The following is a 42433-nucleotide window of genomic DNA, read 5'->3' as shown; positions in this document are numbered from 1 at the left end:
TGTAATATGAATATAGTTTCATATGCTCTCATTAGTTTCACCTCCTCCCCTTGGACTAACGGCTGTGCTATACACAGCAGGGATTGCATCTATTCATTTTATCAGTTGTTTAATAAAAAATCAAGGATTTTAGTACACGTATCTTACACTTTTATTTATATTTTTTTTATAAATAAGCAATTGCATATTAGGCGAATGCCATTTTTATAAAAATAAATATGATTTCGTTGCTAAATCACATTTAAATGAGATTTAAGTCTACAAAATCTAATATTCTGCTAAGTCTCCTGGCTCAAGGATTATTAAGCACTAAAGAACATACATGTGTTTTCCCTCAAATACACCTTAAATGTAATACTCTAACACTATTAAAACAACTAATAACTATTATAGAATATATCCACAAATTAAAAATTAATTCTCTAACCAAGAAATTTTAAAATGAATAAAAATATTGAAATAGTCACAAAATAATTTGGAAGTAAAATAGTGTTAGGAGGATTAATATGGATAGAGAAAAAGATCCAAGTCTTGACCCTGAATTGCATAATAGAGCAAAAGAAATGATGATAGCAGGAGAAGATTGGGAAAAAATTATGAATGATACTCACTTAAGACTTAAAGATTTGAGGAGAATTCAAATAAATGAAATAGATCCTAAATTTTAACCTAATACAAAATTAGTATTATTGTTACACACTACCTTAAATGTATGTTTATAATTAACTTAAAAATAACGGGAGAAATCCCGTTATTTTATTATCATTTCATTTGTATTTATACTTGGATGCTTATATCTACCTTTTTTTATGGTGCCATTACCATATTGAATTGCAGAGGTTGGACAGAGATGTACACATGCTAAACATTGAGTGCAATTACTTCCCCAAATAGGCCTACCTTGAACGTTTATATTACTACAATTACATACTTTTTCACATATACCACAGCCGGTACATTTATCATTTGAATAAAACTTTTTTGTATTTGCTGCCCCTTTGCTAAACAAAGGATTAATCACATTTGTTAATAAACCTGGCATGAAGCCTTTTTCCACCTTAAAAACACCATTTGCTTTGCTTTTTATAGTATTATTTATTTCTGCTATAATACTTTCAGCTTCTAAAAGTTTTTTCTTCTCCACCTCTTTGCTATCTACGTCTCCTAAAATTATATAATTATTAGGCATCTTTATGGAAAAGCCACTGTTTAGTGTTAAACTTTTCTTGCCTAAAGCCTTACCCATGACTTCTATAGTTTTTCCAATGTTCTCACCACAGGTAGCAACAGTGAAAATATAATTATTTTTATAATTATTAAATTTAAGTTTTTCTATGAATTGAAGCACCTGTTTCGGAGGAGCCCATGCATAAATTGGATATATAAATCCAACAACTTCATTATCCTTTAAATTATATTCATAAGAAGGTTTATCATCTTTTAGCATAGCTGTTATAGAAACAAGTTCTTCTTTATTCTCCTTTGTAATAGACTTAGCTACATAGAGCGAATTTCCAGTACCTGAAAAATAAAATATCATCACATTTCCCCCATTAATCAAATAAATTTTTACTAATAATAGTTTATTATATAATAATTTTACTCTTTATAAATTAATTCAAATTCCTCACATAGAACTTCCATATCCTTAGAGAACTCCTTGCCTATTTCTTTTAATTCTTTTGAAAAATAACGAACATGTATTTCTTTCCATTGCTCTAGTGACTTATCTCCTTCTCCTTCAGCTCTAGCAAAATCTTCAGTAACCTCCTTAAAGGGTACAATAGTTATCTTAGTTGTTTTAATAATACACTGTGGTTCTCCAGTATAATCTGTAATAACACTATATTCTCCCTCTTTTGGCAAGGGTTCTTTAGCTAAATTGTACCAATAATACAAAGATGCTGTGGCTTTTTTTGTTCCTGCTTTAACCAGCTCTGCTAGTTTTACAGCACTCTCTTGATTATCACAAAAATACCAGGCTATTGCGGTTTTATTCGTTGTATTTAAATCCTCTCCAATTGATTCTAAATATTTCATCCAAAATTCCTTAGCCTTCGGATTATTAATCATTATTTTATTAGCTCCTTCCATATACCTATTCAAACATAGAAACCTGTAAATATATAATACTCCATATTGAAGAAAAAAATGATATATTTGTTCTTTTGCAATAAATTTATATTATAACAATAAATAACTAATAATTTAATGGGCAAATCTTTAATTAACCCTATGATTTAATCAGGATTTATTTATAGTAAAAAACAAACTTCTCATTGTAAACTATGATAAATAACTTTTTTCACCTTGGAGATAATAACCTATGGAAAGTATTTTTAGGAAGGATGATGAAAATGAAAAATGAAAGTCATATTGATATGGAAAAATTGAACAAAGTACCACCTGAACACCCTTTTGAATATAAAGATGTTGTAGATGAATCTTTTCCAACAGAATCTCATACAGAAGATGGTAAAACATTTAAAGCAGAAGTTGAAAATGGGATTTATAAAAACGTAAAAGTTGATAAAGACACAGGCAGTCATATTCTTTACAGAAAATTATAACACACTCTGTTTTTTAATAATAAACATGATATTTTAATATCTTTATTTTCTTCTCCAATTATACAAAGTTAATTAATTTCATTTTATAGTTTGTTTACATTGCTTGAAATTTCAATTATGAAAATCATGGGAATACTATAACTAAAAAATATATTAAAAGGAAGGATACCCATGAATATTTATAGGTATCCTTCTTCAAATGGAATAATATTCAAAAGAATTTGAATTAATGAAATTTACATAAGTATTCAGATTAAAGAACTACAAGTAAAAATACCATATAAGTATCTTAGCCGCATCATTACCATTGCATATCGTAAATGGATAATGATGCGCCTTTTTTCTTTAATAGATGTTATCTTTTAAGCAAAAAAATCACGGTTATTTATAACAACTACAATAGCCTTTGACACTTTCTTGATCCGCACATGATTAATATACATAATTATTTTATGATAATAGCAACAAAATGAAATTTTTAAATATCTTTAAATAACAAAATTTGATATTGTAAAATTTGTACAGATTCTTAATCTAACACAATGATTTTTATGTTATTATGTTTTATAATAGTGGCATTAGAAGTTTTTCTATCTTTTAGAATAAAAATTTGTTAATACTAAGAATATAACTTTAATTAAAACAAAAGGAGAATTAAAATGAAATTAATATCATGGAATGTAAATGGCCTTAGGGCTTGTGTTCAAAAGGGCTTCTTAGATTTCTTCACTGAAGTTGATGCAGATATATTTTGCATACAAGAAAGTAAACTTCAAGAAGGTCAGATAGATCTTCCTTTGGAAGGTTATCATCAATATTGGAACTATGCTGAGAAAAAAGGATATTCAGGGACTGCAATATTTACAAAGGTTCAACCCATTAATGTTAATTATGGAATAAACATAGATGAACATGATAAAGAAGGCAGAGTAATTACCCTAGAGTTTGAAGATTTTTATATGATTACAGTTTATACACCAAACTCTCAAGAAAAGTTAGCAAGATTAGAATATAGAATGAAATGGGAAAATGATTTTAGAGCTTACTTAAATGAATTAGATAAGCTTAAGCCTGTTATTATGTGTGGAGATCTAAATGTTGCTCATGAAGAAATTGACCTTAAAAACCCTAAGAGCAACAGAAAAAACGCTGGCTTTAGTGATGAAGAGCGAGAAAAATTCACACAGTTTTTAAATAGCGGCTTTATTGACACCTTTAGATATTTTAACCCTGATAAAGAAGGTGCTTACAGTTGGTGGTCTTACAGATTCAATGCTAGAGCAAACAATGCAGGGTGGCGTATTGATTATTTCTGTGTTTCTGAAAGACTTAGAGATAGGTTAATAAATGCTGATATACATTCAGAAATTTTAGGCTCAGATCATTGTCCTGTAGAGCTTGTAATTAAGTAGGGCAATTGCAAGTTACAAAAACCTTATCTAACATTTCAAATTTTAAATATGGTTCTAAGTTATATTGAAAAAGTACTATCAATTCATTGGAATTCAACAATCATTGATAGTACTTTTTATTTTTAATAATTTTATTGGTAAAGATACTGTTAATCAATTACTAGCAACATCTCTTCTGATCTCTTTTATTTAGACTATGATTATTATAAATATTTTAATGTAGTCTTGTATGCACTTAGAAAATGTAAAACAACTAATTAAAATTGTAGCTAACCCTCCCAGTAAATTATTCAACTTGGGTTAACAATCTTTTCATTATATCTCTTAGTTTTAGTTCTCCAAGTTCTTCATCCGCTACAGCTATAACTAACTTTATTGTGTCATCAGCATCCCATTTGTACGCCTTAGCATCAAAGATTGCTTCTTCTGGAAGAAACTCCTCAATGTCAACGGCTATTTCTTCTGATAGACTTAAATATTCATCAAATATTTCATCTTCTCCTAATCCTTCTAAATCATACTCTTCCTCTTCCATTATTTCTTTCAAAGTTGCTATATCTATACTTAAGTTAAATGCTAATATATCTTCTCTTTTAGTTCCCTTACTCATATCTTTTACAACTTTAAAATCCATATTATTTTCAATAGTTTCTTTCATTTCTTTACTATCTATAACTGTATTCCCTAATGCTATGTACATAAAATTCACTCCTATTATTCATCTTAACTTTATTATTCTATATTATAACACAAACAATTCCTATATTTTAGTAAAAATAGTCCAAATGAAAAAACTTAACTAGGTCATTTACGCTTCTAAATTTTAAGTATCGTTTATTCATTTAATAGATTTCACTTATTGTGTAGTAAAATGTAAAATATGGTATACTATGAATAATTACCAAAGACTTTAACTGTTTTAATTAAGGAGATTTAATTTATGGAAAAACTTTACTATGAAAATCAATATATAAAAGAGTTTACTGCTGAGATTGTAAATATAATTGAAGAGGGAAATGAATTTCACATAGAACTTGATAAGAGTTATTTCTATCCTGAAGGTGGCGGCCAACCTTGTGATACTGGATATATTGAAAATATTCCTGTAACCATGGTATATGAAAAAAATGAAATTGTTTATCATGTAGTTGCAAAAAAACCTATAAAAATACATAGAGTGAAATGCTCAATTAACTGGGAAGATAGACTAGACAATATGCAGCAACATCTTGGTCAACATATCCTATCTGCAGCCTTTATTGAGTTGTTTAATGGGAATACCTCTAGCTTTCATTTAGGAAAAGAAAACTGTACCATTGATATTGATAAGCTATTAAGTGAACGTGACGTTGAAGTGGCTGAAGCACGAGCGAATAAAATTATATTAGATAACATTAAGGTAGAATTTCTACTTCCAACTAAATCTGAATTAAAGAAATTACATTTAAAGAAATCCCTGCCAAAAACTGATGAACAAATTAGAATCGTTAAAATTGGCGAACTTGACTATAACCCTTGCTGCGGACTTCACTTTAACTCTACTATAGAAGTTCAACTAATTAAAATAAAAAAATGGGAAAAATATAAGACCTCTACGAGAATAGAATTTGTGTGTGGGAAAAGAGCTGTGGATTACTTTATCATAAGACATAAATTTGCTTCAAATATTTGCAACACTCTAAAATGCAATGAAAATGAGGTTTTGGATAGAATTGAAAAGTTAGCTTCCGATTTAAATGTAGCTAACAGTGAAAATAAAGTTTTAAAATCTCAAGTTGCAGATTATGAAATTAAAGCTATGATAGAAAACGCTGAGAAAATTAATAACTTTAACGTTGTAAAATCTATTTATACTAATGTAGACTTAAAATATGCTAACCTAATTGGAAATAAACTAACTTCCTTTGATAACGTTATTGCTTTAATAGCAGTAAAAAATGGCGATACAGTAAACCTTTTATTTATGTGTTCAAAAAACATAAAAGGAATCAGTATGGGTTCATTATTAAAAGATTCTATAACCCTAATTGATGGCCGCGGTGGTGGAAGTGATTTTTCTGCCCAGGGTGGTGGTAAAAATAATAATAACCTAGAATCAACACTAGACTATGCCTTTATGAAGGTTAAACAAGCAATTAAATAAATTTGGTTTAAATAGGGGCTGTGTCTTTATGCATAAACATGCTAAATGGTCAGCCCCTTTTATTTGTTTTTCTCAGTACATCACTTTATTCTATTTTCCTATATAATAAAAAAGCATAAGTTTCTCTAGACTTAAAGACACTTATGCTTTAAAAAATATAAAATTTCTGATTTATTTATGTGGTTAATTTAAGGTCAAACTTATCTTCTATTACATCAAGGATGCAATTTCCACCTTTACTTAGACCCCCAAATAAGATTTCATCAACTAATAAAGGCTTCAACTCTGAATTTATTACTCTTATGATTTCTCTTGCTCCAAATTCTTTAGAAATTCCTTTCTTAGCTACATATAAAGTAGCCTCTTCACTGAAGGTCATATTAACATTTTTCTTCTGAAGAATCTCTTTAAAGTTTTCCAATTCTTTTCTAGCAATATTTAGTGCCATAGAGTTATCAATATGATTAAACACCACAATTTTATCAAGTCTATTTCTAAATTCAGGAGTAAATACCTTATTAACTTCCTCTTTAATGACTTCGCCCTTAACTTCTCTATCTCCAAAGCCAATAGCATTCTTCCCAATATTTCTTGCTCCTGCATTGGAGGTCATTATAATAATAACATTTCTAAAATCAGCTTTTCTTCCTTGATTATCCGTAAGGGTTGCATAGTCCATTACCTGAAGCAACACATTAAGTATATCCCCGTGAGCTTTTTCAATCTCATCTAACAACAATACACAGTTAGGTTTTTTTCTTAAAGTATCAGTTAAAAGTCCACCTTCTTCATATCCTACATAACCTGGTGGAGAACCTATAAGTTTTGATGTTGCATGTTTCTCCATGTATTCACTCATATCAAAACGAACTAATTCAATGCCCAATTCTTTAGCCAATGTTCTCGCAATTTCAGTTTTACCTACCCCAGTAGGTCCAACAAAAAGCATGGAAGCTACAGGTTTATTCTCAACATTAAGTCCAGCTCTAGACATTTTAATGCACCTTACTACTTGTTCAACTGCTGTATCCTGCCCAAAGATACTTTTCTTCAGTGAAGATTCCATGTTTTTAAGTATTTCAATTTCGTTCCCTTCTACCCTTTGTTCTGGAATATTACAAACCTTTGAAATAGTTTTTTCTATGGTTTTTTCATCTATAATTTTAGTTTCATCGTTACTATACAATCCAACAAGAGAACCTGCTTCATCTATTATATCTATAGCTTTATCGGGTAAAAACCTATCATTTATGTATTTATGACTTAATTTTACCGCACTAACTATTGCTTCATCAGTATATTCCACCTTATGAAAAGCTTCATAGTGTTCTTTTAATCCTTCTAAAATTTTAATTGCTTCCTCTATAGTTGGTTCTTTCACTGTGATTGTTTGAAATCTTCTGCTTAAAGCTTTATCTTTTTCAAAATACTTTTTATACTCTTCAAAAGTTGTGGCTCCTATAAACTTAATCTTCCCTTCCAATAAATAGGGTTTTAAAAGATTTGAAGCATCTAATGCCCCTGTTCCTAGAGATCCTGCACCTACAATATTATGTATTTCATCAATATAAACAATTGGATTATGATTTTTTTTAATTTCATCTAAAACCTTTTTTATTCTCTCTTCAAAATCCCCTCTATATTTTGTTCCAGCGAGCATTGAACCTATATCTAAAGAGAATATTTCTGCATCTTTTAACTTATATGGCACCTTATCTTCACAAATAAGTTTAGCTAGTCCCACGGTTATAGCAGTTTTGCCTACTCCAGGTTCCCCCACATGAACTGGATTATTTTTTGTCCTTCTACAAAGAATTTGTATGGTTCTTTGCAAGATATCTTCTCTTCCAATAAGAGGTTCACTTTGTTTTTCCTTTACTAATTCCGTTAAATTTACTGTGTACTTTGCTAATACTGATTTATCCTTTGATTTTTCTATATGATGATTCTCTACATCTTCTTCAAGTATGTCTTCTTCATTGTCTTCATCCCATTGATTTTCTTCATAGTTCTCTTCGTCTTCACAGCTATCTACTAGTTCTTCATTACTTTTGTGACATATATTAAAAAGTAGTGTACTTTTATCAATTCCCTGTTCCTCTAAATAATAAGCTGCATAACTTTCTTCTATATCGTAAATTGCAGCAAGAATATGTTCCACCCCAATATATTGGTTTCCGCTTGCCATTGCTTGATTAGCAGCTCTTATTATAACCTGTTGCAATGCAAAGCTTTGCTGCACTTCAGTTCCCTCTACCTTATCTATATATTCATCAATATATGACTTAAGATTAAGTCTTAGGTCATTTATGTTACCACCACAATCTACAATAACTTTAGCAATCTCTTGATAACTTAGAGCCTCGTAAAGAACGTGCTCTGGGGTTAAATACTCATGAAAATTTGCGCTTGCACTATCATAAGCCTTTAATATAATATCATTTACTAACTTTTTTAATTGCATAATCTTACACCTCTTCAACTGAAAGTTTAAAAGGAAATCCTTCTTCCTTCGCTAAACTCATTGCAGTGGACGCCTTAGAAACTGCAATATCGTAAGGATAAACTCCAGCTATTCCTTTACCTTTTTGGTGAACATCTATCATTATTTTATTTGCTTCTTCCATTTTTTTATTAAAAATGTTAACCAAAACATCAACTACAAATTCCATGGTGGTAAAATCATCATTATGCATTATTACATTGTAGTGCTTCGGTTTTTTTACTTTTACTTTATTTTTTTCTATAGTACTAATATTGCTTTCCATAGATTTTCCTCCTAGAAAAGTTTCTCTTAACAATTTTCTACATTTTAATGAACATTTATATTGTTAGTTTTTTCTTCAAATTAAAATAACTAAAAAATGCTTATATCTATATTATTTCAAAGATTTATGTTGCTTCCAATCCTAGATTGCTATTCCTAATTTTCTAGTGATGCAACTTTATGAAGATTTATTTCCTTTTAAACTAATTATTTTCTCAGTTATCTTACAAGCAACATAAAAATTGTACCTCAGCTTAGTATTTTATACAAACCTATTTCTTAACAAATAATAATTTTATATAGCTTTTTTCTATATAAGGTTCTACAAATCTTCAACTTATTAATCACATTAATAAGTTGAAGCAAAACTTTCTTCACTGCTTATCCTAAAAACTTTTCTTAAAGATACTAATAAAAGAAATCCATCACTTGCCAGTATGGTTTTATGTACTAATGCAAAAACTAAATTTATGATTATCTATCACTAAGACTTTGAGGTAACTCATTAATTCTATACAAGTATTTTTTAAAGAATTTGAACTTTGAATAAATTATCTTTAAAATTCACTTTTTGTTAGGTAATCATATTATTTAGGAAAGGGGCAATGAACATGAAAAACAGGAATTCTCAAGACACAAAGAAGAAAGCAACTCAACCAGATCCAACTGCTGATGGTTACAGTCGTTCAATGCTGAACAAAGCAAATGAGAACAGCCCTTATGGTGAGGATGAACCTAATACACGCATTAGTAAAACAAACTAAAAAAATTAGAGCTTAGAAAACTTCTAAGCTCTAATTTTAAACTTAAATTACATCATTTCTATAAATGCTTCAATTCTTGTTTTGATTTGTCCTACATCTGAAGGAGAATAGTTTGTCTCTATATTTAGGTAAGGTTTTCCCTTTTCTTTATTCACAAATTCTTTTACAGTGAAACTTTCTACTGCATAAGTATGACAAGCTTGAAGAGTTATATCTACTACTCCATCAACTTTATAATCGTCAATTAATTCGTCTAAGAATTCTAATCTACCATTATTTGGTGACATTACAGAACATGGAACACTCAAATACTTTTCTGCAAGAGCGTCAATTGGGTCTATATCCTCTCTTACTAATTTATACTTTTCTTTTATTCCTGTGCAATTTTCAAGACAGACTACTACTCCACCACATTCTTCGATAGTTTTAATTACTTTATCTAACACTCCACCACTTGGGCATCCAGTGATTAATATTCTCTTTGCCTCTTTATTAACCGGACTTTCTCCCCTTGCATATTTTTCTTTAAGATCTTTAATCATTTCTGATAACTGCTCAGCCTGATGCTTTTTATCCATACTAAAGTTTGCTCCATCAATAATTTTGTGTAAATCATATCCCCACACTGCAGGTGGATTTAGCTTAGATAATGAGTAAAATTCTTTTAAAATTTCTCTTTCATTATTTCTAATTTTTATTGCTTCTTTAATTTTTTCTTCTGTTATTTCTACATTAAAATCTTTTTCTAGTCTCTCTTTAAGTTTTATAATTTCACCTTTCCATATCTCTAAGGAAGCTACATCTATAGAATTTTGTGGTAACTGCATAACATGCATATTCTTTTTTTGTCCAAGGAGTTCATACATTTTCTTTTTTCCGTCACAAGTAGTTTCACCTACTAACATATCTGAAAAATAGATATATGGACATTTGTCTGTAATTGCAAATCCGTATGAAGATTTAATTAATGGACAAAGGTTTTTAGGAAGATGTTGTTCAGCCTCTTCAGTAGTCTCATCACTCATTCCACAAACTGAAATTGGAATTGCTCCTGCTGCATAAATTACTTCCCATGGTGTAAAAGTACAAAAGGTTCCTACTACTTTTTTTCCTTCGTCCTTTGCATTTTTAACTTTAATAAATCCACTTTTTCTTGCTTCTGCAAATGTTTCAAAGTTTTTTGGCATATTCATTTTTACTACCCCCATCTATGAAATAAAATCCTTAAATTATCTAAATAAAATAAATAAGCTACATACAAACTTACTATTTTCTTTTTAGCCTTAAATTTTTACTAAAAATCATAATTTCTTTAATTAGTTTTTCAGTTGTTATAAAGAGATAATGTTGTAAAATCTTCTATATGAATAAAATATTGTCCTCAAAGAACAAATATAAGAAAGATTGTATCTACCTATTTTAGTGAAGATGCAATTAACGCTGCACCAATGGCTCCAGCATATCTCCCCAGAGGTGATGATGTTACTTTCCCATTGAGTTTTTTGCTTAAGAAATCTATTATAATTTCATTTTCGCATAGACCACCTGTTAAGAAATACTCTTTATCTCTGCTATGCTTTTGACATAGTGAGACAACCTTACTACAAACAGAGTTTAACACTGCATAAGCAATGTCTTCTCTTGGAACTCCCTGACCTATTAAACTAATTACTTCCGATTCAGCAAAAACTGTACACATAGAGCTAATAGTGACTTCTCCACCATCTTTAGCTAATCTTGATAAGTCATTAATGGTCAAACCCATCCTATTAGCCATTATCTCAATAAACTTTCCAGTACCTGCTGAACACTTATCATTCATAATAAAATCCTTAACCATTCCATTTTCAATAGAAATAACCTTAGTGTCTTGTCCACCAACATCTAAAACTGTACCATCCTGATTAAAGATATAGCTAGCACCCTTTCCATGACAGGTTATTTCTGTCACAGCCTTGTTTGCATAAGGAACTGATACTCTCCCATATCCAGTAGCCACAATTTTGCTATTTTTTTCATCTATGCCTAACTTTTTGAGGTTCTCTAAAATTAGCTTTGATGTTTCTAAACTGCTCCACCCTGTAGGACAAAGCATTTTTTCCACTAGTTTATCTTCTTCAAAAACTGCTACCTTACAGCTAGTTGAACCTATATCAATTCCCACAAAATACATTAACTATGCCCTCCTGTATTACAATTTTCACTTTGTAAATCAAATCTTCACTGGCTATTGATAAATCCCTTATCACAAGTTAATACTTAATAATCCATTTTTATTCAATACCTTATACAAGGGAATTTCAAATTTCACTAAATTCTTGCAAAAATACCTTTCATTCTTATTGTTTCAAATTTAACGATTTTTTTCTATAAATATTGGAAAGTTATATAAATCCATTAGATTGTATTTAATATTTAAATACATTTTTTAAAATTCTTTTCATAATTTATTGAAATGCTGAATATAATGCATGTTAAATCATCACCCTAAATTCAAAGAATTTACTAGTAATTCTAAGGCAATTTTCATAAATCAATGGACATATAGCATATATTAAAAGGCATCCATTCATTGGATGCCTTAGCTTATTAAAATTGTTTTAGTTCTTTGTTATATCCTCTAAGAATTTTGTATAATACTCATCTTCACCAGTATATTTTCTGAAATTCTCATAATATAAAGGACTTATTTCCCCACTTAACTGAGAAACATATAACTCTTTATTTCCCTCTATTAAGTAATCAGGTTTGAAATATTCTTTAACCATTATTTTTCCTTCATCATCTACTACTAAAGAATTCTGAAGAGTTATTATCATATTAGAGTTGGGCAATATAGCTTGTGGGGTAAATGAAAGGTAATTATCCTCTCCTGCTTCAATATTATTATTGGATATAAATGTTGCAATATCATTCTCCTTAAGCATCCTTAGTAAAGCATTATTCATTGGCATAGTATCTTCTATACCACTAAATATAAATACTTTCCCTTTATATTTTCCTAATCCATTGAATATAGCTTCTTGTATTTTCAGTCGATGATACTGCGAAGCTGGAAACTTTTCATTGATAATATCATTATTAAAATTATATTTCTCCTCAAATATTGCTGAATATTGTGTTTCTAAATTTTGCATAACTTGATCATTATACTTATTTTTCTTCATAACATTATATCTATTAAACTTTATTTCTCCTGGCGAAATATAGCTTATAATCTCTTCAAATAAAATGCCTCCTGAAGAATTCCTTGTATCTAAAATTAAATACTCACTATTATCTATTGCGTTATAAATATTTTCTTTAACTTCTTCATTATAACTTTGTTCTTCCATTGAAAAGTTTATTGCAACTACTTTTCCCTGTTCTAAAACATTTAGGAAACCTTTTCTATTATCCACATAATATTTATCTTCACCCATATTATCTGTATAAAGCAACAGTTTATTTGGGTCATCTGCTCCAACCTCTACCTGTTTTTCTACTGAATCTTTACCAATCACAGATATTTTGATCTTCGAATCTTTATCACTTAATTGAAATAAATCACCCAAAGCAATTTCTTTCTCTCTTTTGCTATCATAGAACTTATAATAATTTCCATGATATTTATTATTTAAATTTTTCTTTATATATTCATCAATGGCTGTTCCTTGGATTTTCACTATTTTATCCCCTGGATAAACATTAGGATTTTTTGTTGCCCTGATATAATAATCTCCCTCAAAGTAACTAATGTAAACCTCAGGGATAATATATTCATTAGGTTGGAATAGCTCTTGAAAATATTTTAACCACATCTTTTGACCTTCATAGGACTTTACCATAAAGTTTGTTTTCTCAATCCCCCACTGTTCATCAAGAAGTACTAAATCCCCTTGATTTAATTGATTTGGGTACATATCCACTATCCCATTTTTAATATTATCAACAGTGTTCAACATTGCATAAAAAAAGTCCTTATCTGTTTTTGTCTTACTTAAGGTTTTAATAATCTTACTTTTACTTGGAATATTTCCTTCCTTTCTCTCAATTTCATAAAATGGATATACTTCCTCTAGAAGCTGAACTAAATACTTTGCATCCTTTTTCTTTTCCTCATAGGATAGGCCACTACTATCAGAATAATTTGAATCTTTAATAAATAAAACTACAATTAATAACACTACTGCTATAAAAGCTCCCGTAATGTATGACTTAATTTTTTTATCCACCAATTCCCCTCCTAGTGATTTAATTCTTTCTATTTACATACACTTAAATCTTATAACAACTTGCTTTAACATTGTCGTTTTAACTAAAGATATTGTAATCTATAAATACTTTAGTTTGAATAAATAAAACGAAAATCTCCTAAAAGCTAAGTTGTACTGGTTTTTACTATACAAATAATTATTTCTATAGTAACATAATCCAGATTATCAAAAGATAGTGTAGTACTCAATGTTTTTATTAAATTATAAACTTAACCTAAACAATATACACTTGTAGATAATATATGATATAAATGAACTTAATAAGAAAATAAAATGAATATTTTGAAAGTAATCCTTGTTTTAAAAAATTTAATTACCTCATGTAACTATATATGCTATATATAATTGTTTCATTGCCAACTTATGCAGTTTAAGATTAAATTTTAAATTACTACACTTGCAATCTTCATAAGTATAGTGATAGAATAAGACCAATTGAATATTATTGTTGATGGTACACATTGTTTAATAGGGAAAGTGGTAAAATCCACTGCAGCCCCCGCTACTGTAACGAGGACAAATCTTAAGACCACTGAAGTTATCTTTGGGAAGGTAAGAGGAGAATGATTCGTAAGCCAGGAGACCTGCCATGAACATGCTAACTCTTCGGTGGGAAGGAACCTGGCAATAATATATCTTACTACATTTTTATATTAAGTATATTTGCGCACTTTCACTCACTTTTAAAAGTGAGTTTTATTTTTTTAACGCTTAACTTCTTCCACCTACAAACTATTTAACTAATATTAATAAAATATAGGAGCTATTTATATGATACATTTAATTGGAATAGGAAAAGATGTGGACTTAAATATTAGAAGTACCCTTTCTATAAGCGCTACAAGTTTAAAAGATAAACTTTTAATTGTAAGTGAATTTTCACAAGAAGTTGTAATTATTAGTACCTGTAATAGAACTGAAATCTATTTGAACTCTTCAATGAATAAGGATGATGTAATAAACAATGTTTTTGCTGCCTTAGATTGGCCCTTAGAATATAAAAAGTTCACCTTTTATTGTGAGGAACATGATGCTACTTCACATCTTTTAGAAGTTAGTTGTGGATTTCACTCAAAGATACTAGGTGAAGATCAAATTTTAGGCCAAATAAAAGAAGCTTTTGAAAATAGTGCTTCCTTAAAATTAGTTAGTAGTGATCTTTGGAAACTTTTTAACTTAGCAATAAGTTGTGGTAAGGAATTCAAAACCACTACTATGCTATATAAGATGCCAGTATCCTACTCTTCTATTGCAGTACAAAAGGCTTTGTCTCAAAGCAAGAAGAACTTTTTGATTATAGGTTTTGGTAATATGGTTCAACTTGCTTTAAACTACTTAATATCAAGAATAAGTGCAATTGATACTATATATATAGCTGTAAGGAACTTCAAGAAAGTCACAGAATCTGAATTTATAAGAAGAAATATTCAATATATAGAAAACAAAAAAATCAAAATAATATCAATAGATTCGATGATAAGCTTTTATGATAAGGTGGATACTATACTATGCTGTACTTCCTCCTCTACCCCTATTGTGTTAGAAAAAGATTTACCAAACATTGATTTGTTAATTTTTGATTTATCTCTGCCTATAAACGTGGAAGCTACAGTTAAAAATATGGAAAAGGTAACTTTATATAATATTGATGTTTTACATATGATAGATGAGGAGAATAAGTCTTCAAGAAAAGTAATTATGGAATCGCATAGAACTATTATTTATAAATATCTATCTAAATATCATGAGTATGAAAAACTTAAAAATATAAAATATAACATTATTAACTTAAAATTAAAAGGAACTGAGATTGCTGAGAGGCGATATAAAGTTTATAAAAATAAAAAATATACAAAAGACAATGATGTTCTTGTAAAAACACTTTTTGAAAGCACCAGTAAATCTTATGTTAATAAGGCTATTGAGGTTCTAAAAGAGGAAACACTTAAAGGTAATAGGGAAATTGCATTGTCTATTATCGAAAAAATCTTCGGAAGCTGTCAGTGATAGAAACCATTAAAATTCTGAAATATGCCATAGAGCTATTTAAATGAAAACAAGGATATAATCAAATAATGTAAAATTAACGACTAAAATTAGGAGGATTAACATGAGTAATTATTCAATTTTTGAAGAAAGCAAAAAATACATTCCTGGCGGAGTTAACAGTCCAGTTAGAGCCTATAAGGACATGGACATTACCCCTCCTGTGATTACAGAAGGGATTGGCGCTTTATTATATGATGAAAATGGAGATGAGTATATTGATTTTGTTGGCGCTTGGGGTCCTATGATTTTAGGTCACTGTGATAGTGATGTAGTTGAAGCTATTAAAACTACTGCCACAAAAGCCATAGCATTTGGTGCTCCTACAAAATTGGAGCTTGATCTTGCTAAACTAATTTGCACAACTACTGACATTGATCTTATTAGGATGGTTAACTCTGGAACTGAGGCCACAATGAGCGCTGTGAAGCTAGCGAGAGGTTTCACTGGTAAAAATAAGATTGTGAAATTCGCTGGATGTTATCATGGACACTACGAAGGCTTCTTAGTAAGTGCAGGTTCTGGCGTAATGACTGCAGGAATACCTGGAAGTGCTGGTATTCCTGTGGAACATATAAAGCATACTATTATTGCTAAATACAATGATATGGAAGATATAGCAGAAATTTTCAAAGTTTATGGAGAAGATATTGCGTGTGTAATAATTGAACCAGTAGCTGGGAATATGGGAGTAATAAAAGCTAATGACGAGTTTATGAACAAACTCCATGCTCTTTGTAAAAAGCATAATTCATTATTAATTTTTGATGAGGTAATGTGTGGTTTCAGAGTTGCTTATAAGGGTGCTCAAAGTTTATTTAATTTTAAGCCTGATCTAGTAACCTATGGAAAAATCATTGGCGGTGGACTTCCTTGTGGCGCTTACGGTGGCAGAAGAGATGTAATGGAAATGTTATCACCTCTTGGACCAGTATATCAAGCTGGAACAATGTCTGGAAATCCCCTTGTGATGGCTGCTGGAATAGCAACTTTAGAGAAGCTTCACGCAGATTCTAAAAACTATGATAAATTAAATCACTTAGGTAAACTTCTTGAAGATGGAGTTATGAAATTAGCCAAGGCTAAAAATATTCCTGTTAAAGTTAACAGAGTGGGTGCTATGCTAACAATTTTCTTCACAGATTTGGAAGAACTTAACAATTATGAAGATGTACAAAAATGTAATGTAGATATGTTCAAGAAGTATTTTAAACATATGTTAAGTAATGGCATTAACTTACCACCTTCTCAGTTTGAAGCATTATTTTTATCCTTAGCTCATACTGAAGAACATATATTAAAATTCTTGAAATCCTTTGAAAGCTTTTGTACAACTAATTAATCAAATATTAAAGAGGACTTTTGCAGTCCTCTTTCTTTATTATATCTATAGTTATAATTTTAGTTTTTGGGTTACTTCGCCTTCTTATTTATTGATTTTTCATTTTTGCATTAGCACCAATGCCACTACTATTTATTGTTAATGCAGGTTGTCTTCATTACTGAATTAGAATTCATCTTGTTATCAAATTCCTTATTCCACATCATCAGATATTCCTTCTCCCCTGTGGCCTCATCTAAAGTTTCTTCCATAACCATAAATCCATTTTTTAGATAAAACTCGCAAGAGGCTTCATTTTTCTTGTACACTTTCAACTCAATATGTTGCTTTTGTCCTTTTACGTACTGTAATAGGTTCTTACCATAACCTCTTCCCTGACTATTATTATCTATAAAAATTGCCGCTAGATAAGTATCTACCATTGAGATGAATCCAAATATATTTTGGCTATCCTCAATTATATAAGTATCTGATAAGGGTAAATACTTTTCTTTCATGGCGCTCTTTTGAGCTCTCCAATATTCCTTACTAATAAAATCATGAGCTTTTAGTGAAACTCCAAACCATAAATTCACCAAAACTTCTAAATCTTCTTTATTGTACTTTCTTATATTTATCATCTTTACCTCAAAACTTCATACTTCTCTTATTTTATAGAATCATAGTAAATAGTTCTCATTCATCTTGAACCATTCTACATCTTTTAAGTTCTTATAGTTTAATAGGAGTTAAAATCAATAAACCAACTTGATTAATTGATTTTGAATTTAAAATTCCTTTAACTAAATTTTTCTTTATTGTACTATACCTACATTTTCATTACAATAAATATATAAGATTTACATACTACAGGCTTAAACTTAACTGTAATGAAATGAATCTGCTCCTAATTTTACAATATCAGTTAAATTTTAAAAAGTTCCTTTTACTCTAAATATACTAAATAATATAACTCTATGCATTACAAAAGAATAAAGTGAGGAATTTTAAATGATTACAAAGATATACCCAATGGATATTATAAATAGCCCTGACATAAATCTGTTGTTAAATTTTAAGTCCATAATTCATAATAAATCTATTTTATTAAAAGTAAATGAGAGGAAGAAAATATGATTAATCTAGATTGGCAACCCAATAAAAGCTCCTCAAAACCTCTATATTTACAAATTGTTGATTATATTAAATTTAAAATTAGCAGTGGCGAATGGCAAATTGGCTTTGTAATTCCACCTCAACGTGAATTGGCAAAGATTCTTAATGTTAATAGAAGCACCCTAGTTTCAGCTTTGGATGAGTTAAAAGCCGAAGGAATACTGGAAGGAAGAGGGAAAGGTGGTACAAAAATAGTTAACAATATTTCACCTTTTCTCAGCAACATTCAGCCCGATTGGCAATCTTATATTGAAGAAGGTATTCATATGCCAAACTTTAAAACTATTAAGCAAATTAATGATTTAGAGTTAAAAAGTGAGTATATCAGATTGAGTACTGGTGAAGCCTCCCCAGAACTATTTCCTCAAGAAAAAATGGGAATTATACTAAATGAGGTTTCTAAAAATATACCAAACTTAGGATATGAAGGACCTAATGGTATGCTATACCTAAGAGAGCAAATTAGTAGTTATTTGAAAAAATACGGTATTAAAGCAGCTCCATCCTCCATTTTGATAGTATCTGGAGCTCTTCAAGCAATACAGCTAATTACCATAGGATTATTACAAACGGGTGCTACAGTATTTTTAGAAAACCCTTCCTATATGTACTCTCTTCAAACTTTTCAATCTCTAGGCATGAGAAGAAGCGGAATACCTATGGATAAAGAAGGAATTCAAGCCTCCTTAATCCCTGAATATAAAAAGAAGAATCATTCCTCTATTTTATACACCATACCAAATTTTCAAAATCCAACTGGCACAGTGATGTCAAAGAATAGACGAGAGGAATTAATTAAAGTATGTCAAAAAGAAAAGTTACCAATTATCGAAGATGATGTGTATAGAGAATTATGGATTGATAGTCCCCCACCTAATCCAATAAAAAGCATTGATAAAAACGGACTTGTTTTATATGTAGGAAGTGTGTCAAAAACCTTAAGTCCAGGACTAAGAATAGGTTGGATTGTAGGCCCAGAACCTGTGATTGAAAGACTAAGCGATATTAAAATGCAAACTGATTATGGTTCTAGTTCCCTATCTCAATTAACTGTTGCTAAGTGGATGGAAACAGGTTTATATGATGAGCATATAGATAATTTAAGAAAACAGCTTTATATAAGAAGACAAATTGCATTGGACTCTTTAACCGACTATTTTTCAGACATTGCCACATGGAATGTTCCAGAAGGTGGTTATTATATCTGGGTTACTTTAAAGTATAAAGTAGGTATGTATAAGTTATTTCATGAAGCTTGTAAAATGGGAATTCTGCTCTATCCTGGATACATATATGATTCAAACTTTAACTACTCCTTAAGAATTTCATATTCCTATGCTCCTATAAGTGATTTACAAAAAGGTTTGTACAAATTGTCTAAACTGATAAAAAAACTGATCAGAACTCATGGAGAAACCATATAATTAAAGTAAAACATCACTGTTATGATAAATCTTAAGGATAATCTTTCTTTATTCTACTTCAAAATAGTTACCTTAATTATAATAAAAAATTTTTAATATAATTACAATAATACTCAACCATAAACATAAAATGTTTATGGTTTTTTTGTTTTATAATAATTACACTTCTTCTTCTTTTCTTAGGATAAACTTATCAACACCCATATAATCCTTAATACTTCACATTTATGAGCGCTTACTTGAACAAAAACATTTTGAAAAAACTCTTATATTGTTATGTGCTGTGTATTTTATGGTTGGTATTATTTTATTTAATGTGGATGGAGATATACTATTTAAATTTTCTTATAATAACATTAACACAAATGCTTGTGCGAATTTCAGCTTAGAATTTAATTTTTACTTTTCTTTGAAGTACTCAGTATAAATAACTCTTATTTTTTATTGAAATTGTAATAATTTATTCTTTGTACTTACATAAATAATCTATTAGATATTTAACCAACTTTTGAAACGATAAGATATATAAACTACAGCCAGAAGATTTTACAAAAATTTCTTTTACAATAGTAAAATTTATTTCTAGGCATTATTAAAAAAACATAAATATATTTTTTATTAAATAGCATTTTTTATTGGGGATTATGGCTAAAAATCAAAGGGGGATTTGAGATGTTACAAAATCTTGAAAAAGAACTAATTAGGGAGAAGGGTATCGAGAAGAATTTAAAATACCCATTATTAGAAATAAACTTAAGTAAAATTTATGATAATGCTAAATATACTGTAAACTTGTGCAACTCTCTGGGTATTAGTGTGGCTGGTGTAGTAAAGGGGTTTAATGCACTCCCAAAGGTTGTGGATCAGTTTATAAGTGCAGGTTGTGAATACATTGCGCACTCTAGAATGGATCAAATAATCAAATTAAAACAACAACAACTTAATAAACCAATCATGTTGATTCGTATTCCTATGTTGAGTGAAATAGAAGACTTAGTGAATAATGTGGATATAAGCCTAAATTCAGAAATGGAAACATTACAAAGAATTCAGCAACAATGCCAAGTCCAAAGCAAAACTCATAAAGTGATTCTTATGATAGATTTAGGGGATTTAAGAGAAGGTTTAGTAGATGAAAAAGAAATCCTTGATTTAGCGCTTTATGTAGAAAATGAACTAAAAAATGTAGAACTCTATGGAATAGGTACAAACTTAGGGTGCTATGGTTCAATTAAACCTACCGAAACTAACTTAGGAAAATTATGCAGCATCGCTGAGGCTATTGAAGAACAAATAAAGAGAAAATTAGATATTATATCTGGTGGTGCAACCTCATCTTTAACATTAATTATGGATGGCAAAATGCCAAAGAAGGTAAATAACTTAAGACTGGGGGAAGGTATCTTAAATGCTAGAGATTTAGAAGATTTTTGGGAATATGATATGAGTAAATTTCACAAAGATTCCTTTATTTTGAAAGCTGAAATAGTTGAAATTAAACAAAAACCATCTCACCCAGTAGGCGAAATCTTCATTGATGCCTTTGGAAATAAGCCTACTTATGAGGATAGAGGTATCCGTAGAAGAGCTCTTCTAGCAGTTGGCAAACAGGACTTTGCTTTTCATCATAGTTTACTGCCTAAAACTAAAGGTATAGAAGTTATAGGTAGTAGTAGTGATCACCTAATCATAGATATTGAAGATTGTTCAGAAAATTTAAAAGTTGGCGATGTACTTAGCTTTGATATATATTACCCTAATATGCTTTACTTAAGCGGTTCCACTGGTATTAATAAGGTTTACGTGAATTAATACTAAAACTCACTAAAATCAAAAACTTCAACTAATAAATAGTATTAATTTTTTACTATAGTGAAACATATGGTAATTTTATAAATCTCATTAGTAATACTTCTTTCAATGAGTCAAAGAAATTATTTTTAAATTTTATATGTTAAATAATAAATAATAAATAATAAATAATAACGGGTACTAGAGTAACTAGTACCCGTTATTATTTATTTAAATCGAAAATATTTAACACTGATTGAACTTAACTAAGTTTGGTATTGATTTTCTAAATTGTATGTATCATCTTTAAGGAATAAACTTGAACATTTTATACCTTAATGTATGCTTTCTTTCAATGGAAACTTAAATTTGCATAAAATAAAAAGCTATAAGAGAAATCTCTTATAGCTGTGATTACAATATTATCTATCGAATCTTCTGTTGTTGTTTTGTTGCTTTCTTGCTCTTCTGCAATCAGCACATCTAGTTGGCTCGTTTTCGAATCCTTTTTCTTTGTAGAAAGCTTGCTCGCCTTCAGTGAAAACAAACTCTTTTCCGCAATCTTTACATGTTAAATTCTTATCCATAATTAATTCCTCCGTTTTTTTAAAGATATATCTTGATTAACCAGTCCATAAACGGAGAAAGTTAAAATCTAAGTTATCTTTATTTTTATTATTATTTTGTATCGCTACTCATTAAGAATACCACACTAATCTTCTATATGCAATAGTTTTTTTATATTTTACTCTGAAATTTTCTAAACTTATCCATTATTTAATTATTTAGATATCTATAAAAAAAATAACTTATTGGGTATACTGAATATATAACTTGCACTTGAATTTTTTATTAATTTCTTAAAAATGAAAATTCTTTAGTTGCCCATTTATTGAACATCATATAAGTCAAAGGAGAGAAGATATATGAAATATAACTTTAAAATTTTTTCAGATTTTATTTGACCATTTTGTTATGTAGCAACAGGACTTGTTGCTGAACTAAAAAAATACTATGAGATTGATGACACTTGGTATAGTTTTGAAATACATCCTGAGGTACCACCATTTGGTGAAGAATTAACAGAAGTATTCCCTAAAATGGATCTTGAAGGAATGTTTAAGATGTTAAATAATAGTGGAAACCCCTATGGTATTGAGTTTGGAAAATTCACTATGCTCTCTAACTCAAATATGGCAATACAAGCCAGCGAATATGCTAGAGATATGGGAAAATACCACCAATTTCATGAACTTATGTTTAAATCCTACTTCAAAGAGTGTAAGGATATTGGTTCAATGGAAGTCATAGATGAAGTAGCCTCTAAATGTGAATTAAATCTTACAGAATTACATATGAGAATAGAAGATAAATATTATAAGCAACGCATAAAAGATATAAAAAAAATGGCTGAGGAATATGAAGTTAGTAGCATCCCAACCTTTATTATAAATGATAACAAAAAAATTGTTGGTGCTGTAAATATTGAGGAGTTTAAAAGAATTCTCAGTGAGATCAAGTGACCCTTTGGGATAATTATTTAATTTTCTAAAAAAAAATACACCTAAATACAAGATATCTTGTGTTCAGGTGTATTCAATTTATAATTTTCATAAATATATATTTTAATTTAGTATATTTTTTAAAATCTAACAACTAATATAAAAAACTTAATTGCTTATTTTAGGACAAAAAATCCTTTTCTATTTATACAGACTTTTTTCTTGTGCCTTTATTTGTAACGAACCCTTTTTTATTGCTTTCTTGTCTAGTAGATTTACCTTTATTTATACTTTTGCCTTTGGTTTCCATAGACTTACTTTTTTCTTTACCTTGCTTAGCTACAAATTTGCCTTTGTCTTTTCCTTGGTTACCTACAGATTTATCTTTATCCCTGAAATCTTTAGCATTTAATTTTTCTTTCTTATTTATTGGTTTTGAATTGCCCTTATCAGTATCAGATCCTCCCCCCTTTGATTTATCTTTCTTACCATTAGATGAAGCATGTTTAGGTTTATCTATTTTATCTCCATGTTCTCCACTTTTCTTTATCCTTGGTTTAATTAAACATTTAGGTCCAAAGCCAATTAAGTCTTCTCTATTAGCTTCTACTAATGCAGAATATACTAAATCATATTTCATGGGATCCTTGTACTGAAGTAAAGCTCTTTGCATTGCTTTTTCATGTCTTGTCTTAGGAATATGAACTTCCTCCATGGTTAAAGGATCTAATCCAGTATAAAACATAGTAGTAGACAAAGTTCCAGGAGTTGGATAAAAATCCTGAACCTGTTCTGGTTGATATCCTATATTTCTTAGATATTCAGCAAGTTCTACTGCTGCTTCTACGTTACTTCCTGGATGACTAGACATTAAATATGGGATAATATATTGTTTTTTCCCAAGTCTATCATTAATTTTGTAGAACTTATCCATGAATTTATCGTAAGTTTTTCCTGCTGGTTTCCCCATATATTTCAAAACCACAGGAGAAACGTGCTCTGGGGCTACTTTAAGCTGCCCACTTACATGGTGATTAATAAGCTCATTAAAAAAATCATCTTTTTTGTCTGCCATCATATAATCATATCTTAATCCTGAGCGTACAAACACTTTTTTAATACCAGGAACTTCCCTTACCTTCTTAAGAACATTTAAATATTCTAAATGATCTACATCCATATTTTTGCAAGGATTTGGATATAAACATTGCTTATCCTTACATGCCCCTACTTTTAGTTGTTTTTTACAAGCTGGCTGTCTAAAATTAGCAGTAGGTCCTCCAACATCATGAATGTATCCCTTAAAATCATCAAACTTTGTGATATCCTTTGCTTCCTCTACAATAGAATCTTCACTTCTGCTTTGCACAATTCTTCCCTGATGAAAAGTTATTGCACAAAAGGCGCAACTCCCAAAGCATCCTCTTGAGCTAACTATACTAAATTTAACTTCTTCTATAGCCGGTATCCCACCTAGTTCTTCATAGCTAGGATGGTAATTTTTCTCATAGGGTAGTGCATAAACTTTGTCTAATTCCTCCCTTGTGAGAGGCAATTCTGGCTTATTTTGAATAAGATATCCAGTGGTATGTTTCTGAACCAAAGTTCTCCCTCTAATTGGGTCCTGCTCATCATATTGGATCTTAAAAGCTTCTGCATACTTTATTTTATCTTTGCAGATTTCCTTATAAGATGGAATTTCAATATACTCTTTAAGATTTTCTAAACTATTAGCTACATAACAAGTGCCTGGTACTTCAGTGATTTCTTTTACATCCACCCCATTATTTAAGTTATTAGCAACTTCAACAATCTGTTTTTCACTCATTCCATATATTAAAAGATCAGCTCCACTATCAATAAGCATGGATTTTCTTACTTTATCACTCCAATAATCATAATGAGCAAATCTTCTTAAACTTGCTTCTATTCCTCCAATAATAATAGGAATTCCCTTAAATACTTCTCTAATCTTATTGCAGTAAACAATAGTTGCTCTATCTGGTCTTAATCCCATTTCACCACCAGGTGAGTACATATCCTTATCTCTTAACTTTTTACTTACAGTATAATGGTTAACCATGGAATCCATATTCCCTGCATTAACTAAAAATCCTAATCTTGGTGTGCCTAATTTTTTAAAGTCTTCAGTATCTTTCCAATTTGGTTGAGGTATTATTCCCACCTTATATCCATGACTTTCTAAAACTCTTGAAATAATTGCAGTTCCAAAACTATGATGATCAACATAAGCATCTCCAGTAACTAAAATAAAATCAAGTTGCTCCCATCCTCTATCTATCATATCTTGTTTATTTATTGGTAAAAATTTATTATTCGTCATAATTCCCCCGTGTTTTATATTCATTTATATACATTTATATATCATTATTATTTTTTAGCTTATATAACTCAATTCAAGTAACTATTATAACATCTTTTTTAATAGATTTCTTTAAAATAATAATTGTTCTAATAATTGGATACTAGGTCTAGTTATATATAACGAAGCTTGTGTTAAAAAGTTTCGTAGTAAATACCGTCGTTACTTTTTATTAAAAATATAATAGAAATCACTATTTTACTTTTATTTTAGCCACCTGTAACAAAGTCCAATCCCCCTACATACTATTTAGTAAATGCTATTTCATCATATAGAGTCTCTTAATGAAGATTTATCAAAACAATACTATTCAGTAAAAGGTGTTCTATATGGGCATTGGTCTGCAGCATTCTTTAAACATAAAAATTAGATTCAAGTAAATATTGGCTCTTTAGAGCCTATAGTAAATCTAACTCAAAAATAATTAAGAAAGGAAATTTTTATGACGGAGAGAACTAGTAATTGCATGGCTAACGGATTTAGATTTGTTGTTGTAGCCGATTCAAAAGGAAAAGATGAAGAGGGAATAAATAAGAAGGTACTTTACAAAATCATGAAGCTTATTAAAGCATTATCAAAAAAACCCGAGTTTATAGTTATTCTTGGTGACAGCGTGGCAGGAAGTCCTGATTTAAATATTTTAAAATCACAGTTAACAAATTTTAAAGAAATAATTTCTGCAGACTTTTCACACAATAAAATCATACCTGTAATTGGTAATCATGAAATTGGAAAGGGCTGTGACAATAGTGATCCAGAGAAAATATTCGCAAATATTTATAAGGATTTAGAACCTGATGGAAAACTGTGTGATTATAATAACACAGTTTATTATAAGGACTTCTTTAATGCCAGAATCATAGTTTTAAATTGTTATCACTATACCAACATTGGTCGAATAAGCGATGAGCAACTATTATGGTTAAAAGAAGTTTCAAGTGAGCCATTTAGACATAAAATCCTCTTAATTCATTATCCCGCCTATCCAACCGGTGCCCATTTCCAAACTAGTCTTGATAGATATCCGGATGAAAGAGATAAGCTCTGGAGTATAATTGATGAAAATGGAATAGATATTGTGTTTTCTGGTCACGAACATAACTATTCAAGAAGACTAATAGATCATACTTTTAGTACAGAAAAATATAAATTTAAAAGGAAAATCTATCAAATAATTGCAGGAGGCGGAGGAGAAAAGCTAAAGGATAAATATAAGGACAAAAAAGGAGTTATCATTAAACCAAAGGCAGTTCATCATTTCTTAATAGTGGATGTAGATTCAAACTCAATGAATATTCAAGCAATATCCATTGATGGGAAAACTATCGACAACTTTACAATATAATACCTGGTTAAAAACTTAAACATAAAATACCTGTATACAAACTAAGTTGTGTACAGGTATTTTTTTCATTGCCTTTGCGACAAAAACTTTATACTCCAGTTTTTATATTGTATTTCTAGAAAACCGCTATACTTACTAGCAAAATACGAAGCATTATACCTCTCAAAGAAAGATTATAAAACCATTAAGTTTACAAAAACTAGAACTATATCTTCAATCTTTTATAAATCTCCTCTGGTATGTTTATAAATAACCCACCTGTATTTTCATATGAACTTGTATCTACGTTCTCCATAATTTCTCTATTTTTATTTGTTTCTCTGTTCAACATACTAACTAAATTTTCAATGCTTAAAACTCCAAAACCCGTTTCTGGATTTGGATAGTTTTCCCCAACACTTTTAGTTGCCGCCCTAATAAGATAGCTTTTAATTTTTGAAGCATACATATTTACATCGTTTTGCAGAACTATTCCCCACTGAAAAAGCAAAGTCACAATGCCTGCTAAAATTGCTCCAGATACTGCAGTACCGCTTACTGTAATTGTTTTGTTATTTAGCCCTACCGTTGCTATATTTTTCGAGGGTAATGCTACAGTAGGTAAAATTCTTCCATCTCTGGTAAAGCCTCTACCTGACTCCATTAATAATTGATTATTTATTTGGTCATGAGAAGAACAAACTATTATATTATTGGCTGTAGATGGAGTCATTAAGGTAGTATTAGGAGTTGCATCAACAAACCCCGTGATTCCTCTTAAGAACTCTTTTTGTTCAAGCCATAAATCATATGTTCTACTTAATAAATAATCTCCAATGAGCTTTATTTTCCATACTCCAGTTGATATATTTCCTATAAAAAAATCTATTCTTTGATCTAGTTTTACCTCACTACCTCCTTTTTCTTCTGTGAAATATTGCAAAGTAATCGTGCTCTCTCCTAGGTTAACAACTACCTGTTCACCATTAGCAGGGTTAATCTCAATCTTTTCAATGCTCTCTCCACTAGGTGCTGTTATACCGATGGAAATTCTATCAGGAGTTAAAAAGTATAAAAACAAATTTACATCTTGTTGCTGTTCATCTGCGTTTAACTGAATTTCTTTCTCATTTTCATCCAGCAAAAAATTTCCCATTACATGAATTGGACTATCTCCTTGGTTACCACTACTTGTAACCATTGAAAAGTTTTTATTTGTAGTAAAAGAATCTATATACCTTTCAGTAATTGCACCTCCATCGTGCCCACCTAAGTTTGTTCCCGTTGCAACATATACTACCATAGGTTTTCTAAATTTTTCTTGTAATTGAGAAAAATATCTAAAGCAAGCTGCTACATCGTTACTATCATAAATCCTACCTTCATAAGTTTGTAATCCCCACAATTCAAGATTACTTTTCTTGGCTGGTTTAAGTTTTATAATACTAAATTCACATTTTGGTGCAATACTAACTATTTGATCATTCTCTCCTACAATTCCTGCTCCAATTATTCCAGCTAAAGCAGTGCCATATCCAACGGTATCTTTATGATTTACTATATCGTAAGGGTTCTTACCCTCATTACTTGCCTTTATTGCCTCATTTATGTCCGTCCTTGTATATTCTGTACCAAAGGCAAAAGCTTCTGGAAGTGGTCCTTCATTCACTGTTTGATCCCATATAGAAATAATTCTTGTAGATTTATCATGATTCATAAATCTAGGATTTAAATAATCTATACCAGTGCCAATTACTCCAACTATAACTCCATTTCCATCTAATGTACTACCATTCTTATCCATGGCATTTGAATCAGGTATATCCTCGCTTTCATTTAAGCTTAACAATGTAAACGCCGCACTTTTTTCCAGATTAATTATTTGTGGAAAAGCTGTGAGAACTTCGCTAATCCTCCCCTTTTTAACAAATAAAACAGCAAAGAACTTCTCTATGGGGTAAAGACTAGCATAGTCAATTTTATCAATACCCTCTGCAAGATCACCAGTAAATTCAACAAAATAAGTTTGGTAACTCTCATCAAAATAAAACTTATTTGCTTCCTCTGCAGTAAGACCCTTTTGTGTATCTATGTTATGTATCTCTCTATTAAACTTTCTATAAGAACTTTCATCTATATCTAACATGGGTATACCTCCCTCTTCTAGTGGATACTACCATTGAATTCTATTCAAATTTTTCCGTAATTAATCTATAACCCTTTTTATAGGTATTTTGTTTATGAACAAGTTAATTTAATAGAAATGTACTTTAAAAAGTTATTTTATAAATGATACTTTGTATATATCTTATGATTGCTAATATTCTTTTGTTCAATGATTTGGAAAATATTCTGTTACTGTTATAGAAATTCTATCCCCCTTAAGAGACCTATCCACATAACTGATATTTTAAAAATTGACTAGTTCCTTTCATAGGATCTTAAATAATCAGCTATGATTTATAAGTTTTATATACATAATTCAAATTAACAACAATGAATTATTTAGTTGAAATTATGGTAAAATTACTATTAAGAACTACATACTAAAACTTACAAAAAAGATTATGTTCTCTTAAATATTGATTTATAAAACCATCTTATTCTATTGAACTAAGTAATATATTACTACTATTATTGAATAAAAAAATTACTATTAATTGTAATCAAAGGACGTGTTTTAATGAATATAAAAGCTGAATTCCACTGTCATACCACAGCTTCAGATGGAAGACTTACACCTTCAAAGGTTGTAGAGCTGGCAAAAGAAAAACAAGTTGATTTATTAGCAATTACCGATCATGATACCACTGAAGGTGTTGAAGAAGCTTTAATAAAAGGCAAGGAATTAGGAGTAAATGTAATTCCTGGAATTGAATTAACTTGTGTTCATAATGGTGAAAGTGTTCATATTTTAGGATATTTCAAAGGAGCTGGATATAAAAATCCTGATTTAGTTAGTTTTCTTTCTACCTTAAAAAAATCTCGTTTAGAAAGAGCCACTTTAATAGTGGAAAATTTGGAAAAATATTTTAACATAAAAATAACTCTTAATAGAGTTTTAGAATTAGGTGAAGGTGTTGTTGGAAGGCCACATTTAGCACAGGCCATAGTTGAAGCTGGCTATCCTTATACTTGGAATTATATATTTGATAAATTCATTGGCAAAGACAGCCCTGCATATGTAGAAAATAAAAAAATTTCCATACCAGAAGGAATTGAACTTCTGCGAAAATATGGTTGTATTGTAATCTTGGCTCATCCTAAATTGATAAAGAAAACTCCAATTAAGGAACTTATAAACTATAACTTTCATGGACTAGAAGCCATCTACTACCAGAATTTCAAAAGAGAAACTGATGAATTCATAAGTATTTGCAGAAGTAATAATATACTTATTACTTGTGGTTCAGATTTCCACGGTATTCTGTCTGGAGATATAAAGCATGGTACATTAGGTGATATGGGTATTGATGAAGATTATTTCCGTCAATTTCTTGATAAATATAAAGAGTAACCACTTGATGTAACAACCGGTATTGAATAGGAAATAGGGAATATAAAATGATAACACTAACTTTACAAAATAAAAGGCTTCTCTTATTTTGCTAAGAGAAGCTCTTTTATATCCATTTCAATTAATACTTTATCTATATACAAGAACCATTAGCATTATATTAATACTATATATTGTCTTTCAAAGATTTAAGTTGTTTAACATCACTTTTTCACAGAACTTTTAAATTTAAGGAACTACAATGATTTTTATGTTTTTAGCCTTTTAAAAATCCCTTCTGGTATACGAATAAATAAGCTATTTACTTCCTCATTTGATGTTTTATTTAATAATTTCTTGGTTCTATTAATTTGATTTGTTTCTCCATTTAGCATCTTAATCAAATTTTGAATATATAAAACTCCAAATCCAGTTTCTATATTGGGATATACCTCTCCTTCAACTTTAGAAGCTGCTAAAATAAGATAGCTTTTAATCTTAGAAGAGTACATATTTACATCATTTTTGAGAACTATTCCCCATTGTAAGAGTAATGTAACTATACCTGCTAGAATTGCTCCAGATACTGCAGTTCCGCTAACTACAATCGGTCTGTTGTTTATACCTACTGTTCGTATATTTTGTGACGGTAATGCTATGGTAGGCAAGATTCTTCCATCCCTAGTAAATCCTCTTCCAGATTCCATACGTAATTTACTGCTAACTTGATCAAATGAAGAACAAACTATTATGTCCTTAGCTGTTGATGGAGTCATTAATGTAGTATTAGGTATTGACCCAATAAAGCCTGTGCTTCCTTTTAAAAACTCACTTTGTATCAGCCATAAATCATAGGTTCTATTAGACAAGTACTCTCCAATAAGTTTTAATTTCCATACTCCACTCGTGGTGTTTCTAATGAAAAAATCTATCCTTTGATCTAACTTTACATCTGTAGATCCTATTGCTTCGGTAAAATATTGAATAACAATTGTACTTTCACCAAGATTAACAATTACTTCTTCACCATTAATAGGTTTAACATCAATTTTTTCAATACTATCTCCACTAGGTGATGTTATACCAACAGAAATTATATCAGGGGTTACAAAATATAGAAAAAAATTCAAAGTTTCTTGTTGAGGATCTACATTTAATTCAATCTCCTTTTCATTCTCTCCTTGTAAAAAGCTTCCACTAATGTGAACCGGACTAGCTCCTTGATCCCCAGTACTAGTAACAACTGAAAAATTATTATTGGCGGTAAAAGAATCTATATATCTTTCAGTGATAGCCCCTCCATCATGGCCACCTAAGTTAGTTCCCGCTGCTGCATATACCACCATAGGTTTCCTGAGTTTTTCTTGCAATTGAGAAAAATATCTAAAGCAAGCTACTATATCATTACTATCATAAACATTTCCCTGATAGTTTTCCAACCCCCATAATTCAAGATTGCTTTTCTTGGCCGGTTTAAGTTTTACAATACTAAATTCACATTTTGGTGCTATACCCGCTGTCAAAACGTTAGTGCCTAAATCACTTGCCCCAATTATTCCAGCTATAGCGGTTCCATATCCAACCTCATCCCTGTGATTTACTACATCATAGGGATTTCCTCCTTGTATACTTGTTTTAATTGCATCATTTATGTTCGCCCTTGTAAATTCTGTACCAATTGGAAAAGCTTCTGGAAATGGCCCTTGAGCCAAAGATTGATCCCATATAGAAACTATTCTTGTACTTTTATCAGCATTCATAAATCTTGAATTTAAATAGTCTATACCAGTCCCAATAATTCCAACTATAATTCCATTCCCATCTAAAGCATCATCTTCCATGTATAGAGCATTTAAATCTGGCAAGTCAGTACTTTCATTTAAGCTTAACAGTGTAAAAGGAAAACTTTTTTCCAAATTTATTATCTGAGGAAAATTTCTAAGTACCTCACTTATCATTCCTCTCCGAACAAATAAAACAGCAAAAAACTTATCTATAAGATAAAGCCTAGCATAATCAGTATTTGCTATACCCTCTGCAATATCCCCAATATACTCTACAAAATAAGTCTGGTAGTTCTCATCAAAAAAAAACTTATTAGCCTCTTCTTGTGTAAGTCCCTTTTGTATGTTAATATCATCTAATTCTCTTTTAAAGCTTTGAAAAAACTTTTCATCTATGTCTGACATATTCTTATCACCATCCTTACTCCTTTCTCATGAACTTATATACTTTCCCTTGTATATATCTTATGATAACTTATATTATAATGTTCAATAATTTTGTGAATATATGTTTTGAAGACTTGTGTTGCTGATGAAATTTATGTTTTTTCAACAAAGAGTTGGAAATTAGAGACAATTATCTCTCTAAGTAAATTTAAATGTATATTTATTTAACAAATCATGTAGTATAATTATATACTATGAATAAATTCACTTATAAGGAGATATTTTATGAAGGATAATATAAAGGAAACTCAAGATAATATTCTTAACTATCTTTATGAAAATAGAGCTGCCTCTCCTCAAAGCTTAACAAAAATAAGGTTAGCTCTTAATTTAAATGACAGCAAGGAATATATGAGAACTTTAAAAGCAGCTCTTGATGACTTGATTAGAAAAAATTTCATTAAAAAACAAGCTGATAGAGGTAATTATAAAATTGATACTAAAGGAATAGAACATATTGAAGAAAAATAAACTGAAAGAGGTGTTATTTATAAATACAAATTATAAAACAACAGAAAATAAGTACCAAATTAAAGAGGATATTGCTTTAATTACGGTTTTAAAGAAGGATGGTTCAGAACTTATAGCCAAAATAGATGCAGCAAACATAGAAAAAGTTATAAGTATGGGCATTTGGTTTGCTGAATGGCATAAAGACTTTAACAATTACATAGTTCAAAATATAAGCTCAACAAAAACCAACAAAAAATCGAAACCATTAAAACAAAATCTCCAAAGTGTAATCTTAGATGTCAATCCTAAAGTTCCAATTAAACACTTAAATGAAGACACTTTAGATAATAGAAAATGCAATTTAGAAATAGTTGAAAGAAATACTAAAAATGACTATGAGATTATAAATGAAGATACAATAGCAATAATCTTGAAGGATAAGTATGGAAAACCGTCTTCTAAGGCTTTGATATCTAAGGAAGATTTAAATGAAGTAATTACTGATGAATATAGTTGGGTAGAATATAAAAGCCATGATAACTTGGCTGTTGTAGCTAATACTCCAAAGGGAAGAATTTATTTAGATAAAATTCTTATGAACCCAGCTGAAAATGAAATTATTCACCATATAAATCTTAATCCTTTGGATAATAGAAGAAAGAACTTGGAGATTATAGAAGTTGTAATTTAGATATATTCTAATGAAAACATAGCCATTGGCTATGTTTTTCATATAAACACCACTTTTCACATAGTATAACCTATCACTTTTCTCAAGTAATTGTATATACTTGGTATTAGGCATGTTAACAAAATGTTATATCAGAGATAATATTTGTGTTTTCATCAGCCTATAAAACACATTTAAATCATTTAGTGTGGCTAAAAACATATTAGAATACTAACTACTATTTTTTTAAGCTACCATATAGATAAAAAACAGTTATTAACTATGATTTGTTTTTAAATAGAAATATAACTTTTAACTTTGGCTAAAAAAGTGTTCTAATAGTCAAAATATGCTTATATTAAGTCAAAATATCTATGATACTCAAGGAGGATATGAAGATGAGAATAGTTATAATAGGTGGAGTAGCTGCTGGAATGAGTGCTGCTGCAAAAGCCAGGAGATTAGATAAGAATGCAGATATTGTAGTTTATGAAAGAACTGAAGTAGTTTCTTGGGGGGCTTGTGGTCTTCCTTACTTTCTCGGTGACTTTTTTACTGACCCAGAAGTAATGATAGCAAGAACAAAAGAAGAATTTATAGAAAACGGAATAGAGGTTAACACAGAACATGAAGTTTTAGGTGTAAATGTTAGTAATAAAACTTTAACTGTTAAAGATTTAAATAGTGGAAAAGAATTTCAAGATACCTATGACAAGCTAATGATAGCTACTGGGGCTAGCCCTGTTATCCCACCTATCGAAAATATTCACATCGACAATGTATTTACTTTAAAGGAATACAAAGATGGCATAGCAATAAAGGAAATACTGAAAAAAGAGGAAATAGTAAACATAGTAATAATTGGGGCAGGTTTTATTGGAATTGAAGCATCTGAAGCTATGAGAAAACTAGGAAAAAGTTGCAGATTAATTCAGTTAGACTCTAGAGTACTTCCTGAGTCTTTTGATAAAGAAATTACAGATATAATGCAACAGGAACTTGTGAAGCATGGGGTAGACCTTCATTTAGAGGAAATGGTGAAAAGACTAAACGGTGATGGTAAGGTTAAAGAAGTTGTTACAGATAAGGGAACTTATTCTGCAGATTTAGTAATAATTTGTACAGGAGTAAGACCAAATACAACCTTTGTAAAAGATGTTGGTCTAGAAATGCTTAGAAATGGTGCCCTAATAATAAATGAGTATGGTGAAACTAATATAAAAGATATCTATGCTGCTGGTGACTGCGCAAGTGTTTATCATGTAATTAGAAAAGATAATATTTATATTCCTCTTGCAACAACAGCTAACAAAATAGGAAGAATTGTAGGAGAAAATCTTGCTGGAGAAAAAAATGTATTTCAGGGCACCTTAGGCTCTGGTGCTGTAAAAGTCATGGATTTAGAAGCCGCTAGAACTGGAATCTCTGAAAATGAAGCTATTAAAAACGGCATTACTTATAAAACTATTTTTATAAAAGATCAAAATCAAACCAGCTATTATCCTGGACAATGTGATATTTATATAAAACTAATATATGATCCAAACACTAAGATAATTTTAGGTGGACAGATTATAGGTAAAAGTGATGCAGTTTTAAGAGTAGATGTACTTGCTGCCGCTATCTTTAATAAAATGACCACTGATCAGTTAGGTATGTTGGATCTATGCTATGCTCCACCTTTTGCAAGAACCTGGGATGCAGTTAATGTAGCAGGAAATGTAGCCAAGTAAGTATAAGAAAACAAGTAGTATAGTTTTAATAAGCTATACTACTTGTTTTTATTGTATAATTATTTCTTCTCTATCTTCTTTTATTCTAATTTGTCAAGTAATAAGACTTGGATACTTTATTCTACTTTTAAATTTGGAATAAATCTAATATTTCTTCCTCGCTTAGCGCAGAAAAACCTTCTCCACTAGAAAGCTCATCTCCCAAAAGTTCTGAGATTAGTTTTTTCTTTTCCTGTTGAAGAGACAGAATTTTTTCCTCTATAGTTCCTTTTGCTATAATTTTTATAACCTCTACTACACTTTTCTGCCCTATTCTATGGGCTCTGTCTGTAGCTTGATCTTCTACAGCAGGGTTCCACCAAGGATCAAAGTGAATTACTATATCTGCTGAGGTTAAATTCAGCCCTGTACCTCCTGCTTTTAAACTTATGAGAAACACTGAATTTTCTCCCATGTTAAAAGCTTTCACCATTTCCATTCTTTTTTCTGAAGATACAGAGCCATCTAAGTAACTATATGATATATCCTCAGTAGCTATCCTTTTTCCAATATTCTTTAGCACTGATGTGAATTGAGAGAATACTAGTACTCTATGCCCCTGGTCTATGCTTTTATTAAGCAGTTCAACTAGCGCTTCTATTTTTCCACTGCCGCCAATATAATCATTCATTAGCACATTGGGATCTAAGCAAATTTGTCTTAGCTTAGTGATATAAGAAAGTATTTCTATTTTACTAGTTTTAAATTCATCCTCCTTAACTTTCTTTTCAATAATCTCCATGGCATAGTTCGCAAAAGTTTTATAAACTTTCTTTTGTTCTTCCTCTAAGTTCACCCTTAAAGTTTTTTCTATCTTATCTGGTAATTCCTTAATAACATCCTTTTTTCTTCTTCTTAGGATAAAAGGTTTTATTAATCTATTTAATTCTTCTAACACTTCTGGACTTTCCTTAAGCTTTTTATGATATCGCACACTAAACCTTTTTTCATCAAATAAATATCCAGGCATTATAAAATCAAAAATAGACCAAAGTTCCATAAGTGAATTTTCTATAGGAGTACCAGATAAAGCAAATCTAGCTTTGGCATTAATTTCTTTTACTGCTTTTGAATTTTGTGAGTTTGGATTTTTTATATTTTGAGCCTCATCAAGTATTAAGTAATGAAACTCCTTAACCTTATAACTTTCTAAATCTTTCTTTAATAGATTGTAGGTGGTTATAATCACATCATAAGAATCAAAGTCCTTTATGATTTCTTCTCTATTTTCTTTTAGTCCATTAATTATAATAACCTTTACAGTTGGGGCAAATCTTTCAAATTCTTCAGCCCAATTGTAGATTAGTGAGGTTGGAGCTACAATTAAAGACTTGCTTCCTTTGTTGGATAATATAAAAGTAATAGTTTGAAGAGTTTTTCCAAGACCCATTTCATCTCCTAAAATACCACCAAATCCCAGGAAATCTAGAGTTTTAAACCAGTTATAACCTACCTTTTGGTATTCCCTTAAATTCCCCTGTAAATCTGTTGGTTCTACGAATTTTAACTTCTTTATATTTTTAAGCTTATCTTTTATTTCTTTTAATTGTGACTTTCCTTTTATATACCTAATAGAATTTTCATCTAAAAAGCTGCCTAGATAAGCACCTTTGCTTTTAGCTATTTGAATATGATTTCCGTAAATTTCCTCAGGTGAAATATTGTCTAAAAGTTTTAAGAATTTATTGAGCTCTAGTTCCTCTAAATCCAGATACTCCCCAGTTTTAAGCTTATAATATTTAAGATTATCCCTAAAAGCCCTTAATATTTTGTTTGTTTCAATTGAAGGTATATCTCCCAATTTGAAATTTAATTCAAAATAATTGTATTTTCCTGCTTTAATATCTCCATATATACCCTTCGTGCCTAAAGATTTTAAGCCTTTAAAGTTCTCCGAGTAATATACTTCTCCAAGGTCTTGTAGTTTCTCTATTCCACTTTTGAAGAAACTAAAGATATAGTCTTCTCCCATTATAAGATAAAACTTTCCCTTTATCTCTTCAAAGCCTAGTGCTCTTAGCTTTCCAATAACCTGTGATTCCTTCTTTGCATCCCTATAAATGATCTTTTCATAGTACTCCTCTAAGATGCTGAATTCATGGGATCCATATTGTACCTTTACTGTCAATGTAATATCCTTGTGCTCTGTATTAAAGTAAAAGTTAAATCTACATTGTTCAATAACAACCTTATCTTTTATAGATTTAGATAAGGTAACATTAGGTGATAAAAGATTAAGATCCGGAATTAATTTTCTTAATATGGTCTCCTCGTCCAAGCTACTCATAGTTATAACCTTAGCTTCATTAAAAACTTGAAGATAGGTGGATATCTTATAGCAAAATTCATAGTCAGGAAGATATATAGTTGAGCCATATAGAAAAACATCATTTTTAAGACCTAAAACTGTGGGCATTCCCCCTGGTGATTTAAGAATATAGCTATCCTTTATGGTTTTTAAATCAAAACCTATTATTGGAGACTCTAATAATATCTCTGTATCCACCGGTCTATAAAAGAACCCTTCATTTAAATAAACTCGATGTTTCCTTACAACTTGAAAAAACTCCCTAACTAAGTATTCAGGAATATTAATATATTTACCATTGATAACTGGCTCTTTACCTTTATTTAGATACTTATTAGTACTCTCCATTATCTTCAACATCTTTATAAAATCAACTAACCTTTTATCCTTTGTGATAAACCTTTGATTTTCTATATTAAAAGTAAAATTTTTACTGTAGTTCACTGGAAAGCGATTATCGTTGGCTAATAAAAATTGATTTATATCTTTTATAATGTAAAGATTGCCTGATCCCATTGATTTTAGCCCAATCTTAAATTCTGCGGTAAGTTTATCTTCCCACTGACTTTTATTTATGTAAACTTCCATTTTTATTTCTTCTTTTTGACTTTCATCTCCTAAAAGCATGGATAGAACATTGCCTTTATTTTTATTTGAATTCTGTGCAATACCTTCTTCATCTTTTAATAGAGGATGACTAGCTAACTCTTCTAGAGCTTTATAAAAGGTTGCAACTAAATGTTTACAACAATATTTTCCTTTTTTATGCTCATTCTTCTCATAATCAACACAACTACAAGAAGTAGAAATAATACTTTTTTGCTTACTATCCATCTCAATTTTTGTGTTATATTCATTAAACAGATTCTCTGAAATCACATTTCCATGGATGCAAATCAAATCATCTTCGGTAGTAATGTCTATAGAAGAAACCAAATCATTTTGAATAACTCTTTGCCCTTTTGAATAATTTTTTCCGCTGGTTTCTTCATTAAATATTTGCAATAACATGTCTTCTTTAAACATATCTAATCCTCGCCAATGTAATGATTTTTTTAGAAGAAAATCTTCATATTGTTTCCTGTGAAATACAAATTCCTACTACAAACAGTTGCATAGAACTATCCATTATTTAAATTTCAATCTCTTGATTATAACATAATTATCTAAAAAAAATATTAGTTGAATATTGAATAATTTTATTCTTAGAACTATTTTAGACGTAATTTACCTCCTACAAACTGCATCATTATATATAACATTTCTATCAACATGCACCAGGTAAATGATGCTACTTGATTTACGTTAAATATTTTATTAGGATTATTCTTTATAATTTTATCGATTAAGAAGCAATGTTTTAACTATATTTCTACAAACTTTTTAAATTAAGTCAAAAATAACCATAATAACCATATTTACACTATTAACATTACTATCATTATTAACATTATTTTAATGAATGTTAATAATATAAATAAATCTTCTTGTATTTTGTTAAATTTATGATATACTAAGTTTGTGAAATAAAATACGTATTTTTAGGGGGACTTTAAAAATGAAAGCAAAAGCTATATTATTATCAATCGCAATCGCTGCAACTGTATTTACTGGATGTGCTGCTAAAGAAGAACCAAAAACACCAGCAACTGATAAACCAGCTACAGAAGCTAAAACAGAAACTAAAACAGATGTAGTTACAACAGCTTCTTTAGTAAAAGATACTGCTGCATTTGAAAAAGCATTAGGTAAAGAAGGTACTTGGATTATTGCAACATTAAATGACATCACTACAACTAATGAATTAGTATTAGAAGGCGAATTCAAAAACGGTAAAAAAGATGAGAAAACTGGTGCTGATCTTATCCAAAGAAAAATAGCTCCATATACTCAAAAGAAAAATGCTGAAGGTAAAAACGAAGTAGTTGATAGATTTACAATAACAGCACCAAAATTAACTATTAAGAGCCCAGTTGCTAGACTTCAAGCTGGAACTTTCAAAGGCGACATTTATGTTGAAACTACAGATTTCCAATTAGTTGATGCTAAAGTTGACGGAAACATTTATTTTGCTAGCGAAGAAGCTAAAGCTGGATTCAAAATGGATGAAAAATCAACTGTAACTGGAAAACAAGAAGTTAAAAAATAATATAGTTTTTTAAGACAAGCTATATAATATATATAAAACAGCTAGTAAATTGTTAAACAATGTATTAGCTGTTTTTTTTATTGTTTGTTGTTAAATAATCCACAGTTTCATTTAAGATAATAGGAAAATCATTCATTATTTTACTATTATTAATGAATTTTTATAGAATTATTGTTAATAATAATTCCCTATTTTCATTACACCTTTTTATAGATTATGATGCGACAACTACTAATGCATAAGAATTTTCTCTATTAAATTCATTTGCTTTAAAGTCTCCATATAATTTGAGTTCATTAAATCCTACTCTTTTTAATAGTTTTTCCATATCTTCTGCCATTAAGGGATATAGGGGGATTTCATTTTCTATCTCTTTTCCATCAACCTTTAAGATTGTTTTAAAGAAAACCTTATTTAATTTTTCATTATAATGATAGATTCGTTTAAATTCCAGTCCCACTTCTTGGTTTTCGATATTAGGTAAAGACGTGATGTTTTGAGATAATACTCTATCATAATTGATTATTTGTATAACTAATTTTCCATCTTCCTTAAGTATACATTTCATTTCTTTAAAAAACTTCTCTATTTCCTCTTCTCCTTCTAAATGAACTAAAGAATTTCCTATACAAAATGCTAAATCATACCTAGTATTTACCTTGTTTCTTAGCTCTAGCATATTTCCTTGTAAGGCTTTTATATCTAAATTATCATTTGCAGCTTTTTTTCTTAAACCTTCTACCATGGCATAATCTAAATCTATTGCCGTTACATTATATCCTTGGTGCGCCAGTTCAATAGAATACCCCCCACTTCCACAAGCAACATCTAATAACTCTCTAGGAGGTTTCCCACTAAACTTACTAATAAAATCAACCTGTGGTTTTCCCACAGGGAAAATATAATCATAATACTTTGAAATTTCTTCGTAGAATCCCATAAAATCACTTTCCTTTTTATTATATTTTTACAGTGTAATTTGAAGTTTACCTTAGCCTTAGAGTTCTCTCTTGCACTATATCTGCAGGAATTTAACTCTTCCTTTATTGATTGTCATGTTCCATAGCTACACTTTTACAACTTCATTGAATTATTTCAATCACAAAAGCTTAGGTTGCTCCGACCTTCTAAATATTTTTTATCTCTTTCAGAGAATTAATTTATTGAAGAATAAAGGTGTTTAATCAAAATAATAATGTTCATGATTTAAATCTAAGAATTAAAAATTTAAAATGAGGATAGTTTCCTATCCCCTTTTTACTTATAAATTATACTTTTTTAGTATATCTTCAATAAACTGTCCATTTTCATAGAACAATTCACCATCTGCGTAGATTTTTCCACCATTTCTCATGTCACAAAGCATATCCCAGTGAATTGAAGAACGGTTTAGTCCACCTGCTTCACCTGCTGCATCTCCAATAGCCATATGTATTGTTCCACCAATTTTTTCATCAAATAGCATGTTTCTTGTGAATTTTTTGATTCCATAGTTAGTTCCGATTGCAACCTCTCCAAAATAGGAAGCGCCTTCATCGGTTTGAAGTAATGACTGTAAAAGATCCTCCCCCTTATCTGCTGATGCTTTAACAACCTTTCCATCCTTTACCTCAAGTCTTATGCCTTCGATTTCTTTTCCCATATAAATTCCTGGAAAACTAAAGGTTATATGACCATTGATACCATTTTCAATAGGCGAAGTAAAAATTTCACCATCTGGGAAGTTAACTTTTCCATCACAGTTTATCCATCTTCTTCCTTCCACCATTACTTTTATATCTGTACCTTGTGATAAGAAGTGAAGTTCTTTTTTTGTATTTAAATAATTTACCCATCTATCCTGGTAAGCGCTAATTTTCTTCCACTCTGCTGCAGGGTCTTCAAATTCTAACAGTCCTGCTCCGTATACAAAATCTTCATATTCACTTAAACTCATTGAAGCTTCTTGTGCATCAGCATAAGTTGGAAATTGAGTTCCACACCACCTAAGCGACCCATTACCCATTTTTTCTGAATAGACTTTTCTCCAGCTAGAAGCTCCCTTTGCTTTTAACTGTAACTTTCTAGAATCTATATTAGCATTTATTTTAGTGTTTACAGTGCCCCATGCAGTAAGCCAAACATTAGCTTTTGTTAATAATTCCTTATTTAATGTATTTTCTTGAAGTAATTGTTCATCATTACTATTTTTTAATATTACTTCTGCAACTTCTTCACTATTTAGGCAATACTCAACATGGGCACCTGCCTTAACTACTTCCTTAACAACTTCTACCATCCAAGGTTTTGCAATATCATTGCAACTCACAAAAACAAAGTCATCTTTCTTAACTCCTGTAGAATAATTCACTATCAATTTTGCTAGTTTATTCAATCTAATATCTCCCATTTTTATCTCTCCTTTTATAACTTATTTATTATTTATTGTTTATTGTTTATTGTTTATTGTTTATTGTTTATTGTTTATTGTTTATT

Annotated in this window: 31 protein-coding genes, 1 pseudogene and 1 riboswitch; of the genes and pseudogenes, 16 read left to right on the top strand and 16 right to left on the bottom strand. The window is 29.9% G+C overall.

The window, feature by feature from the left end:
* Positions 1–506: 506 nt before the first annotated feature.
* Entirely contained in the window at positions 507–668 is a 162-nt protein-coding gene (locus RR409_RS15275) for a hypothetical protein (RefSeq protein WP_332558630.1), read from the top strand.
* A gap of 83 nt (positions 669–751) precedes the next feature.
* Here RR409_RS15275 and RR409_RS15270 read toward each other — a convergent pair whose 3' ends face one another.
* Both RR409_RS15270 and RR409_RS15265 read right to left on the bottom strand, forming a co-directional pair.
* Complete coding sequence (locus tag RR409_RS15270; RefSeq protein WP_332558629.1) at positions 752–1540, bottom strand: EFR1 family ferrodoxin; 789 nt, start codon at positions 1538–1540, stop codon at positions 752–754.
* Positions 1541–1599: 59 nt separating this feature from the next.
* Positions 1600–2073, bottom strand: coding sequence for an ASCH domain-containing protein (locus RR409_RS15265; RefSeq protein WP_332558628.1), 474 nt, complete (start codon positions 2071–2073; stop codon positions 1600–1602).
* A 284-nt stretch (positions 2074–2357) separates the two neighbouring features.
* On the opposite strand from RR409_RS15265, the gene RR409_RS15260 reads away from it, so the two are divergent.
* Together RR409_RS15260 and RR409_RS15255 are read left to right on the top strand one after the other, a co-directional pair.
* Positions 2358–2570, top strand: a complete 213-nt coding sequence (locus RR409_RS15260; protein WP_332558627.1) for a hypothetical protein — start codon at positions 2358–2360, stop codon at positions 2568–2570.
* 659 nt (positions 2571–3229) lie between these two features.
* Positions 3230–3982 carry an exodeoxyribonuclease III gene (locus RR409_RS15255; protein WP_332558626.1) on the top strand — a complete coding sequence of 251 codons (753 nt, stop codon included), beginning with the start codon at positions 3230–3232 and terminating at the stop codon, positions 3980–3982.
* 286 nt (positions 3983–4268) lie between these two features.
* On the opposite strand, the gene RR409_RS15250 is transcribed toward RR409_RS15255, so the two are convergent.
* Positions 4269–4682, bottom strand: coding sequence for a hypothetical protein (locus RR409_RS15250; protein WP_332558625.1), 414 nt, complete (start codon positions 4680–4682; stop codon positions 4269–4271).
* A 240-nt stretch (positions 4683–4922) separates the two neighbouring features.
* Here RR409_RS15250 and RR409_RS15245 point away from each other — a divergent pair, with 240 nt between their 5' ends.
* Positions 4923–6125: a DHHA1 domain-containing protein gene (locus tag RR409_RS15245; protein ID WP_332558624.1), complete on the top strand. Its 1203-nt coding sequence runs from the start codon at positions 4923–4925 to the stop codon at positions 6123–6125.
* Positions 6126–6300: 175 nt separating this feature from the next.
* Here the strand turns inward: RR409_RS15245 and clpA are convergent, their stop codons facing one another.
* Complete coding sequence (gene clpA, locus RR409_RS15240) at positions 6301–8589, bottom strand: ATP-dependent Clp protease ATP-binding subunit ClpA (RefSeq protein ID WP_332558623.1); 2289 nt, start codon at positions 8587–8589, stop codon at positions 6301–6303.
* A gap of 4 nt (positions 8590–8593) precedes the next feature.
* Complete coding sequence (locus RR409_RS15235) at positions 8594–8893, bottom strand: ATP-dependent Clp protease adaptor ClpS (protein WP_332558622.1); 300 nt, start codon at positions 8891–8893, stop codon at positions 8594–8596.
* 610 nt (positions 8894–9503) lie between these two features.
* Here RR409_RS15235 and RR409_RS15230 point away from each other — a divergent pair.
* Positions 9504–9656: a hypothetical protein gene (locus RR409_RS15230; protein WP_332558621.1), complete on the top strand. Its 153-nt coding sequence runs from the start codon at positions 9504–9506 to the stop codon at positions 9654–9656.
* 47 nt (positions 9657–9703) lie between these two features.
* On the opposite strand, the gene RR409_RS15225 is transcribed toward RR409_RS15230, so the two are convergent.
* The 3 genes from RR409_RS15225 to RR409_RS15215 form a co-directional block, all read right to left on the bottom strand.
* Positions 9704–10849, bottom strand: coding sequence for a double-cubane-cluster-containing anaerobic reductase (locus RR409_RS15225; protein ID WP_332558620.1), 1146 nt, complete (start codon positions 10847–10849; stop codon positions 9704–9706).
* 221 nt (positions 10850–11070) lie between these two features.
* Positions 11071–11829: an acyl-CoA dehydratase activase gene (locus RR409_RS15220; protein ID WP_332558619.1), complete on the bottom strand. Its 759-nt coding sequence runs from the start codon at positions 11827–11829 to the stop codon at positions 11071–11073.
* A 427-nt stretch (positions 11830–12256) separates the two neighbouring features.
* Positions 12257–13870 (bottom strand): hypothetical protein, encoded by a 1614-nt coding sequence (locus tag RR409_RS15215; RefSeq protein WP_332558618.1) that lies wholly within the window; start codon positions 13868–13870, stop codon positions 12257–12259.
* A gap of 477 nt (positions 13871–14347) precedes the next feature.
* A riboswitch (cobalamin riboswitch) is annotated at positions 14348–14519 on the top strand.
* A 164-nt stretch (positions 14520–14683) separates the two neighbouring features.
* Here RR409_RS15215 and RR409_RS15210 point away from each other — a divergent pair.
* Both RR409_RS15210 and hemL read left to right on the top strand, forming a co-directional pair.
* A complete protein-coding gene (locus RR409_RS15210) occupies positions 14684–15919 on the top strand; it encodes a glutamyl-tRNA reductase (protein ID WP_332558617.1) in 1236 nt (411 codons plus the stop codon).
* 103 nt (positions 15920–16022) lie between these two features.
* Entirely contained in the window at positions 16023–17300 is a 1278-nt protein-coding gene (hemL, locus tag RR409_RS15205; protein WP_332558616.1) for a glutamate-1-semialdehyde 2,1-aminomutase, read from the top strand.
* A 128-nt stretch (positions 17301–17428) separates the two neighbouring features.
* Here the strand turns inward: hemL and RR409_RS15200 are convergent, their stop codons facing one another.
* A complete protein-coding gene (locus tag RR409_RS15200; protein ID WP_332558615.1) occupies positions 17429–17920 on the bottom strand; it encodes an N-acetyltransferase in 492 nt (163 codons plus the stop codon).
* Positions 17921–18412: 492 nt separating this feature from the next.
* On the opposite strand from RR409_RS15200, the gene RR409_RS15195 reads away from it, so the two are divergent.
* Positions 18413–19879: a PLP-dependent aminotransferase family protein gene (locus RR409_RS15195; protein ID WP_332558614.1), complete on the top strand. Its 1467-nt coding sequence runs from the start codon at positions 18413–18415 to the stop codon at positions 19877–19879.
* A gap of 672 nt (positions 19880–20551) precedes the next feature.
* On the top strand, positions 20552–21691 hold the full coding sequence (locus tag RR409_RS15190; RefSeq protein WP_332558613.1) for an alanine/ornithine racemase family PLP-dependent enzyme: 1140 nt from the start codon (positions 20552–20554) through the stop codon (positions 21689–21691).
* Between the two features lie 401 nt (positions 21692–22092).
* Here RR409_RS15190 and RR409_RS15185 read toward each other — a convergent pair whose 3' ends face one another.
* Entirely contained in the window at positions 22093–22260 is a 168-nt protein-coding gene (locus RR409_RS15185) for a zinc-ribbon domain-containing protein (RefSeq protein WP_332558633.1), read from the bottom strand.
* A 387-nt stretch (positions 22261–22647) separates the two neighbouring features.
* Here RR409_RS15185 and RR409_RS15180 point away from each other — a divergent pair.
* A pseudogene (locus RR409_RS15180) lies at positions 22648–23193 on the top strand (DsbA family protein); the annotation flags it as partial.
* Positions 23194–23377: 184 nt separating this feature from the next.
* On the opposite strand, the gene RR409_RS15175 reads toward RR409_RS15180, so the two are convergent.
* Entirely contained in the window at positions 23378–25516 is a 2139-nt protein-coding gene (locus RR409_RS15175; RefSeq protein ID WP_332558612.1) for a YgiQ family radical SAM protein, read from the bottom strand.
* Positions 25517–25997: 481 nt separating this feature from the next.
* On the opposite strand from RR409_RS15175, the gene RR409_RS15170 reads away from it, so the two are divergent.
* Positions 25998–26900: a metallophosphoesterase gene (locus RR409_RS15170; RefSeq protein ID WP_332558611.1), complete on the top strand. Its 903-nt coding sequence runs from the start codon at positions 25998–26000 to the stop codon at positions 26898–26900.
* Positions 26901–27105: 205 nt separating this feature from the next.
* On the opposite strand, the gene RR409_RS15165 is transcribed toward RR409_RS15170, so the two are convergent.
* Positions 27106–29025: a S8 family peptidase gene (locus tag RR409_RS15165; protein WP_332558610.1), complete on the bottom strand. Its 1920-nt coding sequence runs from the start codon at positions 29023–29025 to the stop codon at positions 27106–27108.
* Positions 29026–29562: 537 nt separating this feature from the next.
* Between RR409_RS15165 and RR409_RS15160 the strand changes: the two genes are divergently transcribed.
* Positions 29563–30396 (top strand): PHP domain-containing protein, encoded by an 834-nt coding sequence (locus RR409_RS15160; protein ID WP_332558609.1) that lies wholly within the window; start codon positions 29563–29565, stop codon positions 30394–30396.
* A 248-nt stretch (positions 30397–30644) separates the two neighbouring features.
* Here RR409_RS15160 and RR409_RS15155 read toward each other — a convergent pair whose 3' ends face one another.
* Positions 30645–32564: a S8 family peptidase gene (locus RR409_RS15155; RefSeq protein ID WP_332558608.1), complete on the bottom strand. Its 1920-nt coding sequence runs from the start codon at positions 32562–32564 to the stop codon at positions 30645–30647.
* Positions 32565–32831: 267 nt separating this feature from the next.
* On the opposite strand from RR409_RS15155, the gene RR409_RS15150 reads away from it, so the two are divergent.
* From RR409_RS15150 to RR409_RS15140, 3 genes are all read left to right on the top strand, one after another.
* Positions 32832–33077 (top strand): DUF5457 domain-containing protein, encoded by a 246-nt coding sequence (locus tag RR409_RS15150; RefSeq protein ID WP_332558607.1) that lies wholly within the window; start codon positions 32832–32834, stop codon positions 33075–33077.
* Positions 33078–33087: 10 nt separating this feature from the next.
* Complete coding sequence (locus RR409_RS15145; RefSeq protein WP_332558632.1) at positions 33088–33750, top strand: hypothetical protein; 663 nt, start codon at positions 33088–33090, stop codon at positions 33748–33750.
* A 377-nt stretch (positions 33751–34127) separates the two neighbouring features.
* Complete coding sequence (locus tag RR409_RS15140) at positions 34128–35462, top strand: CoA-disulfide reductase (protein WP_332558606.1); 1335 nt, start codon at positions 34128–34130, stop codon at positions 35460–35462.
* Positions 35463–35589: 127 nt separating this feature from the next.
* On the opposite strand, the gene RR409_RS15135 is transcribed toward RR409_RS15140, so the two are convergent.
* Complete coding sequence (locus RR409_RS15135; protein ID WP_332558605.1) at positions 35590–38835, bottom strand: SNF2 helicase associated domain-containing protein; 3246 nt, start codon at positions 38833–38835, stop codon at positions 35590–35592.
* A 532-nt stretch (positions 38836–39367) separates the two neighbouring features.
* Here RR409_RS15135 and RR409_RS15130 point away from each other — a divergent pair.
* Positions 39368–39958 carry a hypothetical protein gene (locus RR409_RS15130; protein WP_332558604.1) on the top strand — a complete coding sequence of 197 codons (591 nt, stop codon included), beginning with the start codon at positions 39368–39370 and terminating at the stop codon, positions 39956–39958.
* 214 nt (positions 39959–40172) lie between these two features.
* On the opposite strand, the gene RR409_RS15125 is transcribed toward RR409_RS15130, so the two are convergent.
* Together RR409_RS15125 and RR409_RS15120 are read right to left on the bottom strand one after the other, a co-directional pair.
* Positions 40173–40898, bottom strand: a complete 726-nt coding sequence (locus RR409_RS15125) for a class I SAM-dependent methyltransferase (RefSeq protein ID WP_332558603.1) — start codon at positions 40896–40898, stop codon at positions 40173–40175.
* A 321-nt stretch (positions 40899–41219) separates the two neighbouring features.
* Positions 41220–42347: an aminopeptidase gene (locus RR409_RS15120; protein ID WP_332558602.1), complete on the bottom strand. Its 1128-nt coding sequence runs from the start codon at positions 42345–42347 to the stop codon at positions 41220–41222.
* Positions 42348–42433 lie beyond the last annotated feature (86 nt).

This window comes from Clostridium sp. (assembly GCF_036642255.1).
Classification (GTDB): Bacteria; Bacillota; Clostridia; order Clostridiales; family Clostridiaceae; genus Clostridium_J.
Note: the sequence above shows the minus strand (reverse complement) of the source record. Positions and strands in the feature narration are given on the sequence as shown.

Excerpts from the sequence above, each read along its gene's own strand:
- RR409_RS15275 (WP_332558630.1), top strand. The coding sequence starts at position 507 with ATGGATAGAGAAAAAGATCCAAGTCTTGACCCTGAATTGCATAATAGA.
- RR409_RS15270 (WP_332558629.1), bottom strand. The coding sequence starts at position 1,540 with ATGATATTTTATTTTTCAGGTACTGGAAATTCGCTCTATGTAGCTAAG.
- RR409_RS15265 (WP_332558628.1), bottom strand. The coding sequence starts at position 2,073 with ATGATTAATAATCCGAAGGCTAAGGAATTTTGGATGAAATATTTAGAA.
- RR409_RS15260 (WP_332558627.1), top strand. The coding sequence starts at position 2,358 with ATGAAAAATGAAAGTCATATTGATATGGAAAAATTGAACAAAGTACCA.
- RR409_RS15255 (WP_332558626.1), top strand. The coding sequence starts at position 3,230 with ATGAAATTAATATCATGGAATGTAAATGGCCTTAGGGCTTGTGTTCAA.
- RR409_RS15250 (WP_332558625.1), bottom strand. The coding sequence starts at position 4,682 with ATGTACATAGCATTAGGGAATACAGTTATAGATAGTAAAGAAATGAAA.
- RR409_RS15245 (WP_332558624.1), top strand. The coding sequence starts at position 4,923 with ATGGAAAAACTTTACTATGAAAATCAATATATAAAAGAGTTTACTGCT.
- clpA (WP_332558623.1), bottom strand. The coding sequence starts at position 8,589 with ATGCAATTAAAAAAGTTAGTAAATGATATTATATTAAAGGCTTATGAT.
- RR409_RS15235 (WP_332558622.1), bottom strand. The coding sequence starts at position 8,893 with ATGGAAAGCAATATTAGTACTATAGAAAAAAATAAAGTAAAAGTAAAA.
- RR409_RS15230 (WP_332558621.1), top strand. The coding sequence starts at position 9,504 with ATGAAAAACAGGAATTCTCAAGACACAAAGAAGAAAGCAACTCAACCA.
- RR409_RS15225 (WP_332558620.1), bottom strand. The coding sequence starts at position 10,849 with ATGAATATGCCAAAAAACTTTGAAACATTTGCAGAAGCAAGAAAAAGT.
- RR409_RS15220 (WP_332558619.1), bottom strand. The coding sequence starts at position 11,829 with ATGTATTTTGTGGGAATTGATATAGGTTCAACTAGCTGTAAGGTAGCA.
- RR409_RS15210 (WP_332558617.1), top strand. The coding sequence starts at position 14,684 with ATGATACATTTAATTGGAATAGGAAAAGATGTGGACTTAAATATTAGA.
- hemL (WP_332558616.1), top strand. The coding sequence starts at position 16,023 with ATGAGTAATTATTCAATTTTTGAAGAAAGCAAAAAATACATTCCTGGC.
- RR409_RS15200 (WP_332558615.1), bottom strand. The coding sequence starts at position 17,920 with ATGATAAATATAAGAAAGTACAATAAAGAAGATTTAGAAGTTTTGGTG.
- RR409_RS15195 (WP_332558614.1), top strand. The coding sequence starts at position 18,413 with ATGATTAATCTAGATTGGCAACCCAATAAAAGCTCCTCAAAACCTCTA.
- RR409_RS15190 (WP_332558613.1), top strand. The coding sequence starts at position 20,552 with ATGTTACAAAATCTTGAAAAAGAACTAATTAGGGAGAAGGGTATCGAG.
- RR409_RS15175 (WP_332558612.1), bottom strand. The coding sequence starts at position 25,516 with ATGACGAATAATAAATTTTTACCAATAAATAAACAAGATATGATAGAT.
- RR409_RS15170 (WP_332558611.1), top strand. The coding sequence starts at position 25,998 with ATGACGGAGAGAACTAGTAATTGCATGGCTAACGGATTTAGATTTGTT.
- RR409_RS15165 (WP_332558610.1), bottom strand. The coding sequence starts at position 29,025 with ATGTTAGATATAGATGAAAGTTCTTATAGAAAGTTTAATAGAGAGATA.
- RR409_RS15160 (WP_332558609.1), top strand. The coding sequence starts at position 29,563 with ATGAATATAAAAGCTGAATTCCACTGTCATACCACAGCTTCAGATGGA.
- RR409_RS15155 (WP_332558608.1), bottom strand. The coding sequence starts at position 32,564 with ATGTCAGACATAGATGAAAAGTTTTTTCAAAGCTTTAAAAGAGAATTA.
- RR409_RS15150 (WP_332558607.1), top strand. The coding sequence starts at position 32,832 with ATGAAGGATAATATAAAGGAAACTCAAGATAATATTCTTAACTATCTT.
- RR409_RS15140 (WP_332558606.1), top strand. The coding sequence starts at position 34,128 with ATGAGAATAGTTATAATAGGTGGAGTAGCTGCTGGAATGAGTGCTGCT.
- RR409_RS15135 (WP_332558605.1), bottom strand. The coding sequence starts at position 38,835 with ATGTTTAAAGAAGACATGTTATTGCAAATATTTAATGAAGAAACCAGC.
- RR409_RS15130 (WP_332558604.1), top strand. The coding sequence starts at position 39,368 with ATGAAAGCAAAAGCTATATTATTATCAATCGCAATCGCTGCAACTGTA.
- RR409_RS15125 (WP_332558603.1), bottom strand. The coding sequence starts at position 40,898 with ATGGGATTCTACGAAGAAATTTCAAAGTATTATGATTATATTTTCCCT.
- RR409_RS15120 (WP_332558602.1), bottom strand. The coding sequence starts at position 42,347 with ATGGGAGATATTAGATTGAATAAACTAGCAAAATTGATAGTGAATTAT.